This is a genomic window from Flavobacteriales bacterium (assembly GCA_019694795.1).
Classification (GTDB): domain Bacteria; phylum Bacteroidota; class Bacteroidia; order Flavobacteriales_D; family UBA2798; genus UBA2798.
Map to the genome: position 1 here is coordinate 1 of JAIBBF010000010.1, position 57,671 is coordinate 57,671.

Annotated in this window: 54 protein-coding genes (1 of these 54 running past the window's edge); 22 read left to right on the forward strand and 32 right to left on the reverse strand. The window is 40.3% G+C overall.

Annotation, left to right across the window (positions count from 1 at the left end; translation table 11 throughout):
• The 9 genes from K1X56_05060 to K1X56_05100 form a co-directional block, all read left to right on the forward strand.
• Positions 1-315: hypothetical protein (locus tag K1X56_05060; protein MBX7094068.1), on the forward strand; the 315-nt coding region annotated here is incomplete at its 5' end.
• 2 nt (positions 316-317) lie between these two features.
• On the forward strand, positions 318-1,736 hold the full coding sequence (locus K1X56_05065; protein MBX7094069.1) for a formylglycine-generating enzyme family protein: 1,419 nt from the start codon (positions 318-320) through the stop codon (positions 1,734-1,736).
• Positions 1,737-1,817: 81 nt separating this feature from the next.
• Complete coding sequence (locus K1X56_05070; protein MBX7094070.1) at positions 1,818-2,147, forward strand: nucleotide pyrophosphohydrolase; 330 nt, start codon at positions 1,818-1,820, stop codon at positions 2,145-2,147.
• Positions 2,148-2,154: 7 nt separating this feature from the next.
• Positions 2,155-4,152 carry a tetratricopeptide repeat protein gene (locus K1X56_05075; protein MBX7094071.1) on the forward strand — a complete coding sequence of 666 codons (1,998 nt, stop codon included), beginning with the start codon at positions 2,155-2,157 and terminating at the stop codon, positions 4,150-4,152.
• A 132-nt stretch (positions 4,153-4,284) separates the two neighbouring features.
• A complete protein-coding gene (locus tag K1X56_05080) occupies positions 4,285-5,103 on the forward strand; it encodes a T9SS type A sorting domain-containing protein (GenBank protein MBX7094072.1) in 819 nt (272 codons plus the stop codon).
• Positions 5,104-5,139: 36 nt separating this feature from the next.
• On the forward strand, positions 5,140-5,478 hold the full coding sequence (locus K1X56_05085) for a hypothetical protein (protein MBX7094073.1): 339 nt from the start codon (positions 5,140-5,142) through the stop codon (positions 5,476-5,478).
• Positions 5,479-5,481: 3 nt separating this feature from the next.
• Positions 5,482-5,895, forward strand: a complete 414-nt coding sequence (locus tag K1X56_05090; GenBank protein MBX7094074.1) for an OB-fold putative lipoprotein — start codon at positions 5,482-5,484, stop codon at positions 5,893-5,895.
• 19 nt (positions 5,896-5,914) lie between these two features.
• Positions 5,915-6,466: a YceI family protein gene (locus tag K1X56_05095; GenBank protein ID MBX7094075.1), complete on the forward strand. Its 552-nt coding sequence runs from the start codon at positions 5,915-5,917 to the stop codon at positions 6,464-6,466.
• Positions 6,463-7,362 (forward strand): hypothetical protein, encoded by a 900-nt coding sequence (locus K1X56_05100; protein MBX7094076.1) that lies wholly within the window; start codon positions 6,463-6,465, stop codon positions 7,360-7,362. The genes K1X56_05095 and K1X56_05100 overlap by 4 nt, the downstream gene beginning before the upstream one ends.
• Before the next feature lie 46 nt (positions 7,363-7,408).
• Here K1X56_05100 and K1X56_05105 read toward each other — a convergent pair whose 3' ends face one another.
• Positions 7,409-8,203 carry an SDR family oxidoreductase gene (locus K1X56_05105; protein MBX7094077.1) on the reverse strand — a complete coding sequence of 265 codons (795 nt, stop codon included), beginning with the start codon at positions 8,201-8,203 and terminating at the stop codon, positions 7,409-7,411.
• Between the two features lie 80 nt (positions 8,204-8,283).
• On the opposite strand from K1X56_05105, the gene K1X56_05110 reads away from it, so the two are divergent.
• Positions 8,284-8,733 carry an Rrf2 family transcriptional regulator gene (locus K1X56_05110; GenBank protein MBX7094078.1) on the forward strand — a complete coding sequence of 150 codons (450 nt, stop codon included), beginning with the start codon at positions 8,284-8,286 and terminating at the stop codon, positions 8,731-8,733.
• A 60-nt stretch (positions 8,734-8,793) separates the two neighbouring features.
• Here the strand turns inward: K1X56_05110 and K1X56_05115 are convergent, their stop codons facing one another.
• The 15 genes from K1X56_05115 to mraZ are packed head-to-tail and all read right to left on the reverse strand — an operon-like array spanning position 8,794 to position 25,384.
• Positions 8,794-9,237: a GatB/YqeY domain-containing protein gene (locus tag K1X56_05115; protein ID MBX7094079.1), complete on the reverse strand. Its 444-nt coding sequence runs from the start codon at positions 9,235-9,237 to the stop codon at positions 8,794-8,796.
• 41 nt (positions 9,238-9,278) lie between these two features.
• Positions 9,279-11,165, reverse strand: coding sequence for a cell division protein FtsZ (gene ftsZ, locus K1X56_05120; GenBank protein MBX7094080.1), 1,887 nt, complete (start codon positions 11,163-11,165; stop codon positions 9,279-9,281).
• 45 nt (positions 11,166-11,210) lie between these two features.
• Positions 11,211-12,482 carry a cell division protein FtsA gene (gene ftsA / locus K1X56_05125; protein MBX7094081.1) on the reverse strand — a complete coding sequence of 424 codons (1,272 nt, stop codon included), beginning with the start codon at positions 12,480-12,482 and terminating at the stop codon, positions 11,211-11,213.
• 55 nt (positions 12,483-12,537) lie between these two features.
• Positions 12,538-13,323: a hypothetical protein gene (locus tag K1X56_05130; protein ID MBX7094082.1), complete on the reverse strand. Its 786-nt coding sequence runs from the start codon at positions 13,321-13,323 to the stop codon at positions 12,538-12,540.
• Positions 13,320-14,666, reverse strand: a complete 1,347-nt coding sequence (gene murC / locus K1X56_05135; GenBank protein MBX7094083.1) for a UDP-N-acetylmuramate--L-alanine ligase — start codon at positions 14,664-14,666, stop codon at positions 13,320-13,322. Before murC ends, K1X56_05130 begins: the two co-directional genes overlap by 4 nt.
• Positions 14,663-15,742 (reverse strand): undecaprenyldiphospho-muramoylpentapeptide beta-N-acetylglucosaminyltransferase, encoded by a 1,080-nt coding sequence (murG, locus tag K1X56_05140; protein MBX7094084.1) that lies wholly within the window; start codon positions 15,740-15,742, stop codon positions 14,663-14,665. The genes murC and murG overlap by 4 nt, the downstream gene beginning before the upstream one ends.
• 7 nt (positions 15,743-15,749) lie before the next feature.
• Positions 15,750-16,946 carry an FtsW/RodA/SpoVE family cell cycle protein gene (locus tag K1X56_05145; GenBank protein MBX7094085.1) on the reverse strand — a complete coding sequence of 399 codons (1,197 nt, stop codon included), beginning with the start codon at positions 16,944-16,946 and terminating at the stop codon, positions 15,750-15,752.
• A gap of 5 nt (positions 16,947-16,951) precedes the next feature.
• Positions 16,952-17,440, reverse strand: a complete 489-nt coding sequence (locus K1X56_05150) for a hypothetical protein (GenBank protein MBX7094086.1) — start codon at positions 17,438-17,440, stop codon at positions 16,952-16,954.
• A gap of 9 nt (positions 17,441-17,449) precedes the next feature.
• Positions 17,450-18,793 carry a UDP-N-acetylmuramoyl-L-alanine--D-glutamate ligase gene (gene murD / locus K1X56_05155; GenBank protein ID MBX7094087.1) on the reverse strand — a complete coding sequence of 448 codons (1,344 nt, stop codon included), beginning with the start codon at positions 18,791-18,793 and terminating at the stop codon, positions 17,450-17,452.
• Entirely contained in the window at positions 18,790-20,031 is a 1,242-nt protein-coding gene (mraY, locus tag K1X56_05160; protein ID MBX7094088.1) for a phospho-N-acetylmuramoyl-pentapeptide-transferase, read from the reverse strand. Before mraY ends, murD begins: the two co-directional genes overlap by 4 nt.
• Positions 20,031-21,494, reverse strand: coding sequence for a UDP-N-acetylmuramoyl-L-alanyl-D-glutamate--2,6-diaminopimelate ligase (locus tag K1X56_05165; protein MBX7094089.1), 1,464 nt, complete (start codon positions 21,492-21,494; stop codon positions 20,031-20,033). Before K1X56_05165 ends, mraY begins: the two co-directional genes overlap by 1 nt.
• Positions 21,494-23,617 carry a transpeptidase family protein gene (locus K1X56_05170; protein MBX7094090.1) on the reverse strand — a complete coding sequence of 708 codons (2,124 nt, stop codon included), beginning with the start codon at positions 23,615-23,617 and terminating at the stop codon, positions 21,494-21,496. Before K1X56_05170 ends, K1X56_05165 begins: the two co-directional genes overlap by 1 nt.
• 2 nt (positions 23,618-23,619) lie before the next feature.
• The gene (locus K1X56_05175) at positions 23,620-24,021 is read right to left on the reverse strand and encodes a hypothetical protein (protein ID MBX7094091.1); all 402 of its coding nucleotides are present in this window, start codon (positions 24,019-24,021) and stop codon (positions 23,620-23,622) included.
• Positions 24,022-24,927 carry a 16S rRNA (cytosine(1402)-N(4))-methyltransferase RsmH gene (gene rsmH / locus K1X56_05180; protein MBX7094092.1) on the reverse strand — a complete coding sequence of 302 codons (906 nt, stop codon included), beginning with the start codon at positions 24,925-24,927 and terminating at the stop codon, positions 24,022-24,024.
• The gene (gene mraZ / locus K1X56_05185) at positions 24,917-25,384 is read right to left on the reverse strand and encodes a division/cell wall cluster transcriptional repressor MraZ (GenBank protein ID MBX7094093.1); all 468 of its coding nucleotides are present in this window, start codon (positions 25,382-25,384) and stop codon (positions 24,917-24,919) included. The genes rsmH and mraZ overlap by 11 nt, the downstream gene beginning before the upstream one ends.
• A 270-nt stretch (positions 25,385-25,654) precedes the next feature.
• On the opposite strand from mraZ, the gene K1X56_05190 reads away from it, so the two are divergent.
• Complete coding sequence (locus K1X56_05190; GenBank protein ID MBX7094094.1) at positions 25,655-26,416, forward strand: alpha/beta hydrolase; 762 nt, start codon at positions 25,655-25,657, stop codon at positions 26,414-26,416.
• Positions 26,417-26,421: 5 nt separating this feature from the next.
• Entirely contained in the window at positions 26,422-27,033 is a 612-nt protein-coding gene (gene yihA / locus K1X56_05195) for a ribosome biogenesis GTP-binding protein YihA/YsxC (GenBank protein ID MBX7094095.1), read from the forward strand.
• Here the strand turns inward: yihA and K1X56_05200 are convergent.
• From K1X56_05200 to K1X56_05210, 3 genes are all read right to left on the reverse strand, one after another.
• The gene (locus K1X56_05200) at positions 27,025-27,567 is read right to left on the reverse strand and encodes a hypothetical protein (GenBank protein MBX7094096.1); all 543 of its coding nucleotides are present in this window, start codon (positions 27,565-27,567) and stop codon (positions 27,025-27,027) included. The genes yihA and K1X56_05200 overlap by 9 nt on opposite strands.
• Before the next feature lie 173 nt (positions 27,568-27,740).
• Entirely contained in the window at positions 27,741-28,070 is a 330-nt protein-coding gene (gldC, locus tag K1X56_05205; GenBank protein MBX7094097.1) for a gliding motility protein GldC, read from the reverse strand.
• Positions 28,067-29,056, reverse strand: a complete 990-nt coding sequence (locus tag K1X56_05210; GenBank protein MBX7094098.1) for a hypothetical protein — start codon at positions 29,054-29,056, stop codon at positions 28,067-28,069. Before K1X56_05210 ends, gldC begins: the two co-directional genes overlap by 4 nt.
• A gap of 83 nt (positions 29,057-29,139) precedes the next feature.
• Between K1X56_05210 and K1X56_05215 the strand changes: the two genes are divergently transcribed.
• Both K1X56_05215 and nadE read left to right on the forward strand, forming a co-directional pair.
• The gene (locus K1X56_05215; GenBank protein MBX7094099.1) at positions 29,140-29,934 is read left to right on the forward strand and encodes a PorT family protein; all 795 of its coding nucleotides are present in this window, start codon (positions 29,140-29,142) and stop codon (positions 29,932-29,934) included.
• 50 nt (positions 29,935-29,984) lie between these two features.
• Positions 29,985-30,806, forward strand: coding sequence for an NAD(+) synthase (gene nadE, locus K1X56_05220; GenBank protein ID MBX7094100.1), 822 nt, complete (start codon positions 29,985-29,987; stop codon positions 30,804-30,806).
• Between the two features lie 89 nt (positions 30,807-30,895).
• On the opposite strand, the gene K1X56_05225 is transcribed toward nadE, so the two are convergent.
• The 7 genes from K1X56_05225 to K1X56_05255 form a co-directional block, all read right to left on the reverse strand.
• Positions 30,896-31,657, reverse strand: coding sequence for a hypothetical protein (locus K1X56_05225; GenBank protein ID MBX7094101.1), 762 nt, complete (start codon positions 31,655-31,657; stop codon positions 30,896-30,898).
• Entirely contained in the window at positions 31,657-31,983 is a 327-nt protein-coding gene (locus tag K1X56_05230; protein ID MBX7094102.1) for a 2Fe-2S iron-sulfur cluster binding domain-containing protein, read from the reverse strand. The genes K1X56_05225 and K1X56_05230 overlap by 1 nt, the downstream gene beginning before the upstream one ends.
• Positions 31,984-31,986: 3 nt before the next feature.
• The gene (locus K1X56_05235) at positions 31,987-33,006 is read right to left on the reverse strand and encodes an NAD(P)/FAD-dependent oxidoreductase (protein MBX7094103.1); all 1,020 of its coding nucleotides are present in this window, start codon (positions 33,004-33,006) and stop codon (positions 31,987-31,989) included.
• Positions 33,007-33,126: 120 nt separating this feature from the next.
• Positions 33,127-36,135: a hypothetical protein gene (locus K1X56_05240; GenBank protein ID MBX7094104.1), complete on the reverse strand. Its 3,009-nt coding sequence runs from the start codon at positions 36,133-36,135 to the stop codon at positions 33,127-33,129.
• Positions 36,135-39,419 (reverse strand): amidohydrolase family protein, encoded by a 3,285-nt coding sequence (locus K1X56_05245; GenBank protein ID MBX7094105.1) that lies wholly within the window; start codon positions 39,417-39,419, stop codon positions 36,135-36,137. The genes K1X56_05240 and K1X56_05245 overlap by 1 nt, the downstream gene beginning before the upstream one ends.
• Before the next feature lie 114 nt (positions 39,420-39,533).
• Positions 39,534-39,788 (reverse strand): NifU family protein, encoded by a 255-nt coding sequence (locus K1X56_05250; GenBank protein MBX7094106.1) that lies wholly within the window; start codon positions 39,786-39,788, stop codon positions 39,534-39,536.
• Entirely contained in the window at positions 39,789-40,883 is a 1,095-nt protein-coding gene (locus tag K1X56_05255) for an Mrp/NBP35 family ATP-binding protein (GenBank protein ID MBX7094107.1), read from the reverse strand.
• An 86-nt stretch (positions 40,884-40,969) separates the two neighbouring features.
• On the opposite strand from K1X56_05255, the gene K1X56_05260 reads away from it, so the two are divergent.
• From K1X56_05260 to K1X56_05285, 6 genes are all read left to right on the forward strand, one after another.
• Positions 40,970-41,947, forward strand: a complete 978-nt coding sequence (locus tag K1X56_05260) for a hypothetical protein (protein ID MBX7094108.1) — start codon at positions 40,970-40,972, stop codon at positions 41,945-41,947.
• A gap of 61 nt (positions 41,948-42,008) precedes the next feature.
• Positions 42,009-43,976: a T9SS type A sorting domain-containing protein gene (locus K1X56_05265; protein ID MBX7094109.1), complete on the forward strand. Its 1,968-nt coding sequence runs from the start codon at positions 42,009-42,011 to the stop codon at positions 43,974-43,976.
• Positions 43,977-44,072: 96 nt separating this feature from the next.
• Complete coding sequence (locus K1X56_05270; protein MBX7094110.1) at positions 44,073-46,940, forward strand: FG-GAP-like repeat-containing protein; 2,868 nt, start codon at positions 44,073-44,075, stop codon at positions 46,938-46,940.
• Positions 46,941-47,059: 119 nt separating this feature from the next.
• Positions 47,060-47,761, forward strand: coding sequence for a hypothetical protein (locus K1X56_05275; GenBank protein ID MBX7094111.1), 702 nt, complete (start codon positions 47,060-47,062; stop codon positions 47,759-47,761).
• Between the two features lie 6 nt (positions 47,762-47,767).
• Positions 47,768-48,604: a hypothetical protein gene (locus K1X56_05280; protein ID MBX7094112.1), complete on the forward strand. Its 837-nt coding sequence runs from the start codon at positions 47,768-47,770 to the stop codon at positions 48,602-48,604.
• Positions 48,601-49,110, forward strand: a complete 510-nt coding sequence (locus K1X56_05285) for a hypothetical protein (protein ID MBX7094113.1) — start codon at positions 48,601-48,603, stop codon at positions 49,108-49,110. Before K1X56_05280 ends, K1X56_05285 begins: the two co-directional genes overlap by 4 nt.
• Here the strand turns inward: K1X56_05285 and K1X56_05290 are convergent.
• Both K1X56_05290 and trmB read right to left on the reverse strand, forming a co-directional pair.
• The gene (locus K1X56_05290) at positions 49,107-49,466 is read right to left on the reverse strand and encodes an MGMT family protein (GenBank protein ID MBX7094114.1); all 360 of its coding nucleotides are present in this window, start codon (positions 49,464-49,466) and stop codon (positions 49,107-49,109) included. The two genes, K1X56_05285 and K1X56_05290, sit on opposite strands and share 4 nt — an antisense overlap.
• Positions 49,447-50,232 carry a tRNA (guanosine(46)-N7)-methyltransferase TrmB gene (trmB, locus tag K1X56_05295; protein MBX7094115.1) on the reverse strand — a complete coding sequence of 262 codons (786 nt, stop codon included), beginning with the start codon at positions 50,230-50,232 and terminating at the stop codon, positions 49,447-49,449. Before trmB ends, K1X56_05290 begins: the two co-directional genes overlap by 20 nt.
• A 69-nt stretch (positions 50,233-50,301) precedes the next feature.
• Between trmB and K1X56_05300 the strand changes: the two genes are divergently transcribed.
• A complete protein-coding gene (locus tag K1X56_05300) occupies positions 50,302-51,240 on the forward strand; it encodes a glycosyltransferase (protein ID MBX7094116.1) in 939 nt (312 codons plus the stop codon).
• Here K1X56_05300 and K1X56_05305 read toward each other — a convergent pair.
• The 4 genes from K1X56_05305 to K1X56_05320 form a co-directional block, all read right to left on the reverse strand.
• Positions 51,237-51,977, reverse strand: a complete 741-nt coding sequence (locus tag K1X56_05305) for a hypothetical protein (GenBank protein ID MBX7094117.1) — start codon at positions 51,975-51,977, stop codon at positions 51,237-51,239. The two genes, K1X56_05300 and K1X56_05305, sit on opposite strands and share 4 nt — an antisense overlap.
• Before the next feature lie 77 nt (positions 51,978-52,054).
• On the reverse strand, positions 52,055-53,800 hold the full coding sequence (locus K1X56_05310) for a T9SS type A sorting domain-containing protein (GenBank protein MBX7094118.1): 1,746 nt from the start codon (positions 53,798-53,800) through the stop codon (positions 52,055-52,057).
• A 100-nt stretch (positions 53,801-53,900) separates the two neighbouring features.
• Positions 53,901-54,947 (reverse strand): sensor histidine kinase, encoded by a 1,047-nt coding sequence (locus tag K1X56_05315; GenBank protein ID MBX7094119.1) that lies wholly within the window; start codon positions 54,945-54,947, stop codon positions 53,901-53,903.
• On the reverse strand, positions 54,947-55,630 hold the full coding sequence (locus K1X56_05320) for a response regulator transcription factor (protein ID MBX7094120.1): 684 nt from the start codon (positions 55,628-55,630) through the stop codon (positions 54,947-54,949). The genes K1X56_05315 and K1X56_05320 overlap by 1 nt, the downstream gene beginning before the upstream one ends.
• A 231-nt stretch (positions 55,631-55,861) precedes the next feature.
• Between K1X56_05320 and K1X56_05325 the strand changes: the two genes are divergently transcribed.
• A protein-coding gene (locus tag K1X56_05325; GenBank protein ID MBX7094121.1) for a carboxypeptidase-like regulatory domain-containing protein crosses the window boundary here: on the forward strand, positions 55,862-57,671 show its 5' portion. The gene runs 1,046 nt beyond the window's last position; only the first 1,810 of its 2,856 coding nucleotides appear in the window; it begins with the start codon at positions 55,862-55,864; the stop codon falls past the right edge of the window.

Sequence of the window (57,671 nt, forward strand, 5' to 3'; positions counted from 1 at the left end):
TATATCAATTATCTGCGGAATTATTTACGCGATAACAAATATAAACCCGGCGAATTAAGTCTGGAAGAAAATCAGCATGAGCTTGCAGAGGATGAAAAAAAAGAAAATGATTCTCCGCAAATGAAAATACTGAACGAGGAGCTGGAGAAAATGGAAGATTGGGAGCGCATGCTTTTACTGCTAAGAAGTCAGGAAATGAGTTATTCGGAGATCCGGAAATATATTGACAAACCCGAATCTCAATTGAAAGTATATTATCAGCGCTTAAAACAACGATTAACCCAGCGTATTAACGAACGATTATCAGAAAAATAAATATGGAAAAGAAGGGCCCTCTTTCCGAAAACGATATTGAGAAGATGCTGAAAATGCACTTTCTTGATCTCGAACATGTCTCACCTAAAAACGAAACCACTATGGAAATCGTAGCTCAACATGTTGCCGGAAAAAAAGGATTTGCAGTTTACTCCGGCTCCGGATTATCCACATTTTTTAAATGGGGATTATTTACCCTTACCATTGCAATTGGGGGTCTTGCCGTTTACTTTTCAAACTCAACTGAAACCGAAAACAAAACGGTAGAAGTTATCTCAACCATTCCTGCTTCAGAAGAGAATCCGCCTATTATAAGTCCGGACCCCGATCCTGCACCCAAACAAATTGCGGCTTTACAATTTGTTCCGAAACAAAACGAAGAAAAAAATGCAATTCCGTCCGACAGTTTATCCAATGAACCGATAGAATTCAAAAATGAACGGGTAAAAATCCCCACGAACGAAATCAAACCATCCAACTTTCAGCGAACAATCATTGAAGAAGATCATATTCCCAATTTAAGTCCGGAAGAAATCAAGGAAACGCAAAAGTTTAAAAAGAAAATGATCGACCGTGTAATTAAACGGGATAAAAACTATTATGCTCTTATTCCCTCGGGTACAATTTCCTTTCGTAACGACACTGTTTCGATACAAAGTTTTTTAATCCGAACGCATGAGATCACCAATCTTGAATACCGCACTTTTTTATTTGACTTGTTGATTCAGGGTAAAGTAGAAGACTTTAAAAAAGCCAGACCGGTTCACCGGATGTGGACCGATCGTTTTGTGAAGGCCGCCTATAATGAACCGATGGAAAAAAATTATTTTTCACATCCTGCCTACGACTTATATCCGGTTGTTAACATCACCCGTGAAGGCGCAAAACTTTTCTGTGATTGGTTGACGATTTCCGTAAATGAAACATTAAAGAAAAAAGAAAAACCGCTAATGAACGATTTCAGACTTCCCTTTGATTCGGAATGGGCCATGGCGGCATATGGCGGACGATTGCACGGAAATTTATCGACCGACGACGATCATTTAAAAAATGAAAAAGGATGTTATCTGATAAATTTCAGCGATCTGGAAGAGGTAAACAGTAAATACGATTCCACCTTGAAATATTGGATTCCAACTAATAATGATGGTTTAAAAATGATGCAGGACGGTGCCTTTCACACCGCCCGAACCGATAGTTACAATCCCAACAAATACGGACTCTATTGTATGAGTGGAAATGTTTCTGAAATGGTAATTCGTTTTAACCGTAAAGAAAACAAAAAAGTACCAGGCACTATTGGAGGATCCTGGTTGAGTCCGGAACAATTCCTTCGCATTGAAGCACCGGAAGAATGGGGCAGCGAAGTGAATGGTCCCTCCCCCATGATTGGCTTCCGGCCGGTAATGACTATACGATGAGATTGAAAGTCACGGTTTTTCACCGTGACTTTTTTATTTTCCATCAATCGAAGAATTGTGTATCTTTTCTTCATGGATACGTTGACGATAAAAGAAAGTCAGGCCCTGGTTGATCGCTGGATTAAAGAGCATGGCGTGCGTTATTTTTCGGAATTAACCAATATGGCAATGCTCACTGAGGAAGTTGGTGAAGTTGCCCGGATTATTGCCCGGCGCTATGGTGAACAATCGGAAAAGGAAAGTGATAAAAACAAAGATCTGGGCGATGAATTGGCAGATGTGCTTTTTGTATTGATTTGTTTGGCGAATCAAACCGGAATTGATTTGGAAGAGGCCCTGAAAAAAAACCTCGATAAAAAAACCGGGAGAGACCATGATCGTCACCACTCCAACGAAAAATTAAAATCCTGATTCACCCATGCGGTATTTTTTTCTATACCTATTACTGCAGTTAAACTTCTCGTTGTTTGCTCAGGAAACGGAGTTGGTTATTGACTCACTTGAAAAAAGTGCACTACGAATAAAATCCGATTCGGAACGCCTGGAAAAATACATTGAATGGACCCGCGAAAACGAAGGGAAAAATTATTCAGTAGCTCTCCATTTTGGAGAAAAGGCAGTAGAACTAGCACAGAAAATTGGAAATAAGGAACGTGAGGCCTATGTGTTAAATAGTTTGGGAAATACCTATTGGTATATGAACGAATTGCAAAAATGCATGAATTATTACATCAAAGCCATGAAAATTCGCGATGAGATTCAGGATAAACGCGGCATGGGAACTTCACGCATCAATATCGGATCAGTTTTATCGGAGCAAGGTGATTTTAAAAATTCAAAGCGATACTTCGATGAAGCACTTTCCATTTTTAAATCCATAAAAAACACCGAAGAAGAATGCGCTACACTGGTGAATATCGCTGAATGGCATTATTACCAGCAAGAACATGATTCTGCCATTTACTATTATAAAAAAGCGAAGGAAATTGCTATTCGGGATCACTATCCGGATCAGGTAACACAAATCAACAATGGTTTGGCCGGTTATTACCGCAGAAAAGATGAAATCCCCAAGGCGCTTGAATTGTATGAAGAAAATATAAAAATCGATAAAGAATCGGGCGATATCTATTCGCTTACGGTTACCCTCAACAATTTATCGCTTGCCCAATCGGCTATGGGCGATTACAAAAAAGCCATTGAAACATCCTTACAATCACTGGAGCTCGCACAGCAAATCGATAATCATGCTTCCATTCAATATGCATTGGGAAATCTCGCCGAGTATTATAAACAAATTGGCGACTATAAAAATGCTTATCAATATCAGAATTACTTCCTCGTATATTTTCAGGAATCGGTAGATGTAGAAAACAAACGGATTAGTCTCGAAATTGAAGCCAGGTTTCAGGATGAAAAAAAACAATTACAGATCGACCGTTTAAAAGAAAAGGAAAAGTTGCAACAAGAGGAAATCCGCAATAAAGAAATTGAAGCGGATTCTGAACGAAAAACAAAAATCATGTTCGGTGGCGGATTCCTTTTTGTTTTATTGATCGCCGTTCTCATTTTCCGTTCGCTGCGCCAAAATCAAAAAACCAACCGCATAATTCTGGCGCAGAAAAAAGAAGTTGAACATCAGAAAGAATTAATTGAAGATAAAAACAAGGAAATACTCGACTCCATCAACTATGCACGCCGTTTACAGGATGCCATTATTCCATCACTCCGTGCAATTAAGGAACATCTGCCCGGTACCTTTGTGCTATATCGTCCAAAAGACATTGTAGCGGGCGATTTTTACTGGATGGAGAAAACAGAAAAATACACCTATTTCGCTGTGGCAGATTGTACCGGACACGGTGTTCCCGGAGCGCTGGTGAGTGTGGTGTGTGCCAATGCACTGGATCGCACCGTAAAAGAATTTGGAATTGAAGACACCGGAAAAATTCTCGATCATACCCGCTCTTTAATTTTAAAAACATTTTCGAAAAGCGAAGATGAAGTGAAAGACGGAATGGATATTTCATTGGTAAGAATCGATAATAATAATCAACTCCAATGGTCGGGCGCAAACAATCCATTGTATATTATCAGAAACGGAAGTGAAAGCATTGAAGAAATGCAGGCCGATAAATTTCCTGTTGGAGCAGGGTATGCCGATCAACAATTTCAATCGAAAACAATTTCAATTACCAAAGGCGATCAGATTTATTTGTTTACGGATGGATTTGCCGATCAGTTTGGTGGTGAAAATGGAAAAAAATTAAAAAGTTCGGGACTCAAAAAATTATTGCTATCCATCCATCATCTTTCTTCAGAAGAACAAGTGCAGACGCTTTCCAAAACCTTCGAAAACTGGAAAGGAAATCTTGAACAGATTGATGATGTTTGTGTGGCAGGTATTCGGTTTTGATAGCATTTCTACACCTTTTACTCTCGGATTTCTACCGTTACATCGCTAATTGTCATGAATTAGTCACACAACACAACCAAACAAACTTTCTTAACGTCTTCTGATATATTTTTGTACAAACAACTATTTGCCATGAAGAAAACATTACTCTTTATTACAGCGTTGGGAGGATTTAGCCTCTTTTTAGCCTCATACGATAACGGAGCAGCGACGCACAGCAAAGACCGAACAGGGTCTCCGGTATCGAATTTAAACTGCGGACAATGTCACGGTGGTGGCGGATTTAGTCCTTCCATTTCTGCACAATTATTAGATGCCACAAATACACCTGTTACTTCCTATAACCCGGGAGCAACTTACACCTGGAAAATTACGATCACGGCAGGTGCGGGAAATCCGAATTTTGGTTTTCAAACTGTGGCATTATTATCCAACAATTCCAATGCAGGAACTTTATCTGCACAGAGTGCAAATACCAAAGTGGTTACTTTAGGCGGAAGAAAATATGGAGAGCATCCATCGCCTAGTACAACCGGAGTGTTCATGTTAAACTGGGTAGCTCCAGCTTCAGGTTCGGGAACCGTAAAATTTTATACCACCGGAAATTGCGGAAACAACAATAACAACGATACCGGCGATTCTCCTTCTAATTTAGGCGCAACTATTATTACCGAAAATACATTTGCGGGAATTGAAGATGTAGCGCAGGTAGCTTTTACCGTATTTCCGAATCCAGCATCCGAGAGCATCCGTATTCAATCTGAATTGAGCGGAAATTATATGCTTGAATTAATCGACGTAAGTGGTAAAATTGTTTACACAGAAAATATCGTTTTAAAGGGTGTCACCTCCGGTGATGTAAATGTTGCATCATTTGATAAAGGAATTTATCTGGTTCGTCTTACCTCTGCCAATCAGGAAATTCATCTGAATAAAGTGCTTATCAAGTAATCTCTTTTCATTGTGATTAAGTTTGTTTTTTTCGGCATGGCTGTAGTTATTCTTACTATGGCCTGCTCGAAAGAAAATGAGCAGACGCTCATTCAGGAAACCTTGTGCCAGTTGGATACCTTAAGTTTTTCAAAGCAAATCCGGCCCATTATCACCCAGCGCTGCCTACCCTGCCACGATAATCTCCGGGCTGAGGGCGGTTATATTCTCGATAATTATTCCGATATTTCAGCTGAAGCTCTAAATGGCGTATTACTAGGAGTAATCAGGCATGAAAACGGATATAGTCCCATGCCAAAGGATGCCCCTTCAATGCCTGCTTGCGAAATCAGTGCCATTGAAAAGTGGATCGCCCAGGGAGCTCCTAATAATTAAACGATGAAAAAAATTATTTTACTTCTGGTCCTTGCCGGAGTTGCCATCGGAGCATGGTACGCCTATTCGGAATGGAACCGTAAACCCGCCACCGCTGCAGATGCGGCCACCGATTTTAAAGTGACTGCTGTTGACCTGATGAATGAGTTCAACGCAGACGAAACGGCCGCTACCAAAAAATACCTCGAGAAAATGCTGGAGGTAAAAGGAATAGTTGCAGAGGTTAGTCCGAATGATAAAAACTACGACGTGCTGCTCGAAACGGATGATTTGATGGGAGGTGTTAATTGTCACCTGGTGCCCGAGCAATCAGAAAAGGCAAAATCACTTCACCCCGGTGATGAAATTACAGTGAAAGGCAAGTGCAATGGTAAACTGACCGACATCGAATTAAACGTCGGCATTATTCTTGATTAACCCAACCTAAAAACCAGTCATGAAAAAATTAATCTTCCTCTTGTTGCTCGCGCCGGTAATGGCCAATGCACAAACCAAAGTGTTTACCAAAAAGGGACAAATCTCTTTTTATTCCGAAACTTCCGTTGAAAAAATTGAAGCGCATAACAATCGCGTAACTGCTGTTCTGGAACAAGAAAGCGGCAAGCTTGAATTTTCCGTACTTATCACCGCTTTTGAATTTGAAAAAGCACTGATGCAGGAACACTTCAATGAAAATTATATGGAGTCGCCCAAATTCCCGAAAGCAACATTTAAAGGAGCCATCACCAACATTAAAGATATCGACTTTAAAAAAGATGGAGAATACGTTGCAAAAGTGGAAGGAGAAATGACCATTCACGGAGTGACAAAAAAAGTTGCCGAAAGCGGAAAAATTGTAATTAAAGGCGGAAAAATTTCTGCAAGTTCAACCGTAAACATTGCACTTAAAGATTATAACATCACCGTACCATCTGTGGTTGGAGCAAAGATTGCAGAAGTGATTAAAGTGGTGGTTAACATACCTTCTTTTGAACCATTGAAAAAATGAAATTAAAACAAAGCATTCTCCTGTTTACATTCGGACTATTCAGTCTGAATACCTTTTCGCAGGATTTATTAAGTGAATTAGGCGATGAAGAAGAAGTGGTAAGAACACGCGCCAGTTTTAAAAATTCGAAGGTGATTAATGCGCAATCGCTGGAAACCACTTACGGTGGTGTACTCGATTTCAGAATATCACACCGATTCGGACAAATTAACGGCGGACTGTATCAATTCTTCGGTTTGGATCAGGCCAGCATGCGTTTAAGTCTGGATTACGGACTTACCGACCGCCTGCAAATCGGAATAGGCAGAAGCACCTATGAAAAAACGGTAGATGGCCATATTAAATACCGGCTATTGTGGCAAACCGCCAATAGCAACAAAATGCCGATTTCATTAATTCTCTATTCGAGCATGTCGGTAAACGGAATGCGTTTCGATAACACATTTTACGAGCGCACCTTCGATACACGGATCAATTATGTGAATCACATTATTGTCGGAAGAAAATTCAACGAAAGGTTTTCTGCGGAATTATTACCAACCATCGTACACAGAAATTTTGTTTTAACCGCTGCAGAAAAAAATACCGTCTTCGCTATTGGAGGAGCAGGAAGAGCAAAACTCACCAACCGGCTTGCCTTAAATGCAGAATATTTTTATGTTCCCGAAGGACAACTCGCCGCGGGATATACCAACTCCCTTTCATTGGGATTTGATATTGAAACCGGGGGACACGTATTCCAATTACACATGACCAACACACCGATTATGGTAGACAAAGGTTACATCACTGAAACCACCGGTAAATGGGGCAAAGGAGATATCTGTTTTGGTTTTAATATCTCGCGTGTGTTCACGATTAAAAAACCAAAAATGCCGAAAGAAGAACAACAATAATTTTAAATTTATTGATCATAAAAAAGGACCTTAACAGGTCCTTTTTTTATGTGGCAGATTGTTTTCTAATAATCCTCGAAAATAGTTTTGGGAATAATCGTTTTAAAGTAACTGCTTTAATTTCTTTACCTCCCACTAATACTTCCTCTTTATTTTTAGAAACAGCATTTAAAATTTTAATAGCACAAACGTCCGCAGGCATACCTGTTTCCTGATTATGATCCATCACGCCATGGGCTGTGCCATCTTTACTGAGCGCATTAAGTGAAATTGGGGTATTAATTTTTCCGGGACAAACAATGGTAACACGAATGCCTTTTTTTTCTTCCTCTAAGCGCAAAGACTCATAAAAACCATGCAATGCATGCTTGGCTGCGGAATAAGCAGAACGAAGGAAAAAACCGAATTTACCGGCAATGGAACTCATGATTACAAAATGTCCGTAACCCTGTTGTTTCATAATCGGGAGTACAGCTTTGGTAAGTGCAATGTTTCCAAAATAATTAACCTCCATAATTTTTCGGTCCACCTCCATACTGGTTTCAGCAGCATTTCCTCGTTGAGAAACACCACCATTATTTACCAAAATATCGATTCGTCCAAATTCTAAAACGACCTTAGAAACCAATACCGGAAATTCTTCTTGTTTTTCAAGATCCAGAGGCAGAATCATGATTTTATTTTCAGGCGAACAGGCTTTTTTTACGCGTTCAAGTTCGGTTGCCCTGCGTGCAGAAAGAATTAATTGTGCTCCAGCTTTAGAAAATGCATAAGCCAATTCTTCTCCGATGCCGGAAGAAGCTCCGGTAATCCATACCACCTTATTTCTGAAATTTTGCATGATGCAATTTAAGAATTAAGCAGAACTTCCATAAATCCTATCTATTCTGTAGGATTCATATTTTGACTATATTTGACTGTATGCTATCCAAAAAAGCCAAATATTCCCTCAACGCTTTAACCTATCTGGCCCGTCACTACGGTGAAGGCCCTGTGTTAATTACTGATATTTCAACTGAAGAAAATATTCCCCGAAAATTTCTGGAAGCTATTCTGCTTGAACTTAAAAGAAACGGAATTCTGGGAAGTAAAATGGGAAAAGGCGGAGGGTATTACCTGATTAAATCCCCTGCACAAGTAAATCTCGCCGATGTAATCCGGATTTTCGATGGAGCCATTGGATTATTACCCTGCGTTACCCATCGCTATTATCAGCCCTGCGATGAATGTCACGATGAAGAAGCCTGCGGAATTCGAAGCGTATTAAAAGAAGTGCGGGATGTCACCGTAAATGCCCTTAAAGAACGAACCCTTGAACAGATTCTTATCGAGGAGAAAAAGGGGAAGAAAAAGAAAAAGAAAAGTCCATAAAAAAACCCCCACCTTACGGCAGGGGCCTTTTCCTATAACAAACAACAAAACAAAAAACGATTAACTCAACAATTGTTTTACAAGAGCAGAGATCAATTTACCATCTGCTTTACCTTGTAATTTAGCCATTGCAGGACCCATCACTTTTCCCATATCGGCAGCAGAACTTGCACCAACCTGGGCAATGACTTCCTGAATAACAGCTTTCACTTGTTCTTCACTCATTTGTTCAGGCAAATACGCTTTAATAATATTTGCCTGAAATAATTCAGGTTCTTCCAATTCGGGACGACCCTGCGCCTTGTAAATTTCTGCCGACTCCATACGTTGCTTGTACATCTTCTGCAAGATTTTTACTTCAGCATCCTCGGTTACTTCTCCAGTACCTTTTGTCTGCTCCAACAACAAAGCAGCCTTAATAGCACGAAGAGCTTCGAGTTTCTCTTTTTCTTTAGCCAGCATGGCCGACTTGATATCGCTATTGATTTTATCGCTTAAACTCATAATAAAAAAATTTAGGGAGAGCGAAAACTCCCCCGTCATCATTAATCTACATTATCGTGAAGAAACGAATTGTTCGATAAACCACTTTTACCATTTTCATCTTTTCCTCCAACAGAATATTTAGAAATATTCGATTCGGAAGAATGACGGGTGTTTTCCAGATTCACATTTCTGCGAAGGTAGGCCGGTTGATTTTCGATTTCGTTTAATCCACTTGGCGTTTTAATTTTTGCGGTCAATTCTTTTAAACGCGCAAAACGCTCATTGGCTCTTTTCTGTTGCTCTTCTGCACTCATTTGCTTTTCCTTTTGCGGATCGATGTTCTCTACCGGAAAAAGTGATGATTGAGATTCAGATTTTACTTCAGAACGAACTTCTGTTTGTTTGTTCTCCATTTTAACTTCCGGAGTAACATTATTTACAGGAGTCGAAGTTGAATTATCATTGGAAGTTTCTTCCAAATCTTCTTCGGTTAACCAGTGACGAATAACTTCTTTTTTCGGTTCTTCATTCACGATTTCCGGAGTTTTAATCTCTGCTTCGAATGTTTCAACCACAGGCGTTTTAACTTCAGCAACCGGAGTTTCAGAAATCACTTCCTCTACCGACGATTCAAATTCATATTCGAAGGTCTCTGTTTCTTCAGAAGAAACATCGAGTGTATGTTTTATTACCGGCTCAGGTGTTTCAACCTCCATTTCAGTGATGGAAATTTTTTCTTCAGCGATCGGCGTTTCAACAATTTTTAAAACAGGTTCATCCGACGAAACTGTTTCTGCAACAGGTTCTGCAATGGTTTCCGGACCCGCATTCTTCAGATAAGGTTCAATTACTTTTTCTGAAGTTGGATTCATTTGCGTTGGAGAAGAAACAGGACTTGTAATCAGATTTCCGGTTACAACAGGTGTTTCTTCGGTAAGTGTTACCACTTTCTTTTCCGGCATTTTCATAGTTACACCAGTGTCCGGCGTACGATTAAATCCGGTAGCGATAACGGTAACCAATACCTGATCTCCCAATTCCTCATCGAAACCATGTCCCCAGATTACATCTGCTGTAGATCCGGCTTCTTCCTGAATGAAATCTGTAATCTCAGCAATTTCATCCATGGTAACTTCCTGTGTTCCGTAGGTGATATTCAACAATACAAATTTTGCACCTTGAATGTGATTATCATTCAACAATGGTGAAGAAAGTGCTTTCTCTACAGCAACACGTGCACGATTTTCTCCCGCAGCTGTAGCTGATCCCATAATAGCGACACCACTGTTACGCATTACCGTATTCACATCGTTGAAATCGACGTTAATTAAACCGGTAACGGAAATCATTTCTGCAATACCACGAGCTGCAGTGTTCAGCACCTCATCTGCTTGTCCGAATGCATTGGCAAGCGTAAGGTTACCATACATCTCACGCAGTTTATCATTATTGATCACCAATAAAGTATCTACTGCATTGCGCATGCTTTCTAAACCTTCTTCGGCTTGTTGCTTTCTTTTCTTCCCTTCGAAAGAAAATGGAATAGTAACAATACCTACAGTTAGAATCCCCATGTCTTTCGCTACCTGCGCAATAACCGGAGCAGCACCTGTACCGGTACCACCGCCCATTCCTGCAGTAATGAAAACCATTTTGGTATTCTGACTTAAAAAGCTTTTAATGTCGTCGATATTCTCGATTGCCGCATTGCGACCAACTTCAGGTAATGCTCCTGCACCCAGTCCTTGCGTAAGACTGGATCCTAATTGAATTTTAGTTGGAACAGGACTCATTTCGAGCGACTGACTATCGGTGTTGCAGACGATAAAGTCGACACCTTTAATTTGCTGGCGGAACATGTAGTTAACGGCATTACTTCCGCCACCACCAACTCCAATCACCTTAATGATCGAAGATTGTTCTCTGGGTAATTCAAACTTAAACATAAGCTTTGAGTTTTGGTTTGTTGTTATTGTTGTTTGTTGTTTGCTTTAATCAATATCCTCTTCGAAGAAGGACTTCCCTACTTTACCGAAAATCTTTTCGAAGAAGTTTCCTTTTGTTTTCTGAGAGTGAGTTTTAATGGAAGTTGTTTTACTTCTTGCTTGTTTTTCATATTTCTGGAAGCCCATAAGAACTAATCCAACACCGGTAGAGAACATTGGACTGGTTACTTCTTCTGCTCCTTTAGAAAGATGTTCGGTAGGGTAACCGATACGAGCATCCATTCCGGTAATGTATTCGAACAATTGAGTGATGTGTTTCAATTGCGAACCACCGCCGGTGACAACAATTCCACCAATCAATTTTTTCTCGTATCCGGAATTTTTGATTTCGTAATAAACATGCTCAACAATTTCTTCCATTCTCGCCTGAATGATGGATGCAAGATTGCGAACTGAAATTTCTTTCGGTTCACGTCCGCGTAAACCAGGAATACAAACGATTTCGTTGGCCTGACTTTCACTGGCAAGCGCACTACCGAATTTTACTTTCAGTAATTCTGCTTGTTTATGAATGATGGTGCATCCGTCTTTTACGTCTTCAGTAATTACATTACCACCAAATGGAATTACGGCAGTGTGACGAATAATTCCATCCTGGAAAATGGCAATGTCGGTAGTACCGCCACCAATATCTACCAGTACAACACCCGCTTCTTTTTCTTCCATGCTAAGCACAGCTTCGGAAGAGGCAAGTGGTTCTAGAATTAATTCATCTACTTCCAGTCCTGCTTTTGCAACACATTTATGAATGTTTTTTGCAGCAGCTATTTGTCCGGTTATAATATGGAAATTCGCTTCGAGTCGAATACCCGACATACCAATCGGATCTTTTATTCCCTGTTCATTATCCACAATATATTCCTGCGGCAACACGTGAATAATTTCTTCACCCGGCAGCATCACCAGTTTATACATGTCTTCAATCAGCGCATCGATATCATCCTGCGCAATTTCTTCATCTACACTGTTGCGTGTGCGAATACCACGGTGTTGCAGACTCTTGATATGTTGTCCCGCAATACCTACGTTCACCACATTGATTTCAACTCCCGATTTTCGGGATGCTTCTTCCACGGCTGCTTTAATTGATGCAACCGTTTTTTCAATGTTAGAAACTACGCCACGGGTAACGCCTACCGATTCCGATTTTCCTACGCCGAGGATTTCGATCTTGCCGTGTTCATTTTTGCGACCCACCAGGCAGGCAATTTTGGTGGTTCCGATGTCGAGTCCGACGATGATCTCAGGTGATTCCATACTACTTATGTTGTTTGTTGTTGTTGTTTGTTATTGTTGTTTTGTTTGTGCATTTCTATTTTCGGGAACAGACAATCTGATCCTTGTATTTTAAATTAATAGTGTCGTAAAGATTCCAACCGGTTTTTCTTAATCCTTCCTGATAGAATACTTTTAGCTTATTGAATTTCGCTTCCAGATGGGTGGTATCACCAAAAATAATCCGATGATCTCCAACCACTGGAATTAGTTCCATATCGCCCGAAGGCTCAAAATATATTTCCTGAATCTGTGCCGACCAGAAGGGATCATTAGAAATATAACTGGCCATTGCAAAAACATCATCTGTTTTAAATCCTGCACGTAAACTCGAATCTGATGCTATTTCATAAGCGCTCTCCTCTACAAATGGCTCACTGATATATCCGTTTACCACCAGAACACGCGGATAATAATGTTCTGAAATAGGCATTTGATAACCACGGTCGTCGATATAAAATTGTCGTCCATTAAGATTCAAAACTCGAACAATCGGGTTGCGTTGTGTAACGGAAATCCCAATATTTCCATCAATCGTTTTATAAACCTCCGCATCCTGAACTTCCGAAATATTCAATAGAACCTGTTCTATTTCCCCAACCTTAATTTCTTTAAACTTTTTCCCTACCGGATATACATGTGTTTGTTTTAATTTATCGATTAGCAATTCATTATTTAAAAACATCATTCCATTGGAATGATCAATAGAAATGCTCACATTATTGCATACCAATTCCGATTGAGATCCGCTTACAAATCCCAGCATGATTAACATTGTAACAGGCAATGCAATCCAGAATACGATATTTAATATTCGTTTCATTCCCTTGTTAATCCATTTTTAATTTCCATTGGTAAACGATCAATATCACCGGCACCCAAAATCAGTGTAACTTCAGGTTTGCGTTGACAAATTTCTTTTACTGCATCTTCTTTTGATAATAATTCTTTATGAGGACCATTCACGAGTTCCAATAATTTAGCAGAAGTAATTCCATCAATCGGTTTCTCTCTTGCGGGATAAATATCCAGTAAAATGAGTTCATCCAACAGGGATAGACTTTCGGCAAATTCACGCATGAAATCACGTGTTCTGGTGAATAAATGCGGTTGAAAAACACCGGTAATTTTTTTACCAGCAAACAATTCCTTTGCAGCCCCAATCGCAGCACGCAATTCCACCGGGTGATGCGCGTAATCATCAATCAGATTCAATTGTTCGGAACGAATATAAAATTCGAAGCGACGTTTAATTCCTCTGAAATTTTTTAATGCCTCACGAATCCCCTTTTCATTTGCGCCATAGTTCAATGCTAAAGTGATAGCTGCACAGGCATTTTCGATGTTATGTCGACCCGGCATTGCAAATTCGAGGTTTGAAATGGAGCATTGCTCTCCGATAAAATCGAAAACAAAATATCCATTTTCAACCCGAATATTTTCAGCACGGTTTAATGATTCACCGGCATAATATTGAACCGGGACTTTACTGCTGATATTTAAAGGTAATTGACTACGAACGACAAGATGTCCATCCACCGAAATTCCATTTACAAATTCTGCATAAGCAGAAAGCATATTTTCAGGCGTACCGTAAATATCGAGGTGATCAGGATCAACTGCCGTAACGATTACGCCATCGCGTTTTAATTGCAAAAACGAACGATCGTATTCATCTGCCTCCATAACAACCAGTGAAGGATTCCCTTCAATATAATTGCTGCCATAATTCGCCGCGATGCCACCTAAAAAGGCAGTGCAATTAACACCACTGGATTTTAAAATATGAGTAAGCAAGGTGGTGGTGGTGGTTTTTCCGTGTGTGCCTGCAACACATAAACAGGTTGCATTCCTGGAAATAATCCCCAACACTTCTGCACGCTTTTTAATAGGTAAACCGCTTTTCTCTAAATAAACGCGTTCGTTTGAATCTACGGGAATTGCAGGTGTAATTACCACAAAGTCGATATCCGAAGGAATTAATTCCGGTCGATCTTCATAATGAATTTGCATTCCCATTTTTTCCATTTCTGCCGTTAATGCGGTAGATGTTTTATCATAACCCGAAATACGAATTCCCAGCGAATGAAAATACCTCGCCAGGGCGCTCATGCCTATTCCGCCGATGCCTAAAAAGTAGATATGTCGCGTTTCGTTCACGTTCATTTTACCAAATCCATAATTACACCGGCAATCGCATCTGCCGAATTCACAAATCCCATTCCTCCGATATTACGATGCAATCCAAAACATTTTTCTTCATCTTTCAGCAATTCAACTGCTGTGATTCCTAATTTCTCCTTTGCTTCAACATCTTTTACCAATAAAGCGGCATGGTGGTTGACCAAAGCCATGGCATTTTTTGTCTGATGATCTTCTGCCACATTGGGAGAAGGTACCAGAATGACCGGTTTACGAACTAAACACAATTCGGAAATTGCAATTGCTCCCGCTCTGGAAATAACCACATCAGCCATAGCATAACCCAAATCCATTCGTGTGATAAAATCAAAAACTTTAATATGGTCGCATTTCAATTCTTCCACCGCTTTTTTTGCACGATCGAAATAGGTTTTTCCGGTTTGCCATACTACCTGAATCTCCTCTTTTTTTAATTTCGGCAAATACAACTCAATGGCTTCATTGATGGTTCGCGCACCTAAACTACCGCCAACAATTAACAGCGTTTTCTTATCTGCATTTAAACCGAAAAATTCAGCGGCACGCGGACGTTTACCTTCCAGCATTACGACTTCTTCGCGTACGGGATTTCCGGTGAGAATAATTTTCTCCTTCGGAAACCATTTATCCAAACCATCATAGGCAACACAAATTTTATTGACGGATCCTGCCAATAATTTATTTGTTTTACCCGGAAACGAATTCTGCTCCTGAATTACGGTAGGTATTCTTTTTTGTGTGGCAATTTTTAACATGGGTCCACTAGCATACCCTCCTACTCCAACAACTACATCCGGATTAAATTCACGAATTACGTTTCGTCCTTTAATCATGCTTCCAAAAAGATTCCAGAAAAATGAAAACCATTTAAAGGTAATTTTCCGTGGCATCCCCTGAATTTTTAATCCCACAATTTTATATCCGGCGGCCGGAACCTTTTCCATTTCCATGCGGCCTTCTGCTCCAACAAATAAAATATCGAGATCAGGATTCTTTTTCTTTAATGCATTTGCAATAGCTACAGCAGGGAAAATATGTCCACCCGTTCCTCCTCCACTAATTAAAACTTTACGCAACGACATAATTTCCTCCTTCCTCTTTTGCACTTGTATTCCGCTTTGCACGATTATGCTCTTCTTCTGATTCCTGCTCTACACTACGGCTAACGCTTAAGATCATGCCGAGCGATACACAGGTAAACCATGTTGATGTTCCTCCCATTGAAATCAATGGCATATTCTGACCAGTAACAGGCATTATTTTCGTACATACTGCCATATTTACAAAGGCCATAAATACCAGATTAAGGCATAACCCCAGAACCAGTAATGAACCAAAATTGCTATCGCATTTAGAGGCAATGCGAATGGATCTGTACAATAAAATCAAATACATCATCAGCAATGCCACACCGCCCAACATGCCGAATTCTTCAATGAAAGAAGCAAACACAAAGTCGGCATATGCTTCGGGGATAATGTGCTTCATTTGACCATTACCGGGTCCTTGTCCAAGCATTCCTCCATTGGCAACGGCCTGAAGTGCATTATTAATTTGCCATTGTTTTTTCGGGTCTTCGGAGGAGTGACTGGTAAAACGATTCATCCATGTTTCCAAACGCGGTAGTAATTCAGGATTAGCTTTGGCCAGCAACAGCATCAATGCCATTGCAGCAACAGCACTTCCCACAATGGTTAAAATATGCCGCATTGGAACTTTTGCTAAAAAAAACATGATGAGTACAATTCCAAAAATTAAAACGGCTGTAGAAAGATTTTGCGTAATAATTAAACCGATAACCAAACCAACAGGAATCAGAATGGGAACAATTCCCTCTCTGAAATCTTCAAATTTATCCTTGTTAATGGTGAGCATCCGCGCAACAAAAACAATCAGTACCACCTTCGCAAAGTCGGAAGTTTGAAACTTAATATTTAAAACAGGAATTTCCAGCCAGCGCTCTGCTGAGTTAATTTTTACTCCTGCCACCAATGTGACAAACAATAAAATCACACTCACCCAAACCAAAATCTGCGATAGCTTGGAAAAATATTTAAAGTTGATATTGTGAACATAAAACATCATGACGAAACCGGTCACCACCATCATTACATGTTTAATCAAAAAGGATTCCGTTCCTGTATCACTCGAACGAACAAGAATTGGTGTGAAGGAATAAACCGACACCAGCGATAGCAATGAAAGCAACAATGCAATCATCCAGATCACTTTATCTCCCTTTAGATATGTAAATACAGCTCTCAAGCGTTTTAATTATTCCAATTCGATTTAAAAGAATCACCACGGTGACGATAATCTTCAAACATTCCGAAACTGGCGCATCCGGGAGAGAACAACACAACATCTCCGGATTTCGACCATGATTTTGCTTTTGATACAGCTTCTGTCAGATTTGAAACGTAATCGTAATTATCCACCACCTCAGACAATGAACGACGTATTTCTAAATCCTGCTCAACTCCGAAAACCACCAATGAAACAACTTTGTATTTCACAAGTGATGCGAGAATCGAATAATCCTCCGGAAAATCGGTAGTCTGTAAAATCAACACCACCGGTTTTTCGATTTGCATTAATGATTCATTCACCGAACGCAAATCAGTTGCCTTAGAATCATTGATAGCTTCCACTCCATTGAAGCTTTCAATGTATTCCATGCGGTGTTCAATCAACGAAGGTCTTTCCCTCAATTGATCAACAGAAACCGATAGCAATTCTTTATTTAGTTTGCTTTTCATATCTGCAAATTATAAAGCACGAACGGCGGATTTAAATTGGTGTCCGCGGTCTTCATAGTTTTCGAAAAGATCAAATGAAGCGCAACATGGCGACAACAATACCACCTGGTCTTTTTTCGCTAAACGATACCCAAGTGCAACTGCTTCCTCTGCCGTTTTTGCTTCAGCAATTTGCTCAACCATTCCGGAGAAGTGATTGATGATTTTGGAATTGTCGGTACCTAAACATACAATAGCTTGTACTTTTTGGCGAACCAATTCATCCAGCATCGCATAATCATTGCCTTTGTCAACGCCACCAACAATCCATACAATTGGTTTATTTACCGATTCCAAAGCATACCAGGTAGAATTTACATTGGTAGCTTTTGAGTCGTTAATAAACTCAATGCCATGAACGCGGGCAACGAATTCTAAACGGTGTTCAACATTCTGGAAATCCGACAAACATTCGCGGATGGTTTCCTTTCTGATTTCAAGCAGCTTTGCGGCAATACCGGAAGCCATTGAATTGTAAGCGTTGTGCTTACCCTGGAGTGCAAGGTCAAAAATTGACATAGATAGTGTGGTGTTGTTGGTGGTTATATTGATTGTGTTTGTTTCGTAATCGGCATAAGCTCCTTCTTCTATTTTATGCTTAATAGAAATCGGATACTTATGAGCAGTAATCATTCGGTCTGCCATTTCTTTCATTGTAATTTCATCGTCGGCACAATAAATAAATGCGTCCTCCGATTGCTGATTTTGCAGAATTCTGAATTTGGAATTCACATAATTCTGCAAATTATAATCGTAACGATCTAAATGATCCGGTGTGATATTGGTAAGAACCGCAATGTTGGCACGGAAGTCATACATATTATCCAACTGGAATGACGACAACTCCAATACATAGTGGTCGTGATCTTTTTCCGCCACCTGCATTGCAAAGCTTTGTCCCACATTACCTGCCAATCCCACATTTAACCCTGCACGCTTTAAAATGTGATATGTCAGTAATGTAGTTGTCGTTTTTCCATTGCTGCCGGTAATACAAATCATTTTTGCATTGGTATAGCGTGATGCAAATTCTATTTCAGATAAAACCGGAATATTCTTTTCTTTTAATTTTTTTACGATGGGTGCTTTATCGGGAATTCCCGGACTCTTCACCACTTCAGTAGCATTTAAAATCAGTTCTTCACTGTGTTTTCCCTCTTCAAATGGCACAGAACGTTCCTGCATCATGGATTTATATTTTTCCTTGATGCTTCCCATATCGGAAACGAACACTTCAAATCCCTGCTTCATAGCAAGAATTGCTGTGCCTGTTCCGCTTTCTCCGGCGCCTAATATGACGAGTCTTTTTTTCAACGAAGTTTCAGCGTTACAATTGAAATCACTGCCAGCATTATTCCTACAATCCAAAATCTGGCAACAATTTTAGATTCGTGCATTCCTTTTTTCTGGTAATGGTGGTGCAATGGCGACATCAGAAAAATTCTTCTTCCTTCTCCATATTTCTTTTTCGTGTATTTGAAGTAGGACACCTGCATCATCACCGATAAATTTTCGATAAGGAACACGCCACAGAAAATTGGAATAAGCAATTCTTTACGAATAGCAATGGAGAATACCGCAATGATTCCTCCCAATGCCAGCGAGCCGGTATCACCCATAAATACCTGCGCAGGATAAGCGTTGTACCACAAAAATCCGATACAGGCTCCAACGAATGCAGCAATGAACACAACCAATTCTCCCGAGTCGGGGATGTACATCAGGTTGAGATAATCAGCAAAAGCAAGGTTACCGGATAAGTACGCGAAAATGGCCAATACCGTTCCAATAATAGCAGAAGTACCAGTTGCTAATCCATCTAATCCGTCAGTAATATTTGCTCCATTCGAAACTGCAGTTACAATGACAATAACAATGACCACAAAAATCACCATGGTGAGGATGGACTCTTTCCCGGCGATCCATGAATAATTGAATTCATTGTTTTTTACAAATGGGATAGTGGTTTTAAGTGAACGCGTCTCCTGCCATACGTAATTTCCGTCATCGCATGGAATAATATCGCCTTCACCGGCCACTACTTCATAGGTCTTGTCGGGATCAATCGCAACTTTTTCTTTAATCCGGACATCCTGATGAAAATACAGCGTAATACCTACAATGAGTCCGATTCCGATCTGACCCATCACTTTAAATTTTCCTGCTAATCCTTTTTTATCCTTTTTAAATACCTTGATATAATCATCAATAAATCCAATTGTACCTAACCAGATGGTAGAGACAATCATCAAAATCACATAAATATTTTGAAGCTTAGAAAACAACAATGTTGGAATTAAAATGGCCATTAGAATAATGATACCACCCATTGTTGGTGTTCCCTTTTTCTCCATTTGTCCCTGTAATCCCAAATCACGAATGCTCTCTCCAACTTGTTTATAGCGGAGATATTCAATCAATCGTTTTCCAAAGAGCATGGAAATGATCAGTGATGTAATAATAGCCATCGCTGCACGGAAGGAGATGTAATGAAACACCCCTGCTCCTGGAACATCAATTGAATCGAGATATTGAAATAAATAGTATAACATCAGTGTCCGATTAGCTTAAAACTTTCCTGTACTTCTTCGAGATCATCGAAATGAAATTTTTCTCCTTTGATCTCCTGGTATTTTTCGTGACCCTTACCTGCAATGAGAATAATATCGCCGCCTTCTGCCATCATACACGCTGCACGAATTGCTTCTCTTCTATTGGTAAGTGTCATTACTTTTTTCATCTGATCCGGCTCAACCCCTCCCATCATTTCACGAATGATTTGTTCCGGTTCTTCACTTCTTGGATTGTCGGATGTAATCACTACTTTATCACTTAAATCGCAAGCGATAGCCGCCATTAAGGGACGTTTTCCTTTATCGCGATCTCCTCCGCAACCAACCACGGTAATTACCTTTTCATTTCCGGTACGGATATCTTTTATGGTATTCAAAACATTCTTTAATGCATCCGGAGTGTGAGCATAATCGACAATCGCCGTAATGTCGTTGGCAGATTTTAAATACTGAAATCTTCCTTCGGGTGGCGACAAGGTGCTGATTTGGGTAAGTACCGCCATTTCATCCTGACCAAGTAATCGAGCAACAGCATATACGGCAAGGATGTTGTAAGCGTTAAAACTACCAATGAGTTTTGTCCACAAATCTTTACCATCAATATTTAATTGCAATCCGGAAAATTGATTTTCGATGACACGTGCTTTATAATCGCACATCGTTTTAATTCCGTAGCTTCTGAGTTTTGCTTTGGAATTCTGAACCATTATTTCGCCGTGGTAATCATCTTTATTCACCAAAGCAAAAGATGAATCCGATAATTGATCAAAAAATCCTTTTTTCGCTTTCAGGTATTCATCAAAGGTTCCATGGTAGTCGAGATGATCATGCGTAATATTCGTAAACACCGCACCGGTAAAATGCACGCCGGAAATTCGTTTTTGATGTACGGCATGCGAGCTCACTTCCATAAAACAATACGTACAACCTGCATCCACCATATCGCGCAACAAACCATTTAATTCAATGGCATTCGGAGTAGTATGGGTGGAAGGAACTACTTCATTGTGAATGCGGTTCACTACGGTGGAAAGCAATCCGGTTCGATACCCCAATCGCTTAAACAATGAATACAACAAGGTTACTGTGGTTGTTTTTCCATTGGTACCAGTTACACCCACCAATTTTAATTGTTCGCTGGGATGATCATAGAAATTGGATGCCATTACCCCTAGCGCAGCATTCGGATCACTTACTTTAACGTAGGTAACATGTGGATGCAGCGTAGCCGGAATATTCTCGCACACGATGCAATCTGCACCAAGTTCAACTGCTTTTGCAATGAAATCGTGACCATCCATTGCACTTCCCTTAATGGCAACAAACATCCAGTTGGGGCGTACCTTTCTCGAGTCGAGGGTTAATCCTTCAACGGCAATATTGGTTGAACCATGCACCTCAACGATGCGCACACTATACAATATGTCGCGTAATAATTTCATTACATCAATTCAATAAGAATTTCTTGTCCCTTAGCAATGCGCTGTCCTTCCGGAATCGATTGACGTTTCACTCTGCCGCTTCCTTTCACTTTAACCATCAAACCTTTATTCTCCAGAATAAAAAGTGCATCTTTTAATCCCATTCCAATTACACCCGGAACAGTGTTGTCGTCGTAATTCCTTTTTTCTAAAACCAATTTTCTGCTTTCGCTTATAACAGGTTTTACCCACTCTGCTCCAACATCGGTTGAACGGGAGGAGATATTGAGTTCATCAAAAACTTTTTTCAAATCAGACTGTTTACCGCTCTTCACCGAAGGCGTTTCAAGTGATGCCATCAATTGAAAAACTTTACGTTCATGAATATCCAGCGATCGTGAATAAAGTTTGTCGGCGATTTCCTTGAATACATTTCCGGCCACGGCATTTCCGTAATAACCGGTTAGTACATTCGGTTCCATTACCCAAACGATGCACGAATACCTGGGCTCATCAGCAGGAAAATATCCGGCAAATGAGGCGAGGTATTTTTCTTTATTATAAGCTCCTTTTGTATGAATCTGAGCTGTTCCTGTTTTACCTGCAATTTTAAAACTGGAAGCTTTTAAATTTTGCGCCGTACCCGTATCAACAACACCTTCCAGCATCGGACGAATCATGCCCAGGGTTTTGTCGCTGCAGATTTTTTCTTTGATCACAATCGGCTCAAACTTTTTAATTACTCTACCATTACGTTTTACTTCTTTTACAAATTGTGGTTTTACCATTTTTCCATTGTTGGCAATGGCATTGTAAAAGGTAAGAATGTGAATTGGTGCTAATCTTACTTCATAACCGATGGCCATCTGAGGCAAGGTTACGCCCGACCAATCTTTTTTATTTGAAGGATCTTTTAAATAAGGTTTTGCTTCACCGGTGATATCGAGTCCTAATAATTCACCGATCCCTAATTCTTTTAATCCTTGTACATATTGTTTTGGATTGGCAGAATAACTTTCAAAAATGGGACGAGAACAACCGATGTTGGATGAAACTTCCAATGCATGCTGTATAGTGATGGTGCCATGCGGTTTGGTGTCCTTCATTTTTAAATTGTAATAGGAATATTCACCATTACCGGTGCGGACAGAATCGGTTGGACGAAACTTTCCGTCTTCCAATCCCACCATGAGTGAGGCTGTTTTAAACGTAGAGCCGGGTTCAATGGCTGTTCCTATGGCATGGTTGAAATATTCATAATATTCTCCATCGCTGCCAATCGATAAATTGGCCATGGCTTTTATCATTCCTGTTTCCACCTCCATCAATACAACACATCCCGCTTTTGCTTCGTACTTTTTCAACTGATCCATTAATGCATTTTCTGCTACGTCTTGAATGTTGATGTCGATAGAAGTATACACATCCGAACCATCTTCGGGATTGATTTCATAATTATCGGAAACAGGTCTCCACTGAAATCCGACTTTTTTCATCAGCTGTTTTCCATTAATACCACTTAGCTCTTTACTAAATGCACCTTCTAATCCAACGCGCGAAATGTATTCCGGATTATTGGGATCGGGACGCTCATAGCCGATGAGACGGGCTGCGAGTAATCCAAATGGACGGCTACGTTTGTTCTCTTTAATAACAATCATTCCGCCCTTGTTTTTCCCCAATTTGAAAATGGGAAACTTCTTCATTTTTTGAAGCTCCGGATGTTTTACTTTGGCACGGATTAAGAAATAGCGATTCGTATCCTTGCGGGCTTCTACCAGCGATAAATAATATTGGTCTTTTGTTTTTTCCGGAAAGAGTTTTGCTAATTCATAAGAGAGAGAATCAACATTATCATAAAAAATCTCATCGCTTAATCCATCTGCTCCCATATCCATTCTTACTTCGTAAACAGGAATGGAAGTAGCGAGCAAACTACCATTATCGGAATAAATATTTCCGCGCACAGCTTCAATGGTGCGGAGATCGGTGAGCTGATTTTCGGGCTGACCAATAACCGCAACTGTATCCACCTGAATCCGGAAGACTTTCACAAGAACAACCAGGCCAAAAATGCACAAGGTGAAATACACCAGATACATTCTGCGCAGCATATCCTTTTTATCTTTCGACTTCTCTTGCACGATTAATACATTTTTTCTTTTTGATACCGCTTCACCAAAATCACTTTCGGTGGTTCATCTTTCATTTCATATAACCCCATGGAAGCCGTTGAATCTGCAATTTGAGATTGACGGCTTACCAAATTCAATTCTGTTTTAACACTGATATATTCCGAATTCAATTCCACCAACTCCGATTCAATCTTTTCAATCCTTCTGGAATTTTTATCCGTTGTATATCCCATTCCGATATAAAACAGCATTAGCGCAGTGAGAAAAAATATGTAAGGCAGGTTATCTACCACATAATCTCTCGTCAGCACATTTCCATTAAGAACATCACGAAAAGAGCGAGCTACTTTATTCGCTTTTTTCTTTTCCGCTTTCTTTTCGGCCTTTACTGTTTTATATGTGTTATTCTTCATTTATTTTTTTTCTGCAATCCGGAGTTTTGCACTTCGTGATCGCGGGTTTTGTTCTATTTCTGCTTCGTCGGGCACCAACGGTTTTTTTGTTAAATCGGTGAACGGTGTAATGGGTACTCCGAAAAAATCTTTTTCTATTTCTCCACTCAGGTTTCCCGATCGCATAAAATTTTTCACTAAGCGGTCTTCGAGCGAGTGATAGGAAATCACAACAAGTCTTCCGCCTGGTGAAAGCACTTTAAGACTTTGTTGCAGGAAATCGCGCAAAACCGACATTTCATCATTTACCTCAATGCGAATCGCCTGAAAAATTTTTGCCTGGTATTGCTTTTCTTTTTTTCGCGGTGCAACGCGGTCAATGATCTGCAATAATTCTCCCGTGGTAGAAATGGCTTTTTGTTTTCTTGCTTCCCCAATGAAATAGGCTAGTTTTCCGGCATTCTCCGCTTCACCGTATTCGCGAAAAATAATTTTCAACTTTTCGGTTTCATAGGAATTGATAACATCGAAAGCACTCAGGGGCGATTGCTGATCCATTCGCATATCGAGTGGCGCTTCATAGCGAAGTGAAAATCCACGCTCGGCATCATCGAACTGATGAGAAGAAACACCCAGATCTGCAAGAATTCCATTTACGTTTTCAATTCCATCCATTGCTAATGCAGATTGGAGATTGGAGAAATTGGTGGGATAAAACCGAAAACGGGAATCGTTAATCAGATTGTTCTTCGCATCCGAATCCTGATCGAATGCACAGAGCGTTCCATTATCGAGATGCGATAAAATTTCACGCGAGTGTCCGCCACCTCCAAAGGTGACATCCACATAAATTCCTGAGGGTTGAATGTTGAGCCCTTTAACAGCAGCATGTAAAAGAACAGGGATGTGATAGCTGTTACTGGTCATTTTCTTCATCCAGATTGCCTAAGAGTTCTTCAGCAAGCTGGGAGAAGTCTGCCAGACCTTCCTTCATCTCCTGTTCATACCTCGACTTGTCCCACAGTTCAATGCGATCAAAAGCCCCCACAACCATGAGGTCTTTCTTGATCCCAGCGTACTGCATGAGACTTTGAGGTAAAAGGATTCGTCCACTGGAATCGATCGTAACCGGAATCGCTCCATTGCGGAATTGTCGAAGTAAGCGCCGACCCTTCTCGGTAAAACCGTTGACTTTCCCGCTTACGCGTGTCATCAGTTTTTCCCACTCTTTCATTGGGTACAAATTGAGGTGCGACTCAAACCCCCGATTCACGACAAATGTTTCGTGATCAGCCGGATCGAGCTGCTTCTTAACGCCAGAGGGAAGCGCAAAACGCCCCTTGTCATCAAGCCTGCAATCATATTCTCCAATGAATCCTGCCATAATAGCTTTCACCAATAAGGTGCTAAGTTAATTATTGTCTCCCACTTTGTGCCACTTACTCCCACAATGTTGATAAATTTCTACGTGGACTGTTATTCAAAGTTACAAAAATCTTTGAAAACACCAATAAAATCAAGCTTTTTATGAGGTGGGAGAAAGTGGGGGTAATTAACAATTCAAATCCACATTCCCTTGTTGATACATCCCCTTACAAAAGCCTTTATTTTCGGGCTTTTTATTAACTTTGAGTTTACACAAACCCTGTACATCATGAGCGGAAAGGTGATTAAGGAAGGCGACTTCGAATACATAGAAGCCGGTGAAGGTCAACCGGTTATACTTTTACACGGACTTTTCGGAGGCTTAAGCAATTTCGAAGATGTTATCTCCCATTTTGCACCACGCTGTCGCGTGATTGTGCCACAGCTACCCATTTATACCCTGCCGGTGCTCAACACCAACATACCGGCATTGTCCAAATTCTTGTTGCGTTTTCTCGACCATAAAAAAATTGAGAAAGCAACATTGTTGGGGAATTCACTTGGTGGACATGTTGGCCTGGTTTTCACCAGCGAGTACCCGGGTCGTGTAGAGCGTTTAATTCTTACGGGCTCTTCGGGATTGTATGAAAATGCATTCGGCGGATCCACCCCACGTAAAGGCGATCGCGAATACCTCAGAAAAAAAATCGAATTAACCTTTTACGATCCAAGTCATGCCACTGATGAATTAGTGGATGAATGTTTACATATTCTCAATGATAAAGGAAAACTCATCCGCATTTTATCATTGGCAAAATCAGCTATTCGTCACAATATGGCGAAAGACCTACCACAGATTACGGCACCAACCTGTTTGATCTGGGGAAAACAAGACACCATTACTCCGCCTGAAGTAGCCGAAGAATTCAATCGACTCATTCCAAATACGGATTTGTTTTGGATTGATAAATGTGGACACGCTCCAATGATGGAACATCCGCAGGAGTTTAACCGCGTGTTGAGTGAATGGCTGCAGAAACACGGAATTTGATCGCCGTGGAAATTTTAAGCGCTAATTTTGTTTCCAGTCACGCCACCTTAGACAAACTGCCTTCGGGAGATCGTCCGGAATACGCTTTCATTGGAAGATCCAACGTTGGGAAGAGTTCGCTCATTAATATGCTGACCGGAAAAAAAGGGCTGGCAAAAACCTCTTCCACTCCCGGAAAAACACAAACTATTAATCATTTTCTGATTAACGGCGATTGGTATATTGTTGACCTTCCCGGATATGGTTATGCAAAAACTGCAAAATCACTTCGTGAAAAATGGAAAGGTTTTACGTTTGATTATCTCACTCAGCGCGAACAACTACAATGTGTATGCGTTTTGCTCGATTCACGACTAGAACCGCAACGGATAGATATGGAATTTATGGAATGGTTGGGCGTGCAAGGAATTCCATTTGCAATGATTTTTACCAAAGCCGATAAGTTATCTAAAACACAGCTGCAAAAGAATTTTTCCATTTACGAAAAACAAATGCTGGAAATCTGGGAAGAACTTCCTACCGTATTTTTTACTTCGGCAGAAAAAGGAAATGGCAAAGAGGAATTACTTCAATTTTTTGCCGACATCAACCAGAAATTAAACGAAGATTCAGAATAGAATTGTCGTTATCGCCGTAAAGCAAAGTGTGCCTGTAAACGAACAAAGCATTGCTTTAAACCAGGACGATTTTTGTTTTGCAGCTTTCATCATCCGGTGAAAAACCAGACCAGGATAAACTACCTGCAACACTAAAATGTGAATTAACGTCAGGTCTAAAATCAGAGGACTTTCACTCCAATACACAGAAAAAGGATGTAGGAAGATGGTTGCAATTGCAATTGATCCTCCAATGAATGCATTCATCACACAGTGTTCAATAAAATTGAATCCTGCATTAGAATAAAATACCCACGAAAAAAATCCGGAGATTAAAAATGCCAATGAAAAACTCCATTTTGGATTTTCAATTAAATGCATTTCAATATTATCCAGTGTATTAAAAATGTTTCCTTTTTCGGTGGGAAGAACAGGAAAAAGATGAAACAACAACACCATGAAACCGGCACTCACAAATAAAAACAAAAAGGGATTGGTTATACCAACGCGCTTTCCTTTTAAAAATGAAAAATCATTGTGCCCGGACTTTTCCACAAGCGAACAAAAGTGGATGGAAATCCCGAATCGATATGCCATAATGCATGAGGGAGATCGTGCATTAAACCTGAAAAGGAATAACGATGAACAGAAGCGCTCTGGCCACAGGCGGGACAAAACTTTTGTTTAACCGGTCCCCCGCAATTCAGGCATAACGGATGCTTCATCGGTTAGCCGATCAATTTCATTTTTTCCGCAAAATGATAGCAGAAATCGCGCATGTCGCCACAAATTTTTTCTTCACCTGTGGCACGTTCAAATGTATCGGCCATGGTGAGTAAAGTCTGATGAAAAAACTGTTTCATTTCATCGATCGACATATCCTTGGTCCACAAATCCATTCGCAATGTGTTGCGTTCTTTTTCATCCCACATGGCAAGAATTAGTGCTTTCGAATCCTGATCTGATATTCCTGCATCGCTTGCGCTCCATTTCATTTCAACCGGCACCTGGTTCTCATCGAGTTTAACACTAATATTTATTTCGCTTGACTTACTCATTTCTTTTCGGGTTTGTATGATTTTAAAATTTTCTTTGGATTATCTATGGCCATCAATTGCGGTAACGTTGTTTCAGGATGTTCTTTCACATAAGCGCGAACCATCATCCAACCTAACCAATTTCCTACTCTTCCAGGAGAATTATTGGGGAGTCCGCTGGTAAATGGTGCTTCATCACAAAACTTTTTTATTTCGAGAGGTTCAGTTGAATAGAGTAATTTCTTATCCACAATATCGCGCCAGATATTGTTTTCATTTTCAATACACCATCCAAATTGATCTGAGGTATAGCGAATTTTTATATGATCGGGTGTAGTGGGAAGTAAAGCATCCAATGCATATAAAATCTTGCCTTCATAAACGATGCGCGATAAAAAATCCTGACCCTGCAGTTCCTCCATAAAATTCACTTCAAACCATCCGCGCATAATGTCCACCACCAGGTATTCGCGAATCATTTTATCCTTCATGAATTGAGGAATCATTTCCGTTGAAATTTTCTTTACCGTGCGATTGTCAGGTCCCAGATACATATCCAACCCCACTCCAACAGAATGTTCGAAAGTGGAAACTCCGTAATTAAAAACGGAATTATAGGTAACGATTAAGGGGATTTCTGCATCGGGATAATAGTACTTCAAATGCCTGAACGCTTCTTCGAGGTCCTTCTGAAGCCAGGACAAATCGCCATACTCAGCAGAGATGTCCTGATAAACCTGCATCATCACCTCATCGTGAATAAACCGGTCCAGCGACACCACAATCAGTGAATCATCGGGAGAGCCGGCTCTTAACATTACCGCGACGTAAGCGTCCCATAAATCGCCATATTTTTGCGAAAAGCGGGTGTTTAAGGCGGGTAAATCCTCGTATTTGCACTCAAAAAGCTCCTTCTCCATCCGATCGATGCGAATTTCGACCTCAATTCCCGATACATCCACATCCAGCGGATTCTTTTCTCCACAGGCCACCAGCAGAATTGTCAAAAAAATTACCTGAAAAATCCTCATATCCTTATTGAAAAAATGCATTATTCCCTATTATTGCATCGAAAATCAATGATAAAACTATGAAAAAAGTCGCAGGTATCATCCTTGGCGCGATGTTCAGCGTAACATGCCTCGCTCAAAGCGGAGTTGGAGCAGGAAATGAACAAAATTTCCGTTTCGGATTAAAGGCTATGCCTTCGGTTAACTGGTACAAACCGGATAACACTAAAAAATACGAAAATGGAGGAGCAGTGATGAAGTTTAACTGGGGACTAACCCTCGACTTCAAACTCTCGAATTCAGCATGGTTATCTTCCGGTTTGGAAGTTTCTTATGATGGCGGAAACATTAATTTTAAAGACACCGTTGGATACCTTCTTTCCAACTCCGAATTCCAAAGTATCCCGGCTGATGCTTCGGGAATGGTAGGCAAGGATGTTGTTCAATTGAAAGAACGTCGCTATAACAGCACTTACGTTACTTTACCTTTGAACATTAAAATGAAAACCAAAGAAATCGGAATGTTGAACTATTACGGTATGTTCGGATTAAATCTTGGTGTAAAAGTTAAAACCAAAGTTACGGACACTGGTTACCTTAACGGTTCAAGCAGTTTAACAGACAACGAAGGTTTGGACAACAGCAAAGACATGGGCTTTTTCCGTGCCGGTATTAACATTGGAGGTGGTGCTGAATGGAATTTAAGCGGAACAACTTCTTTAGTTTTCGGATTACAATACAACCTCGGATTTACCAATGTGGTTAAAGGTAATTCTGACTATGTTTTTAATGCCGGATCTACCAATACACTTAAAGCAATTGAACAAAAATTTGCTTCACACTTCATCGGACTTTCCGTTGGAGTTCTTTTCTGATTACAAAAACTGATACCCCGTCCACTGTAATGGTGGACGGGTTTTTTATTATGCAGCATAAAAAAATCATAGCGCACATTGTACATTGGTTGAAAGAATATTCCGATTTATCCGGCACGCACGGTTTTGTTATTGGAATTTCGGGTGGTATTGATTCTGCCATTACCTCAACGCTATGTGCTTTAACCGGAAAAAAAGTGCTCTGTGTAAATATGCCTATTCACCAAAGTGCAGCAGAATACAATCGCGCCAATGAGCATATTTCCAATTTAAAATCGCGCTTTAGTAATGTTGATTCCGTTGAAGTAAACTTAAGCGACACCTTTGAAACCATGCGAAAAGCATTTCCCCCCACAGTGGCGGATCACTTTTTAGCTATGGCAAATACCCGCTCCCGCTTGCGTATGTCCTGTTTGTATGCATTGGGTCAGGAAAAAGGTTTGCTGGTTGCAGGAACAGGAAATAAAATTGAAGATTTTGGAATTGGTTTTTACACCAAGTATGGTGATGGCGGAGTAGATCTAAGTCCCATTGCCGATCTCAGTAAAACGCAGGTGTTTGAATTGGCCAAAGAACTGGAAATTGTAAAAAGTATTCAGGAGGCGAAACCTACGGATGGGTTGTGGTCGGACGGTCGCAGCGACGAGGATCAGATTGGTGCAAGCTATCCGGAATTGGAATGGGCAATGGAATATGTTGCTCAATATGCAAGTTTGGAAGCGGAACGGATCAGCGGAGATCAAATCCCCAGAAAAGGATTAAGCGATCGTCAGGATCAAGTGCTGGGCATCTTTTTGCGCTTCCATAATGCCAATAAACATAAGATGCTACCCATTCCGGTTTGCGTTATTCCGAAAGAATATTTTCATTGATGAAACAACTTCCATTGTGGCTTAGGCTGCTTTTTGTTTGCATTATTTGCAGCGGACTAGTTACCGGTCTCGTTGTATTACTGGGATAATTACTTTACCCGTTCTCCATTTACAAACTTCACCACGAATGCGCCTTTAAATCCGGCATCGCGCATTTCTTTTTGCTTTACCGCAGCCTCATCCAATGTTGCAAATTCTCCAACGGTGTATTTATAAATACCATTATCGAGATAATATGAAACACCGGAATATCCCTTGAATAATTTATCCGATTCGGAAAGTAATTTACCGGAAGTCAGAATTTGAACTTTATATACAAGTCCCTCCTGAATGGTAGCCTTATTTACGTCATTTTTTTGTTCATGCACGAGCGGCTTAATCACTTCCTTTTTATCCTGCACAATAATTTTCCGATGGTGTACCCTGCACTTTTTTTCTTTGGCAAAATCAATGGCAGGAATTTTATCCTGGTGGTTTTCGCGAAGGATATAGAGAGAAATTAATCCTGAATCAGGAATAGAAATTGTTCGAATGATTTCGCATTTTTCATTGAAGCAGTTTTTTGCAGCTGTAATTGAACTAGCAGATCGCTGCCAATATTTTATTTTGCCCGACTCGGTTTGTAAGCCGATCGACAACACATTTCTATGGAGCGAAATAATTCCCGACGAATCAGAATACACCAGCTGTGTATCCTTTTCACTCAGCAACTGAACCGGTAAATTGACAAATGGAAGATCGCTTAATCCATCACCAAAAAAAATGCGACAATTGCTTTGGGCAAAAAGAAAACCTGGGGCAATAATCAGAAAAACACCTATGAAAAAATGATATGCCCTCGAAAAATTCATCAGGCTTCGGGAGCCAATTCAACTTTTAATCCGTCGATTTCCGGACTTATTTTTATCTGACAACCCAAACGCGAATTCGGTTTAACATGAAAGGCCTGATCCAACATGGCCAATTCATCATCACTTTGTTCCGGCAAGGAAATATCGTTGAGCACGTAGCATTGACACGTTGCACACATGGCCATTCCTCCACAAGTTCCTTCTACAGGCAATTCATAGGCCTTGCATAATTCCATCAGGTTCATGCCCATGTCGGTTGGACCTTCCAGTACGTGTTCTTTTCCTTCGCGGTCGACTACGGTAATATTTACACTGTTTTCTGCCATTGATTAAAATCCATTTACACCGTTTACGGTTGTATATTTTAATACAAGATTTTTATCGGGATAAATCCGCTTAAATGCCGATTGCACCATGAGCGTTCCCTCATGAAATCCGCATAAAATCAATTTCAATTTTCCGGGATACGTATTTACATCGCCAATGGCATATATTCCGGGAATATTGGTTGAATAATCAAACGTATCCACTTTTATCGCTCCTTTTTCAATTTCAAGACCCCAATTAGCAATAGGTCCTAATTTTGGAGTAAGACCAAAAAGCGGTACAAAATGATCGGTTTTTATTTCGTAGTTCTCTTTGTCTTTTTGCTGAATAACCACTGCATCTAATCGATTGCTTCCGGTTAAACCAACCACTTCGGCATCGAGTACAAGATTCAATTTACCTTCGGCACCCATATCGAAGACCTTTTGAACGGAATCCAAATGTCCGCGGAAGGTTTGCGAGCGGTGCACCAGTGTAACAGAGGCTGCAATTTTCTTTTCAATCAGGTAAATGGTCCAATCTAAAGCAGAGTCTCCACCTCCCGAAATAACCACGTTTTTACCGCGGTAAAATTCAGGGTCCTTGATAATATATTCAATGCCCTTGTCTTCGAAATCGGTGATATTGGAAATAGGTGGTTTTCTTGGTTCAAACACGCCCAATCCGCCGGCTATGGCAACAATCGGTGCTTTATGTTGCGTGCCTTTCACGGTGGTGACCAAAAACTTCCCGTCTTCGAGTTTATCAATTTTTTCCGCTGCTTCTCCCAGTGTAAATCCAGGTTTAAAGGGAGCAGCTTGTTCCATCAGGTTATCGATGAGTTCTCCGGCCAATACACTCGGAAATCCGGGAATATCGTAAATGGGTTTCTTGGGATAGATCTCCGAACATTGTCCGCCGGGCTGGGCAAGACTATCAATCAGGTGACAGCGCAATTTGAGCAAACCCGCCTCAAATACAGTGAAAAGTCCAACAGGACCAGCACCGATAATAATGATATCAGTTTCAATAACGTTACTCATGGCTGCAAATTTACTATTTATGGGGCTTTCTTGGGAGATAAAAGTCACAAACAATTCTGACCCTGATCAGCAAAGACCTAACGCTAACAAAGTTGAGCTAAAAAGGTTCCGGAATTTGCTTCAGATCCTTTGTTTATCGATGTTTTCGAAACGGAGGAAGTAACGGGTACCCGGGGCATCGAGAATTTCAATGCTACCGTTTAGCTGGTCGGCTAAAATCCGAATGAGGTCCACCCCAAGCGTTTTATTGGAGGTATAAAAGACATCCTTCGGAAAACCAACCCCATCATCACCCACCATCAATTCAAAATTCTTACCATCACCTTTCAGGTGAAAATAAATGGTGCCTTGTTTTCTGTCGGGGAAGGCATATTTCAGTGAATTCGATACAATTTCATTCAGCAGTAATCCCAAAGGAATAATCGTATCGAAACCAAAACTTTCCGAATCAATTTTTTTATCGATGGTAATAGCCGTGTTCAATCCGTAAGTATCTACCAATTCTTTCACAAGCGTTTCCATGTATTCGCCTATGTTCACTTTGGAAAAATTCTTGGTTTCGTACAACTTCTCGTGAATGAGTGCCATACTTTTAATGCGACTTTTCGAATCTTCTATTAAAGCGAGCGACTCCGGATCTTTGATATAATCGGCATGAATATTCAAGAGAGAAACAATCACCTGCATATTGTTTTTTACACGGTGGTGAATTTCTTTCAGCAACAATTCTTTCTCTTCTTTTTGTTTCAGAATTTCACGTGTACGGATATTTACTTTTTCTTCTAAAATTTCATTGTGACGTAACACATTTCGCTGCATCAATGTATTGATGTAATAAACGCCATATACCAGGGAAATTAAAACAATTAAGAAAAACCACCAGGTTTGCCAGAAAGCAGGATCAATTTCGAATGCAAATTCGGTGTTGGATTGACTCCACAATCCATTGGCGCTTTTTGCCTTTACTTTAAAAATGTATTTCCCGGGAGGAAGATTGGAATAAGAAGCAACGGAATTAGAGGTTAATGGCGACCACTGCTTATCAAAACCTTCGAGCATGAACGAGTATTTAACGCGTTCCGGAAAATCCATACACACTCCTGTAAATGAAAATGAAATGTTGTTTTGATCGTGACGAAATACATGTCCCGCAGGAACACCAAACCAATCCAGCTCTGTCTCGTCAATATCTTTCATCCATTTATCATCGTAAAATAATTTCACACCGGTGATGTGAATAAGCGGACGTGTAAATGCATCGGGATCTTCGGATGGGTTGTATTTAATTAAACCTTTAACTGTACCAAACCAAACGCAACCATCGTCATCAACCAATACCGACTTATTGTTGCACTCAATACCTAAAAATCCTTCGCTCTTGGAGTAGTTTCGGATATTGGCGATTTGTCCGTAAGAAGTAAACCTGATTTTATCGAAACCTTTATTGGTACCAACAATCAGATCGCCTTTTTTATCTACAGCCAGAAGATAAACAGTGCCGGAAGATAATCCGTCGTTTACATCATAATTGGTAAATCGTCGTCCGTTAAAACGAGAAATACATTTATCAGTTCCCACCCAAATGTTTCCAAATTTATCTTCGGCAATTGAACTAACATACGTATTACACAGTCCTTCATCTGATCCAAAAGAGGTAAAGATTCCATCCGATAGTTTATTTAATCCTGCACCGGTACCGATGTAAATGTTTCCTTTGGAATCTTCCAGTAAAGAATGAATCCAATCGTGATTTAATCCATTTTCTTTCGTGAAGCGCTCAAACTTTTTCCCATCGAAAACCGCAAGTCCAAACCCGGCGGTACCAATCCATATTCTTCCGTCACGTGCTTGCATCAGGCAGCGGATATTATTATCGGGCAATCCGTCCTCCGTAAAGTAATTGGTAAACTTACTGCCATTATAAACCGACATTCCCTCACGGGTTCCGATTAATAAATCATTGTTTTTTAATCGCACCAATACTCTCACATTATCCGAGGGCAATCCATCTTTTCGTGTAAATTGTTTTACTTCATTTCCATCATAACGAAATAAACCTTCACTCATGGAAGCAACCCATAATGCGCCGTCATTCATTCGCACAATGGAGAAAATATCGGTTAAACCAAGTCCGGTAACCCCATTAAAATAATTAAATGCAAAACCATTAAACCGAACAGCTCCGGACCCCCTTGTTCCGAACCAGGTGCGACCCGAACTTTCGGTAAACAAACAGCCAATGTTTTCGTCGGGTAATCCATTCTGATGTGTAAAATGTAGCAATTTTCCATTGCGAAGTAAAAACACACCACTGCCAATGGTTCCAAACCACAACTGATCGAAATCGTCCTGATAAATCGAAGTGAAATCGGCATTTATAAATTCATTGTCTTCCGATAAAATGAGGGGAAGGTTCTGAACTGAATAATTCTTTTTAGAAATCTTCATCAGGTCTGCATCCGTAGCTATCCATAATGAAGTTTCATCTGAACTGATACTCCGGATGTACATCCCTTTTGTAGAGGGAATGAGCGAATATTTGTGCTGATCGTAAACAAAAATTCCTTTGTCGGTACCGATGTAAATTTTACCGTCGGCATCCTGGTAAATGACTTTTGTTTCAAAATCATTGGTTCCATCTAAATCATACAGATTCGTAAAATCGTGTTGGTCGTAAATGGTTAAACCTTCTACGGTTCCGATGAATAACTGATCAGAAAATTTATCGTACAACAAACAGGTGATTTCATTGACGGGAAGTCCTTTTGTTTTATCGTAAATTTTAAACTTGCTTCCGTTAAAGCAGGATAATCCACCCCAACTGCTTCCAATCCATAAATTCCCGTTTTTATCTTCAGCAATGCAATTAGCAATTTGTCCGGCCAAACCATCTTTCTCCTCGTATTGCAAGAATGTTTTTCCATCAAAACGTGCTACTCCACCACCCTGTGTAGCAAACCATAAAAATCCGCGTGAATCTTCCAGAATTGCATTCACTTGCGATTGAGGCAATCCCTGATCCACGGAATACTGCAAAAAATTATATTGCTGTAATCCGCTAACAGAAGACTGCGCCTTGAGCATTCCCGTAAAAAGGAATAACAAGAGATATGGAAGGAGTCGTTTCATTAATGTTTACCGCAAACACATTTAGGTGAAGCAAAAGAATTGGTTTGTGCGTTGATCTTAAATGATGAATTGCTTCCGGGCATTTCCCAGAAAAATTTCCCGCGGGGAACGTTGTAGTTTCCGACTTCATTCATGGTTTCCGGATCATATAAACGACCGTTAACCATAACGTATGAAATGCTCTCTGTATTTCTGATATTCTCCAATGGATTTTTATCCATGATGATCAAATCGGCCAATTTCCCTTTTTCAAGTGATCCAATCTGATCTTCCATGCCAATGTAATGCGCTCCATTCCATGTGGCACAACGCAGCGCTTGTAATGGCGACATTCCGCCTTGCACCAGCATCCAGATTTCCCAATGTGCACCAATACCCTGAATTTGTCCGTGAGAACCCATATTCACCTTAACACCTGCATCCGCTAATTTTTTGCAGGATTGTGAAGCGAGGATGTGTCCGTTTTCATATTCTTCATCCGGAATCATGGTGCGGTGACGGGATCTGGAGTCGATTATGGTGCGTGGCGTAAAATTGAGGAGTCGCTTTTTCTCCCACACATTATCTTTCTGGTAAAAATAAAATTCTCCATTCACTGCTCCATAAGAAACAATAAGCGTTGGTGTATAACCGGATTGACTGTTTTTCCATAATTCAACCACATCTTTATAAGCTGGTGCTACGGGAATATTGTGTTCAATTCCGGTATGACCATCCAATATCATCGTCATGTTATGATAAAACGTACTTCCACCTTCAGGAACCACCATGCAACCCAATTCGCGCGCAGCTTGTATGACCATCTGACGTTGTTCGCGTCGTGGCTGGTTATAACTCTTGACCGAGAAAGCACCAAAAGCCATGGTTCTTCGAATGGCAGATCGTGCATCATCTATAGAATTGATCGGTGCTTTAAAATCGCCATCTGCACCATACAAAATGGTACCCGTTGAAAAAACACGTGGTCCAACCATCGCTCCGGATTTCACCAATTCAGAATAAGCAAAAACCATTTCCGTATTCGATGAAGGATCGTGAGTAGTGGTTACGCCATAAGCAAGATTGGCATAATAGGGCCAATGTTTTTGCGGCGTTAAACCGCTTCTGAAATGACCCACATGCGCATGCACATCTACAAATCCGGGCATTATGGTTTTACCGGTAACATCTATCATTTTCGCATCAGCAGGAATGTTGACTTCAGTCACTGATCCTACCTCAACAATTTTATTATCCTTTACCAATACAACACCATTTTCAATCACTTCATCACCACGCATGGTGATAATACGAGCGCCTTTAAATGCGATCATACCTTTCGGACGATCCGTTGAAATTTCGAGTCCGATTTTAATTCCTGCCGTATCCGGCTTTACTGCTTCAGCGGGTGCATCCGGAAGAAAAGTAAACTTTTTATTCAATGCAACGGAATAGTATTCTTCGCCGAGTGTCCACATTAATTTCTTGCTATCACCGCTCCAGTGCATATTAATTCCTGCATCACGGGAAACCTTCATCACAGGCACATTTTCAGATCCTGCACTTAAATCCAATGCTTTCCCACTATGAGGAAATGCGGCAATATATACGTTGTGTAATTCGCGGAAAGCAACCCATTTATTATCCGGACTCGGAATAAAATCGGTAGCATATCTCGAGGTAAACAATACCTGTTCATGATTTCCGTCGAGATCTACGGATTTATATTCGACTTCAGGAAAACTATTTGCATAGAAAAACAATTCTTTTCCATCGGCAGAAAACATCGGGCTTTCACCATAAGGATACACCCATGTTGATTTTCCGCCATTGGCATCCATTCTAAAAATTCCCGTTTCGCTACCATAGGTAAATCCCTGATCGTCATTTCCACCCTCGGTCCAGTAAACAATTTGTTTACCATCCGGCGAGAATTTTGGTTGACGATAAATTCCGCGTGCCGATGTAAGTGCTGTAGATTTTCCGGATTTGAAATCGTATTTCATAATGTAACCGGCTTTTTCATCATTCCAGGTTACATATACCAATTGCGTTCCATCCGGCGAAAAGCAAGGTTCAAATTCATGATCAGTTCCTTTTGTTAAACGAACAGGTTTCCCTCCGGAAAGATCTTTTTTCCATAAATATCCAACGGCATTAAACACAACGGTTTTCCCATCGGGAGAAGTGATTAAATGGCGGATTACTTTTGCGGTAAACTTATCCGGATCTATATTTCTGCGGAAGCGTAATGCGTCCTGAATTTTTTGTTGAACGTTTACTTTAAATGGAATTTCTTCGATGTTATTTTGCTGAGCGCCCATGGGACCGGAATTCGCCTGATCCACTTTTATTTTTACAATTTTACCGCCGGACCAAATCACAATTTGCCGATCGTCGGGGGTCCAGCTATAACCGGTATACACACCAAAAATCGCCCAGGCTTCCTGTTGATCTTTACTTAGTCCGTCATAAACCATCCATTCTTGGCCCGATTCAAGATCGCGAACCATTAAAACCGTTTTGGTTCTGATTCTGCGAACGAATGCCAGTTTTTTTCCTGAGTGGGAAATCTGTGGACGAATTGCTCCTCCTGAGCCACCGATAAAATTTTCGAGCGTCCCCTTTTTAAAATTATAACGACGAATGATGTAAATCTGACTATTTGGGTCTTTGTTGTATTGAAAGTATCCACCGGGATAAACATCTTCTGAAAAATACAACCATTTCCCATCTGGCGAAACACAAGGTTCGTTAACGTCCTGCTGGTCGTTTTTTCTTTTTGTCAATTGAATTCCTTCGCCGCCACTAATGTGATACATCCACATTTCACCAGCACCCAATGAGCGTGTAGCCGTAAAATGTTTTCGGGCAATGAGGTAATTTCCATCGGGTGTCCAAACTGCATTGTTTAGTAAACGGAAATTTTCTTTTGTCACCTGGTGAGCATTGCTTCCATCTGCATTCATCACCCAAATATTATCGCCTCCTCCTGCATCAGAAGTGAAGGATATTTTTTTTCCATCCGGACTAAAACGCGGTTGAATTTCCCAGGCATGACCACCACGAAGTAAACGGGCTTCTCCACCGGAAAAAGGCATGATGTAAATATCTCCCAATAAATCAAAAACCACGGAAGATCCATCTGGACTTACATCCAAATTCATCCATGTACCTTCGGTAGTTGAAAATGAAATTTCTTTGAGCGGACCCTGCGGTTGTGTTACGTCCCATTTTTTATCGTCGCTTTGTGCAGTTGCTGTTGCTGCCCATAATAAACACAGAAAAAACGTCTTGATTTTCATAGAATGAATAATGTGAATATCTCTAAATGTAACAAATAATGCCATTCGATATAACCAGCCGATTGGGCATTGCAAAAAATAAGTGATTATGCGCTAAAGGAGAGGATAAAAAATTTAATGCGCTGCCAGACTTTCATCCTTAACGGCAATTACGGCTTTAATTTCAGGAACCTCTTTACGGATGGTTTCTTCCACACCCGCTTTCATGGTCATTACCGACATACTGCAACTACTGCATGCTCCCAATAAGCGAACATGGGCTACCAGGTCATCCGTAATACGAACCAACTCGATATCGCCACCATCTGCTTCTAAAAAAGGACGGATTTTATGAATTGCAGCTTCTATTTTGGAATGAATTTCGCTCATTTATCCTCCTGTGGTTTGTACTGGTTTGGTCGGTGCAAGGTGATTGTTTCTCCAATTGACCTGCTCAACAAAGTTAGCCACTAATAATTCAAAAGCAATAGCTGTGGGCGTTCCTTCCTGTAATACAGCAGGACGGCCTGCATCGCCGCTTTCGCGGATACTCTGAACGAGTGGAATTTCCCCAAGAAAAGGCACTTCCAATTGCTCGGATAATTGCCTTGCACCGCCTTGTCCGAATATGTAGTATTTATTTTCCGGAAGTTCTGCGGGTGTAAAATAGGCCATGTTTTCGATCATACCCAACACCGGAACTTTTACGGAATCGAGTTTAAACATAGCCACTCCTTTGCGGGCATCGGCTAATGCAATTTGTTGCGGAGTAGACACAATAACAGCCCCGGTTAAAGGAACCAATTGAACTAAACTTAAATGAATATCACTTGTGCCCGGAGGTAAATCGATGAGCATGTAATCCAATTCTCCCCAATAGGTATCGCGGAACATCTGTGTTAAGGCCTTTGATGCCATAGCTCCACGCCAAACAATGGCCTGGTCCAACTCGGCAAAAAAACCAATGGATAACAATTTCACCCCGTAACTTTCAATGGGCTTTATCAGCGATTTGCCGTCCACATCAATTGCCATAGGTTTTTCATGCTGACAATCGAACATGATGGGCATGGAGGGACCGTAAATATCTGCATCAATCAATCCAACCTTGTACCCTTTTTTTGCGAGTCCCGCAGCGAGATTGGCCGTTACTGTTGATTTACCTACGCCACCTTTTCCAGATGAAATGGCAACTATATTTTTTACACCTGGCAAAATCGAACGCTGTTCAGGTGCACGGTCGGCCCCAAGAGCAATAACGTTTACATTCACCTGATAATCCTTCCCTAAAAATCGTTCAATGGCAAAACGACAAGCTTCCTCCATCCGTTTCCTCGAATGTAAAGCAGGATTATTGATACGAACGGTAAGAGAAATTACATTCTCATTTATCTGAATATCCGAAACCAGATCCAATGCAATCAAATCCTTTTTTAAATCGGGTTCAATGACATTAGACAGCGCTTCTTTTACTTTGTCGATCATAGCAAATTTTTTACAAATTTAAGCGCTTGATCGAAATACCATGGAAATATTCGTGCTATTCCTATATTTAATTTCAAAATGAAACTATGCGGATTCTGATTGTAATTTTTAGTTGGCTATGCATTTCAGCAACAGCTCAATATGATTCTACTGCATTCCGGTGGGAAGAATTGGGCGACTCCTGGCTGCAATTTGATGTAACTGCATTAAAGAATAAACCAAAAAAAACAGGACATCTGATTCTTGCTTTCCACTACGAAAGCATGAACCTTCAATTGATCCGCGAATCAAAAGGGAAATTCAACACCATTTATTCCGACACCCTCGAAGACTTTTGGTACAACGAAGCCAAAGCCTATTGGGAAATGACCATTTCCGGAGATACCATTTACCTGCCTTCACAAATTCCGTTTAAAGCCACGGTGGTGACAGAAAAATTTTTCTGGGACGGGAAAAAACTCCATCACCTGGAAGCTGAATTTACCGATGACAATTGGTCAAAAATAGAACGTGCCGATTCCCTTATCACCATTGGGAAATTCATTGAAGCCTCCGAACTGTTGGAAACAGTAGAATATCCGATGAGCTATTACAATTCAAGAGAATATGGCGACCGCATGATTGTTACCGCTCATACCATGGCGCTTGAATTATTTCGGAAAGAAAAATATAAAGAAGCAGCCCAAATTATGCAGGATGCAATGGAATATTGGGACAACGGATATTTGCTCGATTTCAGCCGGAAATCGGAATTGGATTCTGCCCGTAAGGAATATTATTTTGGTGAGTTTTGGACCGATGAAAATTATACCCTCTATTTTGGAGATTTCGGTCTATTTCTTTACAAAGCAGGAATGCTTGAAGAAAGCATTAAAGTAAACACCTGCCTGATGAATATCCTGCCTGATATTCCCGGGCCTTGCCTTCAACTGGCAGATGCCTACTATGATCTTGGTCAAAAAAAAGATGCCGCTTCCGTCTATAAAATCTATTGTAAACGAATGGATAAAAAAGGTTATTCAAGCAGAATTCCCATCCGGGCTAAACAAAGGCAGATACCGTAACCTAAAACTTACTTGAATTACTAAATAAACTTCATTATTTTGGGCATTAAATAAATGGGGTTTGAAAAAGTCGGTCTTTATAATTCTTATTTCTCTTGCGGTTGTTACCGTAATGGGTAAAAAAGTTGAAACGAAATCCTTGTTTCGTTCGCATGTAAAAAACGTAATGCATCATAACGTAACTCAAAACCGTGCTCCTCTTGCACAGGATGAGTATTTCATGCATTCATTTAATTGCGGAGGTTGTCATGGACCGGATCCCAGTGCCATTGCCATGGTAGACAACAACGGAACCGATGTAAATCTCTATTCCGATTGGCGCACCAGCATGATGGCCCTTTCTGCTATTGATCCTCTGTGGAGAGCGAAAGTGAGTCAGGAAATCACCGTTAATCCGGGACATGCCGATGAATTGCAAAGCACCTGTACAAAATGCCACGCCCCTACCGGAAGATATACCGCCGAATACAAAGGATTACTCCCCTACACCATTGCTGACCTTGAAAATGATTCATTAGGACTTGATGGCGTTTCCTGCAGTGGATGTCACGCTATTGATCCCAGCGTTGGCACTACCTTCTCCGGAAATATCCCTTACGATACGGTGCATTATGGTCCCGATGGATTCCGTGCAGAGTATGGTCCATTCGATAATCCCGTACAAGGCAATATGCAATTGTATGTTGGAATTAATCCCACATTCAGCACACACGTAAGTGAAGGAAGAATGTGTTCCTCTTGCCATACACTGATTACGAATACAGCGGATTTGTCGGGTAATTTAACCGGCGGACAATTCATTGAGCAAGCAACATTCCACGAATGGAAAAACTCGGCCTACCCGGCTTCATTTACTACTTGTCAGACCTGCCACATGCCGCAAATCGAAGATCCGGTGATTTTAATGGTGGGTAGTATTGGACTTGCACCTCGTTCTCCATTTAACCTTCACTACTTCAACGGTGCCAATTCGTATATGGTGAATCTGATTAAAAACAATAAAAGTGCACTGGGATTGGATTCCATTCCCGATAAAGATTTCGATTCAACCCTTGCAACGATTGGTCGCCAATTAAAACAAAACACAGCGAAACTCACTTTCACGCAAACACCTTATGTTGGTAATGACACATTGTATGTTGACCTGGAAGTAAGAAACAAAGCAGGACATAAATTCCCCAGCGGATATCCATCACGACGTGCATTTGTGCAATTGGTTGTTACCGATGCTGCGAATGGAGATACGCTCTTTAAATCGGGAGTGGTAGATAATACCGGCGAAATTGTAAACAATACCGGTCCATATCAAAATCACTATACGATGATCAACAGCGAAATGCAAACGCAGATCTACGAAATGATTATGGGTGATGTGAATGGAAATAAAACCACCGTATTGGAACGTGCCGCTCAACCTTTAAAAGATAATCGTCTCCCACCTTTTGGTTTTAGCACATCACATCAAAGTTATGATACAACAAAAATCATTGGCGGCGCATTGAATGATCCGGATTTCAATTGGAATGGCGGCACAGAAGGAACCGGTAAGGATGTGGTTCATTATCACATTCCACTGGGAGGATTTTCAGGCAATGTAAATGTCACCGCAAAAATTTTATACCAAACCATTAATCCCGGTTGGTTAAGCGAAATGTTTGCACTAAATACAGCCCCCATCGATGCATTCCGAAACATGTATCAGAATTCGGATGTTAGTCCGATTGTGGTAGATAGTATTGCTATTGGAGGAATAAGTTTTTATACCGGACTCAATCCTTCATTGAGGAGCCAGCTAAAAATTTATCCGAATCCATCCCGAGATGGTCTTGTGATGATAAGTAGTTCTTCGGTAGAAATCCAAGAAATCGAACTTTATGATTTGAGTGGAAAAAAGCTGACAATCAACTCTATTGATTATTTCCAAAGCATCAAAATGCTTCGATTACCTGCTTATTCAGGAATTTTCATTCTGAGAATACGGACCGAAAAGGGCTGGATCAGCGAAAAAATTATCCGAATCACCGAGTGATTTTTTCCCTTTTATGATTGGTAGGTGCCCCATATTTATGTAAATTGAGGGCTCAATCAAACAAACACATTTCTAATTACACCAAAAACTTTAAGCATGAAGAAAAGTTTACTTACGTGTTTTGGTATTGGAGGATTGATGATTTCTGCAAATGCGCAATTAGCATTTACAGATGCATCTGCACGTCTTTCCAATGGCCTTAACAGTGGTTGTCCAATTACCGTTGTGGATTGGAACAATGACGGAATGGACGATATCGTTCGTCTTGATCAGGGTTATATTCTTGTAATCGATGAGCAACGTCCGGGTCAGAATTTTGTAACCCACAATTTCGGAGCAGTTGGAAGCGGTTCCGGTTGGGCATGGGGTATGGCAGTTGCCGATTTCGACAATAACGGTTATAAAGACGTTGTTGCGGGTGGTTACTCCACTTCCTATCCTCTTCGTGTTTTAATGATGAATGCGAATGGTACTTCAGTAACCGTTCAGAATTTAAGTCCGGGAAATTTCTTTGTGCAGAACATCACCCTGGGTGATTTTGACAATGATGGTTCTACCGACATTTTTTCGTGTGATGACAATGCTCCGGCGCATATTTTCCTGAACAACGGATCCGGAACATTTAGTGCATCCACCATCATCAATTTCGATATTACACCTGGTCAAACCTCCGGTACATCGAATGATGATTCCGGAAACTATGGTTCAGTTTATACCGATTTCGACAACGACGGTGATCTTGATTTATACATTGCAAAATGTCGCCAGGCCGTAACTGGTCCGGGTGCAACCAGCGATCCACGCCGTATCAATATCATGTTCCGTAACAACGGAGATGGTACCTATACCGAAATGGCAACTTCTGCAAACATTGCAGTAGGATGGCAAAGTTGGACCGCTTGTTTTGGTGATGTGGACAATGACAATGATTTCGATTTAGTTCTTACGAATCACGATCATGAAAGTCAACTCTACATCAATGACGGTTCTGGTGTATATACTGAAAATACAACTTCAGGAATCACTACATCAGGTATGACTCCAATTGAAACTTTGTTTGCGGATTTCGATAACGATACTTACATCGACTTATTAATTGGTGGTTCCAGCAACTTTAAGTTTTTCCATAACAATGGAGATTTAACCTTTTCGGAAGTAACCAATCTTTTCGGAAGCAGCATTATTTATGCACCTGCAAATGGAGATTTAAATCATGATGGATTTATGGACTTAGCGGTTTCATATGCTAACATCTATACCTCTCCTTCTTCTACCGACGACAAAATCTGGTTTAACAATAAAAACTCCAATCATTTTGTAGTTGTAGATTTAAAAGGTACCACATCTAATATCGACGCTATTGGTGCACGTGTTTCCATTTATGGCGCATGGGGTGTTCAAACACGCGAAGTTCGTGCAGGAGAATCTTACGGTACTCAAAACAGCGGATTCGCTCATTTTGGTTTAGGTTCTGCAACCAGCATTGATTCAATTGTTATCGACTGGCCGACTTCAGGATCACAAACCATTTACGATCCGGCTCCTGATCAGTTTATTTCTGTAATTGAAAACGATTGCGTATCACCTGTGGCTGCATCCATTACTTCCAGCAATGGATCGTATGCATTCTGTACCGGACAATCCGTTACCTTATCTGCACCTGCAGGATATACTTACTTGTGGTCGAACGGAGCAACTACTCAATCGATCGTAGTTAATGCAACCGGTGAATTTAATGTATTGGTTTCTGCAGCAGGAAACAACTGCGGATCTTTATCTCCTACAGTTTCTGTAACTCAAAATCCGGATGAAACACCAAGCGTTTCTGCGAATGGTCCAACCGAATTTTGCTATGGAGAATCAGTGGTATTAAGCGGAAGCTCTCACCCGAACGGTTATAGCTGGTCGAACGGTGAAACCACCCAATCCATTACCGTAACTGATGCCGGAACTTATTCGATGACAGTTCAAGGTGCTTGTGGAAACTTCACATCCACTCCGATTACTGTATCAGTAAATGCAGCTACTGCTCCAACAACTTCCGATGTAAATATTCCTGTTCCCGGAACGGCTAACCTTACTGCTACCGGTACTACCATTTCATGGTACGATGCAGCAAGCGGAGGAAATTTAGTTGGTACTGGTAATAACTGGACCACTCCATTCATCAACACTACTACAACTTATTATGCAGAAGATGTTGCCACCTTTACAGGAGGAACTGCTACAGGTGGTAAACCATATGTAACAGGAGCAAATGTGTACAGCGGAAATACAACTAATGCAAAAATGTATTTCGATGTAACTGAAGCTTGCACGTTAAACACTGTGAAAGTGTATACTGATATCGCAGGAACTCGTTTAATTCAACTTTACAGCTCAGGCGGAACATTACTTAATTCTGCTTCAGTGAACATCCCTGTTGACTCCAGCGATATCACGTTAAATTTCGCTTTAACTCCTGGTACTGGATATTATCTTACAACTGATGCAATCACCAACCAAGCTATTCCCGGATGGGGAAATCCTGGTCCACGTTTAAAACGTAACTCAGGCGACGTTGCTTATCCTTATGCTGTTGGTAGCTCGATTTCAATTACGGGTAACAACCAGGGTACAACCTTGTATTACTACTTCTACGATTGGCATATCACTTTACCTGACTTTGATTGTCCTGGTCCACGCTCTTCTGCCACTGTAACGGTAGGTGCTGTTGGAATTGGTGAACTTTCGGAAAATGGTTTCAATGTATATCCAAATCCGGCCAAAGACATGCTTTACATTTCTTCTTCCAACGGAAACTATTCTGTAGAAATGTATGATGTAACAGGACGTGTTGTTTATACAAAAACTACAACAAGCGGTAATTCTCAGATCGACGTGAACGAAATGGTACCTGGTGTATATTTCATTCGTCTCGAAAATGCTTCGGGTAAATCTATCCGTAAAATTATCGTTGAATAAAAAATATCTTCATGCTGAAAAGCCCGGATCGAAAGGTTCGGGCTTTTTCACTTTTATATCTTGATAATCCTATTTCTTTCCCACCTTTTTGAATGCGAATTTGATTTAGTTTTGAACTGATGAAGTTTTTGCGTGTTTTCATTTTGATTTCATGTTGCTGCTCCGGATTAGCAAATGCCCAAACTTTTGGATTTAGTAGTGGAATACCAGTCTGGCAACCTCTAAACCATATTATTAATCGATACAACGATACACGTCCCTGGCTAACGAATCAGATGAATGAAATTCATTTCTTACCAGGTGTTAATATCGGATTTGGAATGCATGAGTGGGATTCAAAATTTTCATTTGATTTATTCCGGCTTCAATGGTTAAGAAAAACAGTAAAGGCAGAAGGCCAGGATCAAAGTCGAACAATGCGCGTAAAATTTTCAACCCTATCCATTATCGGATTCGGGTATTACCCCATTGCAAAATCGAAATTTAAATTAGGTTTTAACCTTTATCCGGTTGAACTTTCACGGCTAAAAATTAAAGGTAAAACAAGCGAAGAACCCGATTGGAAATATTATTACAAAAGCGCTTCATTTTTTGGAATTCCCACGAATGCAAGTAGCACCTTGACTTTTGATTTCCTCTACCTAACAAGTGAGAAACTGCATTGGCAATTTCGATTATACTATTTGTACTCATGGTTCAAGGATGAAGAAATTCTATTTGTAAACAAAGAATTAAACCCAAATACTTACCAATACACAAATCAATCTCAGACATTGGATTGTAGTCATTTCGGAATTTCAATATCACTTGGCGTACACTGATTCACTATGAAAAAAGGAATTCTACTTCTCTTCTCGTTTTGCTGGATGAATCTTTGCTTTTCCCAGGATAATCTTTGGATTACAATACATGGAGGTTATAATTATAATCAATTTAAGCCTGGTCTTTTAAACGATTTTATTTCCAGCTATAATTCCGCCTATTCATCTTTCATAAAAACCCCATTCGATAAATTTGATGAAAGCATGGCGGGTTTAAATTTTGGTGGCGGAATGTTTTTGCAATTGGAAAAACTAACACTGGGCTTTGACTTTTCAAAAGTGAAATATCGTCAGGAAAGGAGTACGCAATTCAATAACCTGAATGGTCGACAGGTAAGTCTTCAATTTGTGAATTGGGACATGAACATTGATATTGGGGGCAAACTCTTAAAAACCGGCAGCGTGGGGTTCTTAATGGGAGTCACATACAGGTCTGCAGCTATTTATTCAAAATCATTTTCATATGGCGAATCAAACATGTCATACGGTTCTGAATATTGGCTTAACGGAATTTACAGAGGAACACCACAAACCGATCTGAATGTGGGGGCTGTTATAAGAATCCCCATTTTTAAGTATGGAATGATTCAATTTACTGCATACTATCCCCTCCCATTTGCAGATGGAAATCCGGATGAACAGTATCTGAGTGCCTTTTCAGATGATAGTCCGGGTAAAAACATTTGCTCGCAATATTTCCCCAAAGATGTTGCACAATTTGATGCCAATTGCAGCGCCGGTATTTACGATTATCAGAATAATGTTATTCCGAATAAATTTCGGGGACCCTATTTGAATGCCTCGCTGGTTTTCCGAATTAATCTATTAAACGAAAAAAAATGAAATACATAGGATGCCTGATTACGATTCTTTGCTTATCACTTTTTTCATCATGCGGAAAAGATGATCCAATAAACCCGGAGGATGTATTATTTAAACGACTTTCAACTGGGAATGGAATCTGGAAATTGGAAAAAGTGGAATACATCTCATTTGATGCCAATGGAAATGAAACGCTCGATTCGGCATTGATACCGGATCAACAATATATTTTTTACGAAAAAAGTGAAGAGATCGACGGATTAATCATTTCCTACCATGCCGTGTCAATTTCTGAACCGAATAATACGGGTATTACGTATTCTATTTGGGCAGAAAAAGAGCGCGTAATCTTTTATCCGGTTGGAGACATCCTCAATTCCGTTGCAGAATTCGCTGTTGAAAAAGATGAAAAGAATAAACAAACCTGGATCCGATTTGTAAACCTAAACGGTAAAGTGGTGTTTCATTTGGAAAAATGTCCGGATTGCACACCTTATTACACGCCGTACACTGAAAATGGAATTTAAATTTTTAATTCTTTCATGGGATCCCAAAAAAGCTGATCAAAATTCTGAACCTGATCATCAATAACAATTACTCCTTCTGCTTCCAATAATTGCTGCATGGTATCCGGTGTTGCAAAATGCATTTTACCCGATAACAATCCAATGCGGTTCACCACCCGGTGAGCAGGTATGCCAGAATCGCCATGCGCTGCATTCATAGCCCAGCCCACCATACGTGATGAACGTGCAGCCCCAAGATATTTTGCAATTGCTCCATAGGATGTAACTCTTCCATAAGGTACAAGTTTGGCGACTTCATGTACCTGCTGAAAAAAATCTTTGTTCTTTTCCGAAAGTTTAACGGGTTTTAATGCCATCTACAGTTTTATAATATTCTTCCAATGCAGCAAGCGCAGGATCCATTTCTATGATAATATCATCGCGACGTTTAAAATCGGCAAGCAATATAAATTTCAGGTATTTTATTTTCTTTCCTTTCGATAACCACATCTCTTCATAAAAGGTGCGGATGTCGAGAATATCTCTGGTTTCCGCATCGAATGAATTGAAATCATCGCCATATAAATCATTGGTGTCAACAATACACTTCAATTGATAACGACGAATTACTTCCCTTGTGTATTCGTACAATAAATCACTATCTGATTTTACATGAATAATTCCATCCTTACCCAACAGACGGGTATATCTTTCCAAAAACCATGGAGAGGTTAAACGCTTTTTCTCCCATTGCGGACGAGGCTGTGGGTCGGAAAATGTCAGCCATATTTCACTTACTTCACCCGGTGAAAAAAATGCGGCTATAAAATCGATTCTAGTCCGGATAAATCCTGCATTGGAAATTTTTTCCTCCAATACCGTTTTCGCACCACGCCAAATCCGCGCCCCTTTAACGTCGATACCAATGAAATTTTTATTGGGAAAGCGTCGTGCTAAGCCAACTGTGTATTCACCCTTTCCACAACCCAGCTCTAAAACAATCGGATGTTCATTTTTAAAAAAATCCGAATTCCATTTCCCTTGTATAGCATGAGGTGTTTTCATTAATTCAGCACGCGAATCCTGAATAACATGCGGAAATCCCTCCATTTCGGCCCAACGTTCAAGTTTGTTTTTACCCATTGCAGATTGAATTGAACAAATGTACAAGATTCGCTGAATTGTTCAGATTGATGTATTTTGGAGGCCGAAATGATGAATCAGGAACGAATTCTTATTGCCCCTTTAAATTGGGGTTTAGGTCATGCCAGTCGCTGCGTGCCGCTTATCGACCGTTTCCTGAACGAAGGTCACCATCTATTAATCGCCGGATACGGAGATGCCGGGGAATATTTAAAAAAAAGGTACCCTCAACTTGAATACATCCATTTTCCGGGAATGGAAATCAATTATGCGAATAAGCGATGGATGAAATTGAAAATGCTTTATCAATTTCCGAAATTGATCAGAAGCATTTCAAAAGAACATATCCAGTTAAAAAGCATCATAGAAAAACACAAAATCACGAAAGTGATTTCCGATAACCGCTTCGGGTTGTACAATAAAAATGTGCATTGTGTTTTTATCACCCATCAGGTTTTTATCAAAACCGGATTATTCGAAAAATTAATTCATAAAATAAATTCCTCTTATATCAGGCGATACAACGAATGCTGGATTCCGGATGTTGAAACGGAACCTTCATTATCGGGAGAGCTATCTCATGGAAACACACTTCCTGAAAACTGTAAATATATTGGTCCACTCTCCCGTTTTTCCGGAGTAACCTTACCTCCTGCAGAAGCAACGCTGGATGTAGTCATTGTAATATCCGGACCTGAACCAAGCAGAACAAGGTTTGAAATGCAAATGATTGAACGGTTTAAAAACACCGGTAAAAAAATTGCACTGATCCGCGGCACTTGTGCTCCTTCTACCCTGATTTTTCCTTCTGAATTTGTAACTGTGGTAGATTTAGCTATGGATGATGAATTATTAATGCTTTATGCAAAATCGAAACACATTATCTGTCGCTCGGGTTATTCCACCATTATGGATTTGCATGCCTTAAATCTAACTGCAGAATACATTGCAACGCCGGGTCAGCCCGAACAGGAATACCTGGCAAAACTCCATTCCAAACACAACTAATTCACCATTTCAAAACGTTCTTTGCCTAACCATTTCAGCAGCGATTTCTTACTTCCCAACAAATCACCAATCATAAAAAACTGCGAATACTGAATGGCTGCACAATCATCAAATGGTTCATTCACCACTTTCCATGGTGAAAATCCGGAGGAATGAATCATAACAATGGAAGTATCTTTCTTTTGAACAAAGCCTACATGCGAATCAAGACCAAGAATAAAAATTGAGTTATCGCATTTATTTAAATACTCTTTTAATCCGGAACGGTTTCCATTGGTAAATACCTTAATCTTTTTTTCTTCACAAAGTGTATTGATAATAACACTGGCAGCTTGTTGCGCAAGTGTAACACGGTCCAAAACAAATCCGCTATGAAGTAAAGTAGTCGTTACAAAATATCCGCATGCAATTTTTCCGTCCTGCGGTGTTTCTGTTATCCCGTTAAAATCCCAGGGCGTGCCGTACCAATATTGAAATAAAGAATCCGATAAAACTCCCATCAAATACAATTTGGCATCATCGAGTGTTTTTGTTTTGTTTCCGTTTTTATACCGCGATAACAATTGCTCCCTCGAATAATTGACCCGTTTTCTCAGTGCGAGATATTGCGTATTAAGTTCTTCTTTTGATAATTGCTGTAACCTTGAACGATATGCGTTTTGAGGCGCCGTATCATTCGTTGAACAAGCATTAAACATGATCATTAAGATCAAATAAAAAAGCATCCGTTTTTTCATAAAAAAGCCGTAAGTGATCTAAACTTACGGCTCTATAAAAAAAGAGAATGCCTGAACGATTATCCGTTGATGTTGGTTTATTTTACGATTAAACGTCGGTTAAATTGATATCCCGCTATAGATACGTTAATCACATAAACCCCATTGGACCATTGGGAAACATCGATGGTAGAAACATTACCATTAACGGATTCACTGTAAACTTTATTCCCGATGGCATCATACACCGTAATGATTTTTGATTGATGCACGGAAGCGAAACTGATCATAAAAAGATCTTCTGCCGGATTGGGATAAATGGAAATGGAAGAATTGAATTCCGTTTCAAATACCGATACACTATTGCCAATGGTAATGCTTGTGTTGATCATTTCACCGCAGGCATCCATAATCATTACTGAATAGGTACCTGGATTTAAACCGGAAAATAAAGAATCCGTTTGTGCAGCTCCTCCATTTAGAGAATAAGTGAGTGGCGGTGTTCCTCCGGATACCTGAATGGCTGCACTACCATCGGCACAATTGGAACAAGTGGCATTGCCAATTACATTATTATAGGCAACCAGCGGATTCGGATCGTAGATGTTAACGGTGACAATAATTGAATCGTTATTGGCATCTTTGATTTTGCAATGGTAAACACCTTCGCACAAGTAAACCGCCATGCTGTCTGTTTGCGTATTTGGATCGTCCCATTCAAACGTAAACGGAGCAACACCCGATACCGGAGTTACAATTCCAATACCACCGCAGTCGCCCTGACAACTATTATGGGTTAATGTAGCGTATGCATTTAATGTTGGAATACCACAACCATTGGAAGAAAACAAACTCAATCGATCAGTAGATAAAAAAGACCAGATTCTATCGCTTTGTCCAAGAGTGAACATATTCATACACGAATCAGAAGAATAATCCATAAAATTCTCTACCATGTCGGGCGGATTCATCCCTGCCCAAAAAGGATTACCCAAATCATCGCAGGTATTCTTGGTCGTATCGCAATCGAAATTTGATTGAGCATCTGCATTTGGAGTGTCCCAAACCAAATCATCCATTGAGCAATCGCCATCACCCCAAATGTGACGTAAACCGAGCCAATGTCCAACTTCATGCGAAGTGGTTCTTCCTAAGTTTGCAGGAGCAGTTGCAGGATCATTGGTTAAACCGATGTATTGATATTGAATCACCACACCGTCCGTTGCAGGATCGTCGCCCGGAAATTGAGCATATCCTAAAACCAGCGGCGTTCCAAAAAAGGACATATCACAAATCCACAAATTCAAATAATCGGTCGGAGGCCATGGATCTGCTCCACCTGTAGCTGTGCTTTTAACGCTATTATTAAAAGGCGTAAGCGCATGCGAAGCAGTGGATGATATTCGCTCTATCCCTGTGGTTGGATTACCATTTGGATCTACCGATGCCAGACAAAACTGTACACCGATATCTGCAGCAATAGTATCGAAAATGGAACGGGTATTAACGGCATTGGCATTTAAGCGACGGAAATCTTCGTTTAAAATATCGATCTGCGAAAAAATCAGCGAATCGGGGATGTTAGAACCTGCTGTATTGGGATTATACACCAAATGGACCACCACAGGAATGGTGATAATTCCACTGCGGAGTGAACGTCCACCCTGGCGATTCGACCAATGAGATGCTCGTTGCTCAGCCTGCATCATGCGGTTTTGCAAGGAGGGATTTACCTGTAAGCGATGCTTCAAAGAAACATCCGTTGCACAACGATCTAAGTTTTGCTGTGCAAAAACGCTCAATGTAAAAAAGAGCGCGGGAAGAAGGACGAAGAATCTTTTCATGGTTTCGGCTTTATTGGACTAAAATAAAAATTCACCGAGTGAAAATAAGCAGCAATGGATAAATGGAAAGATAAATTTACAGACGGTTTTACCGAAAATATCATTTAGCGCGTTCCAGCGTAAATGCAAATGTGGTTCCTACCCCTTCCGTGCTTCTCACGTTCACCGTTTGGTGATGAGCCTCAATAATATGCTTTACAATGGCAAGACCAAGTCCAGACCCCCCTTGATTGCGGGCTCGGCTTTTATCTACACGGTAAAAACGTTCAAAAATCCGGTTTAAATGTTGTTTGGCTATACCGGGACCATTATCCGCCACTTCAATTAAAATATTCTCATCCATATCGAAAAAACGAATCGATGTTTTTCCGCCTTCTTTACCGTAATTAACGGAATTCACCAATAGATTCGTTAAAACCTGTGCAATCCGGTTTTTATCGCAATTGACGTAAATCGGTTTTTCGTATTCTTTATTGAAATTTAAAACGATGCCTTTGTCCTTTGCCTTCATCTCCAGCGAATCCATTACTTCTTTGGCTAAATCGACAATGTTGATTTTTCGTTTATCCAATTCCAGTCTGCCAGATTCCAACTGTGTAATTGTATCGAGATCCTCAATGATATGGGTTATTCGATCAACCCCATTTGCTGCACGCTGAAGAAAGTTGCGGTTAATGGAGGGATCATCCAATCCGCCATCCAGCAAGGTGAGGATATAACCCTGGATACTGAATATGGGTGTTTTTAATTCGTGCGCAAGATTACCAAGAAATTCTCTTCTGAAATTTTCCTGTTCTTTTAGTTTTTCAATTTGTTGGTCCTTATCCTTAGCCCACTCAATTACTTCATCATTTACATCTCCGATCATATCGGGAGAAGACTGAATTTTTTCTTTCGTCTCTTTATTTAATTTTTGATTGTAAATAGTTTTATAAATCACTTTTACACGAGCGTAAATAAAACGATCTACTAAATAAAAGACAACCAAAAAGGAAATAACAACCGAAACAGAAGCCGTAACCAGCGGAAAAAATAAATTCCATTTTCCACTAACGGCAAAAGAAGAAAATAGAACAGAGAAAAAAACAATGCCACCCGTGATGAGGGAAGCAATCAATGCTATACCACGGGGCGTTGTACTATTCATTAATTATCGAGTTTGTAACCGACCCCTTTAACGGTTTTGATTAAATCCTCACCTAATTTTTCGCGAAGTTTACGAATGTGAACATCAATAGTGCGGTCTCCCACTACAATTTCATTTCCCCACACATCATTCATGATGGACTCTCTGGTAAATACTTTTCCGGGTTTAGAAAGTAAAAGTGCAAGTAATTCGAATTCTTTTTTGGGTAAGGAAAGTTCTTCTCCGTCTTTATAAACGATATAACGTTCCCTGTCAATTGAAATCCCTGCCACCTGTTGCGGTGTTGCAGTTTCGGCAACTGAACCTCGGCGTAATAATGCTTTTACCCGGCTAACAAGTACTCTTGGTTTTATTGGCTTGGTAATGTAATCGTCCGCTCCACTTTCAAAACCCGCGATTTGCGAATAATCTTCACCACGTGCAGTAAGAAATGCGATGATGGTGTTTTTAAAATCATCCATTTCACGCAGACTCATACATGCCTCAACACCGTCCATTTCCGGCATCATTACGTCCAATAATATTAATTCGGGTTTGTATTTTTTTGCTGCTTCAATAGCTTCACGCCCATTCCCTGCGGTATATACCTCATACCCCTCCTTCTCGAGATTGTATTTTACCATCTCAAGAATATCTGCTTCGTCATCAACTAACAGAATTCGATTTGTAACTGAATTTGACATTGTTTTTTTTACAAAGATACCCCTCGAAAAGGGTATTTATTGTTAACACATCATTAATAATCATTTAAAATTACGAAAATATCCGGAATAGAAAAGAGCATTTTCAAGCCATTAGAGGCCCTTTCTTAAGGAAATGTAACGTGTTTCGGCTTTTCAATTAATATTCAGATAACCTCGCGCTAATGAATGGGTAAGAATGGTGTTTGATCTTTGCATCGTTAAAATACAACCATGAAACAAATTTCAAATTATCTCCTGCTAATGATTTTCCTCTGTACTGGTAGTTTTGCCCTTGCGCAAACCGGTATCAAAGGAATTGTGAAAGATAAGTTAACTGGAGAGACACTCATCGGAGCGAATGTTAAGGTAGAAAAGGTATCGGGAAAAGGAGCCTCCACCGGATTAGATGGCGATTTTCAGATTTTATTGAATCCGGGAACTTACAAAGTAACTGCGTCTTATATCTCTTACAAAGACAAAACCATCGAAGTAACCGTTACACAGGGAGCACTTACAGAACTGGTATTTGCCATGGAAACGGAATCCAGCGTAATTGATGAGGTGAGTATTGAAGTAACGCGCATTACCAATACGGAACAAGCGGTTATCAATGAAATTAAAAATGAGGACCAGGTAGTTAGCGCTATCGGGGCACAGGAAATTCAAAAAACATCCATGCGTGATGCCGCCGAAGTAGCACGAAGAATTCCGGGTGTTACCGTAGTGGATAACCGATTTGTGATTGTGCGCGGATTAACCGAACGATACAATGCGGTGATGCTCAATAATGCATTAGCACCTTCGGTTGAAACCGACGCGAAATCCTTTTCATTTGATTTGGTTCCGAGTCAGGTCATCGACCGCTTTCTCATTTACAAATCACCCTCTGCCGATCTTCCGGGTGAATTTGCCGGTGGAGCAATAAAAATTTACACCAAAAATTTTCCGGAAAACAATTCGATTTATGGTGGGTACTCCTTATCATACAGACCTGGAACTACTTTCGATGAATTCAAAAGTAACGGCAGCTCCAAAGGTGAATGGTTAGGATTCGGAAAAAAAGGAAGAGATCTTCCTTCCAGCTTTCCCGAAAATGTTCGTGACATTACAGACCCTACACAATTACAAAGTATTGGTCAATCCCTCAATAACGATTGGTCACTGCAAAACAAATCGGCCATGCCCGATCAACGTTTCAATCTTGGATTCGACCGGATTTGGACCGACAGCATCACAAAACGAAAAATCGGAATGGTAACCGCCATTAATTATACCAATTCAAATCTGCATTTCATTTCGAATCGTTATGATTATAACACCTTCGATGAAATCACAAAAACGAGCGACACCATTTTCGGATATCACGATACTATTTATCAAAAACAATATCGCTTTGGTGCTATTACCAACTGGGGATATAAAAAAGGAAACACCACCATCGATTTCAGAAATCTGTTCAACCAAATGGCCTTTAATGAAACCACATTAAGAGGCGGTGAAAATCACGAAGAAGGTAACGACAGAAAAGAATATGCCTATCGTTTTAATCAACGTTCCATTTTATCATCTCAGTTAACCGGTAACCACATTTTTAAAGAAGATGCCAATGGAAATGCAGTGGATGTTCTGGATTGGACCCTCGGTTTTTCCATGGCCAGAAGAAGTGATCCGGATTGGAGAAGGGTACGTTACACCCGCGATATCGGAACGCAAAATCCGTGGCAGGCATACATTCCATTTTCTGCACAACCATTTTATATGGGACGTTTATACCTCAACATGAATGAAAACATCATGATGGGTGCAGCCAACTATGAGCACACGTTTATTTCATTCGATAAAGACGGAGTAATTAAAAAATTCCAGCCGAAAATTAAAGGTGGATTTTATGTAGAAAATAAAGCCCGCGATTTTTCTGTTCGCAATATTGGTTATGCAACGTCGAATTTCATGAATTTTAATTATTCGATTCCTTACCAATCCATCGATAGTTTATTGCAACCTGCCAATATTGATCCGGTAACAGGATTAAAAATTGATG

Excerpts from the sequence above, each read along its gene's own strand:
- K1X56_05065 (MBX7094069.1), top strand. The coding sequence starts at position 318 with ATGGAAAAGAAGGGCCCTCTTTCCGAAAACGATATTGAGAAGATGCTG.
- K1X56_05075 (MBX7094071.1), top strand. The coding sequence starts at position 2,155 with ATGCGGTATTTTTTTCTATACCTATTACTGCAGTTAAACTTCTCGTTG.
- K1X56_05080 (MBX7094072.1), top strand. The coding sequence starts at position 4,285 with ATGAAGAAAACATTACTCTTTATTACAGCGTTGGGAGGATTTAGCCTC.
- K1X56_05085 (MBX7094073.1), top strand. The coding sequence starts at position 5,140 with ATGGCTGTAGTTATTCTTACTATGGCCTGCTCGAAAGAAAATGAGCAG.
- K1X56_05090 (MBX7094074.1), top strand. The coding sequence starts at position 5,482 with ATGAAAAAAATTATTTTACTTCTGGTCCTTGCCGGAGTTGCCATCGGA.
- K1X56_05095 (MBX7094075.1), top strand. The coding sequence starts at position 5,915 with ATGAAAAAATTAATCTTCCTCTTGTTGCTCGCGCCGGTAATGGCCAAT.
- K1X56_05100 (MBX7094076.1), top strand. The coding sequence starts at position 6,463 with ATGAAATTAAAACAAAGCATTCTCCTGTTTACATTCGGACTATTCAGT.
- K1X56_05105 (MBX7094077.1), bottom strand. The coding sequence starts at position 8,203 with ATGCAAAATTTCAGAAATAAGGTGGTATGGATTACCGGAGCTTCTTCC.
- K1X56_05110 (MBX7094078.1), top strand. The coding sequence starts at position 8,284 with ATGCTATCCAAAAAAGCCAAATATTCCCTCAACGCTTTAACCTATCTG.
- K1X56_05115 (MBX7094079.1), bottom strand. The coding sequence starts at position 9,237 with ATGAGTTTAAGCGATAAAATCAATAGCGATATCAAGTCGGCCATGCTG.
- ftsZ (MBX7094080.1), bottom strand. The coding sequence starts at position 11,165 with ATGTTTAAGTTTGAATTACCCAGAGAACAATCTTCGATCATTAAGGTG.
- ftsA (MBX7094081.1), bottom strand. The coding sequence starts at position 12,482 with ATGGAATCACCTGAGATCATCGTCGGACTCGACATCGGAACCACCAAA.
- K1X56_05130 (MBX7094082.1), bottom strand. The coding sequence starts at position 13,323 with ATGAAACGAATATTAAATATCGTATTCTGGATTGCATTGCCTGTTACA.
- murC (MBX7094083.1), bottom strand. The coding sequence starts at position 14,666 with ATGAACGTGAACGAAACGCGACATATCTACTTTTTAGGCATCGGCGGA.
- K1X56_05150 (MBX7094086.1), bottom strand. The coding sequence starts at position 17,440 with ATGAAAAGCAAACTAAATAAAGAATTGCTATCGGTTTCTGTTGATCAA.
- mraY (MBX7094088.1), bottom strand. The coding sequence starts at position 20,031 with ATGTTATACTATTTATTTCAATATCTCGATTCAATTGATGTTCCAGGA.
- K1X56_05165 (MBX7094089.1), bottom strand. The coding sequence starts at position 21,494 with ATGAAATTATTACGCGACATATTGTATAGTGTGCGCATCGTTGAGGTG.
- K1X56_05175 (MBX7094091.1), bottom strand. The coding sequence starts at position 24,021 with ATGAAGAATAACACATATAAAACAGTAAAGGCCGAAAAGAAAGCGGAA.
- rsmH (MBX7094092.1), bottom strand. The coding sequence starts at position 24,927 with ATGACCAGTAACAGCTATCACATCCCTGTTCTTTTACATGCTGCTGTT.
- mraZ (MBX7094093.1), bottom strand. The coding sequence starts at position 25,384 with ATGGCAGGATTCATTGGAGAATATGATTGCAGGCTTGATGACAAGGGG.
- K1X56_05190 (MBX7094094.1), top strand. The coding sequence starts at position 25,655 with ATGAGCGGAAAGGTGATTAAGGAAGGCGACTTCGAATACATAGAAGCC.
- gldC (MBX7094097.1), bottom strand. The coding sequence starts at position 28,070 with ATGAGTAAGTCAAGCGAAATAAATATTAGTGTTAAACTCGATGAGAAC.
- K1X56_05215 (MBX7094099.1), top strand. The coding sequence starts at position 29,140 with ATGAAAAAAGTCGCAGGTATCATCCTTGGCGCGATGTTCAGCGTAACA.
- nadE (MBX7094100.1), top strand. The coding sequence starts at position 29,985 with ATGCAGCATAAAAAAATCATAGCGCACATTGTACATTGGTTGAAAGAA.
- K1X56_05225 (MBX7094101.1), bottom strand. The coding sequence starts at position 31,657 with ATGAATTTTTCGAGGGCATATCATTTTTTCATAGGTGTTTTTCTGATT.
- K1X56_05230 (MBX7094102.1), bottom strand. The coding sequence starts at position 31,983 with ATGGCAGAAAACAGTGTAAATATTACCGTAGTCGACCGCGAAGGAAAA.
- K1X56_05235 (MBX7094103.1), bottom strand. The coding sequence starts at position 33,006 with ATGAGTAACGTTATTGAAACTGATATCATTATTATCGGTGCTGGTCCT.
- K1X56_05240 (MBX7094104.1), bottom strand. The coding sequence starts at position 36,135 with ATGAAACGACTCCTTCCATATCTCTTGTTATTCCTTTTTACGGGAATG.
- K1X56_05245 (MBX7094105.1), bottom strand. The coding sequence starts at position 39,419 with ATGAAAATCAAGACGTTTTTTCTGTGTTTATTATGGGCAGCAACAGCA.
- K1X56_05250 (MBX7094106.1), bottom strand. The coding sequence starts at position 39,788 with ATGAGCGAAATTCATTCCAAAATAGAAGCTGCAATTCATAAAATCCGT.
- K1X56_05255 (MBX7094107.1), bottom strand. The coding sequence starts at position 40,883 with ATGATCGACAAAGTAAAAGAAGCGCTGTCTAATGTCATTGAACCCGAT.
- K1X56_05260 (MBX7094108.1), top strand. The coding sequence starts at position 40,970 with ATGCGGATTCTGATTGTAATTTTTAGTTGGCTATGCATTTCAGCAACA.
- K1X56_05270 (MBX7094110.1), top strand. The coding sequence starts at position 44,073 with ATGAAGAAAAGTTTACTTACGTGTTTTGGTATTGGAGGATTGATGATT.
- K1X56_05275 (MBX7094111.1), top strand. The coding sequence starts at position 47,060 with ATGAAGTTTTTGCGTGTTTTCATTTTGATTTCATGTTGCTGCTCCGGA.
- K1X56_05280 (MBX7094112.1), top strand. The coding sequence starts at position 47,768 with ATGAAAAAAGGAATTCTACTTCTCTTCTCGTTTTGCTGGATGAATCTT.
- K1X56_05285 (MBX7094113.1), top strand. The coding sequence starts at position 48,601 with ATGAAATACATAGGATGCCTGATTACGATTCTTTGCTTATCACTTTTT.
- K1X56_05290 (MBX7094114.1), bottom strand. The coding sequence starts at position 49,466 with ATGGCATTAAAACCCGTTAAACTTTCGGAAAAGAACAAAGATTTTTTT.
- trmB (MBX7094115.1), bottom strand. The coding sequence starts at position 50,232 with ATGGGTAAAAACAAACTTGAACGTTGGGCCGAAATGGAGGGATTTCCG.
- K1X56_05300 (MBX7094116.1), top strand. The coding sequence starts at position 50,302 with ATGATGAATCAGGAACGAATTCTTATTGCCCCTTTAAATTGGGGTTTA.
- K1X56_05305 (MBX7094117.1), bottom strand. The coding sequence starts at position 51,977 with ATGAAAAAACGGATGCTTTTTTATTTGATCTTAATGATCATGTTTAAT.
- K1X56_05310 (MBX7094118.1), bottom strand. The coding sequence starts at position 53,800 with ATGAAAAGATTCTTCGTCCTTCTTCCCGCGCTCTTTTTTACATTGAGC.
- K1X56_05315 (MBX7094119.1), bottom strand. The coding sequence starts at position 54,947 with ATGAATAGTACAACGCCCCGTGGTATAGCATTGATTGCTTCCCTCATC.
- K1X56_05320 (MBX7094120.1), bottom strand. The coding sequence starts at position 55,630 with ATGTCAAATTCAGTTACAAATCGAATTCTGTTAGTTGATGACGAAGCA.